The organism is Nocardia sp. NPDC001965 (genome assembly GCF_053594175.1).
Map to the genome: position 1 here is coordinate 113237 of NZ_JBSFDZ010000001.1, position 56624 is coordinate 169860.

56 protein-coding genes (2 of these 56 running past the window's edge) are annotated in these 56624 nt (G+C 67.9%); 36 read left to right on the forward strand and 20 right to left on the reverse strand.

All coding sequences use genetic code 11. The annotated features are described in order from the left end of the window. Positions 1-554, reverse strand: partial view of an NADP-dependent oxidoreductase gene (locus tag ACWCPQ_RS00525; protein ID WP_449893148.1) — the 5' portion only. It extends 391 nt beyond the left edge of the window; the window shows 554 of its 945 coding nt (coding positions 1-554); the start codon lies at positions 552-554; its stop codon lies beyond the left edge, outside the window. Between the two features lie 79 nt (positions 555-633). Here ACWCPQ_RS00525 and ACWCPQ_RS00530 point away from each other — a divergent pair, with 79 nt between their 5' ends. Continuing rightward, positions 634-1041: a winged helix-turn-helix transcriptional regulator gene (locus ACWCPQ_RS00530; protein WP_449893150.1), complete on the forward strand. Its 408-nt coding sequence runs from the start codon at positions 634-636 to the stop codon at positions 1039-1041. A gap of 109 nt (positions 1042-1150) precedes the next feature. On the opposite strand, the gene ACWCPQ_RS00535 is transcribed toward ACWCPQ_RS00530, so the two are convergent. The 4 genes from ACWCPQ_RS00535 to ACWCPQ_RS00550 form a co-directional block, all read right to left on the reverse strand. Then, on the reverse strand, positions 1151-2032 hold the full coding sequence (locus ACWCPQ_RS00535) for a heme ABC transporter ATP-binding protein (protein WP_449893152.1): 882 nt from the start codon (positions 2030-2032) through the stop codon (positions 1151-1153). After that, positions 2029-3111, reverse strand: a complete 1083-nt coding sequence (locus ACWCPQ_RS00540; RefSeq protein ID WP_449893154.1) for a FecCD family ABC transporter permease — start codon at positions 3109-3111, stop codon at positions 2029-2031. Before ACWCPQ_RS00540 ends, ACWCPQ_RS00535 begins: the two co-directional genes overlap by 4 nt. Positions 3112-3180: 69 nt before the next feature. Then, the gene (locus ACWCPQ_RS00545) at positions 3181-4218 is read right to left on the reverse strand and encodes a heme/hemin ABC transporter substrate-binding protein (protein WP_449893156.1); all 1038 of its coding nucleotides are present in this window, start codon (positions 4216-4218) and stop codon (positions 3181-3183) included. A 51-nt stretch (positions 4219-4269) separates the two neighbouring features. Beyond that, on the reverse strand, positions 4270-5244 hold the full coding sequence (locus tag ACWCPQ_RS00550; RefSeq protein ID WP_449893157.1) for an aldo/keto reductase: 975 nt from the start codon (positions 5242-5244) through the stop codon (positions 4270-4272). A gap of 365 nt (positions 5245-5609) precedes the next feature. Here ACWCPQ_RS00550 and ACWCPQ_RS00555 point away from each other — a divergent pair, with 365 nt between their 5' ends. The 6 genes from ACWCPQ_RS00555 to ACWCPQ_RS00580 all read left to right on the forward strand — a co-directional run bounded on the left by ACWCPQ_RS00555 (position 5610) and on the right by ACWCPQ_RS00580 (position 10998). Beyond that, complete coding sequence (locus ACWCPQ_RS00555; protein WP_449894353.1) at positions 5610-6545, forward strand: undecaprenyl-diphosphate phosphatase; 936 nt, start codon at positions 5610-5612, stop codon at positions 6543-6545. A 103-nt stretch (positions 6546-6648) separates the two neighbouring features. Further along, the gene (locus tag ACWCPQ_RS00560) at positions 6649-7350 is read left to right on the forward strand and encodes a histidine phosphatase family protein (RefSeq protein ID WP_449893159.1); all 702 of its coding nucleotides are present in this window, start codon (positions 6649-6651) and stop codon (positions 7348-7350) included. Between the two features lie 123 nt (positions 7351-7473). Further along, positions 7474-8058: a DUF3090 domain-containing protein gene (locus tag ACWCPQ_RS00565; protein WP_449893161.1), complete on the forward strand. Its 585-nt coding sequence runs from the start codon at positions 7474-7476 to the stop codon at positions 8056-8058. Further along, positions 8055-8861 (forward strand): SCO1664 family protein, encoded by an 807-nt coding sequence (locus ACWCPQ_RS00570; RefSeq protein WP_449893163.1) that lies wholly within the window; start codon positions 8055-8057, stop codon positions 8859-8861. The genes ACWCPQ_RS00565 and ACWCPQ_RS00570 overlap by 4 nt, the downstream gene beginning before the upstream one ends. Before the next feature lie 164 nt (positions 8862-9025). Next, entirely contained in the window at positions 9026-10267 is a 1242-nt protein-coding gene (gene mshC, locus ACWCPQ_RS00575; RefSeq protein WP_449893165.1) for a cysteine--1-D-myo-inosityl 2-amino-2-deoxy-alpha-D-glucopyranoside ligase, read from the forward strand. A 158-nt stretch (positions 10268-10425) separates the two neighbouring features. After that, positions 10426-10998, forward strand: a complete 573-nt coding sequence (locus ACWCPQ_RS00580) for a TetR/AcrR family transcriptional regulator (RefSeq protein WP_449893167.1) — start codon at positions 10426-10428, stop codon at positions 10996-10998. Positions 10999-11026: 28 nt separating this feature from the next. Here ACWCPQ_RS00580 and ACWCPQ_RS00585 read toward each other — a convergent pair whose 3' ends face one another. After that, on the reverse strand, positions 11027-11605 hold the full coding sequence (locus ACWCPQ_RS00585; protein ID WP_449893169.1) for a TetR/AcrR family transcriptional regulator: 579 nt from the start codon (positions 11603-11605) through the stop codon (positions 11027-11029). 116 nt (positions 11606-11721) lie between these two features. Here ACWCPQ_RS00585 and ACWCPQ_RS00590 point away from each other — a divergent pair, with 116 nt between their 5' ends. Then, positions 11722-12387: a class I SAM-dependent methyltransferase gene (locus ACWCPQ_RS00590; RefSeq protein ID WP_449893171.1), complete on the forward strand. Its 666-nt coding sequence runs from the start codon at positions 11722-11724 to the stop codon at positions 12385-12387. A gap of 98 nt (positions 12388-12485) precedes the next feature. Here the strand turns inward: ACWCPQ_RS00590 and ACWCPQ_RS00595 are convergent, their stop codons facing one another. Next, on the reverse strand, positions 12486-13409 hold the full coding sequence (locus ACWCPQ_RS00595; RefSeq protein WP_449893173.1) for an aldo/keto reductase: 924 nt from the start codon (positions 13407-13409) through the stop codon (positions 12486-12488). 112 nt (positions 13410-13521) lie between these two features. On the opposite strand from ACWCPQ_RS00595, the gene ACWCPQ_RS00600 reads away from it, so the two are divergent. Next, positions 13522-14136, forward strand: a complete 615-nt coding sequence (locus ACWCPQ_RS00600; RefSeq protein WP_449893175.1) for a TetR/AcrR family transcriptional regulator — start codon at positions 13522-13524, stop codon at positions 14134-14136. Between the two features lie 43 nt (positions 14137-14179). Here the strand turns inward: ACWCPQ_RS00600 and ACWCPQ_RS00605 are convergent, their stop codons facing one another. The 4 genes from ACWCPQ_RS00605 to ACWCPQ_RS00620 are packed head-to-tail and all read right to left on the reverse strand — an operon-like array spanning position 14180 to position 17879. Continuing rightward, positions 14180-15781 carry an acyl-CoA synthetase gene (locus ACWCPQ_RS00605; RefSeq protein ID WP_449893177.1) on the reverse strand — a complete coding sequence of 534 codons (1602 nt, stop codon included), beginning with the start codon at positions 15779-15781 and terminating at the stop codon, positions 14180-14182. Between the two features lie 44 nt (positions 15782-15825). Next, positions 15826-17076 (reverse strand): hypothetical protein, encoded by a 1251-nt coding sequence (locus tag ACWCPQ_RS00610; protein WP_449893179.1) that lies wholly within the window; start codon positions 17074-17076, stop codon positions 15826-15828. 5 nt (positions 17077-17081) lie between these two features. Then, positions 17082-17633, reverse strand: coding sequence for a nuclear transport factor 2 family protein (locus ACWCPQ_RS00615; protein WP_449893181.1), 552 nt, complete (start codon positions 17631-17633; stop codon positions 17082-17084). 39 nt (positions 17634-17672) lie between these two features. Next, positions 17673-17879, reverse strand: coding sequence for a ferredoxin (locus ACWCPQ_RS00620; protein ID WP_449893183.1), 207 nt, complete (start codon positions 17877-17879; stop codon positions 17673-17675). A gap of 377 nt (positions 17880-18256) precedes the next feature. Here ACWCPQ_RS00620 and ACWCPQ_RS00625 point away from each other — a divergent pair, with 377 nt between their 5' ends. The 5 genes from ACWCPQ_RS00625 (at position 18257) to ACWCPQ_RS00645 (ending at position 22637) form a co-directional block, all read left to right on the forward strand. Continuing rightward, on the forward strand, positions 18257-18658 hold the full coding sequence (locus tag ACWCPQ_RS00625) for a carboxymuconolactone decarboxylase family protein (protein WP_449893185.1): 402 nt from the start codon (positions 18257-18259) through the stop codon (positions 18656-18658). Between the two features lie 68 nt (positions 18659-18726). Further along, the gene (locus tag ACWCPQ_RS00630) at positions 18727-19602 is read left to right on the forward strand and encodes an LLM class F420-dependent oxidoreductase (RefSeq protein WP_449893188.1); all 876 of its coding nucleotides are present in this window, start codon (positions 18727-18729) and stop codon (positions 19600-19602) included. Continuing rightward, entirely contained in the window at positions 19602-20861 is a 1260-nt protein-coding gene (locus ACWCPQ_RS00635; protein ID WP_449893190.1) for a glycosyltransferase family 4 protein, read from the forward strand. The genes ACWCPQ_RS00630 and ACWCPQ_RS00635 overlap by 1 nt, the downstream gene beginning before the upstream one ends. Then, complete coding sequence (locus ACWCPQ_RS00640) at positions 20855-21586, forward strand: methyltransferase domain-containing protein (RefSeq protein WP_449893192.1); 732 nt, start codon at positions 20855-20857, stop codon at positions 21584-21586. The genes ACWCPQ_RS00635 and ACWCPQ_RS00640 overlap by 7 nt, the downstream gene beginning before the upstream one ends. Next, complete coding sequence (locus ACWCPQ_RS00645) at positions 21573-22637, forward strand: prenyltransferase (protein ID WP_449893194.1); 1065 nt, start codon at positions 21573-21575, stop codon at positions 22635-22637. Before ACWCPQ_RS00640 ends, ACWCPQ_RS00645 begins: the two co-directional genes overlap by 14 nt. Before the next feature lie 588 nt (positions 22638-23225). Here ACWCPQ_RS00645 and ACWCPQ_RS00650 read toward each other — a convergent pair. Then, on the reverse strand, positions 23226-24092 hold the full coding sequence (locus tag ACWCPQ_RS00650; protein ID WP_449894356.1) for an LLM class F420-dependent oxidoreductase: 867 nt from the start codon (positions 24090-24092) through the stop codon (positions 23226-23228). A 162-nt stretch (positions 24093-24254) separates the two neighbouring features. Beyond that, positions 24255-24830 (reverse strand): TetR/AcrR family transcriptional regulator, encoded by a 576-nt coding sequence (locus ACWCPQ_RS00655; RefSeq protein ID WP_449893196.1) that lies wholly within the window; start codon positions 24828-24830, stop codon positions 24255-24257. 109 nt (positions 24831-24939) lie between these two features. Between ACWCPQ_RS00655 and ACWCPQ_RS00660 the strand changes: the two genes are divergently transcribed. The 7 genes from ACWCPQ_RS00660 to ACWCPQ_RS00690 all read left to right on the forward strand — a co-directional run bounded on the left by ACWCPQ_RS00660 (position 24940) and on the right by ACWCPQ_RS00690 (position 32716). Further along, entirely contained in the window at positions 24940-25779 is an 840-nt protein-coding gene (locus tag ACWCPQ_RS00660) for an SDR family NAD(P)-dependent oxidoreductase (protein WP_449893198.1), read from the forward strand. Positions 25780-26007: 228 nt separating this feature from the next. Further along, a complete protein-coding gene (locus tag ACWCPQ_RS00665) occupies positions 26008-26790 on the forward strand; it encodes a GntR family transcriptional regulator (protein WP_449893201.1) in 783 nt (260 codons plus the stop codon). After that, positions 26791-27018: a 4Fe-4S dicluster domain-containing protein gene (locus tag ACWCPQ_RS00670; RefSeq protein WP_033246130.1), complete on the forward strand. Its 228-nt coding sequence runs from the start codon at positions 26791-26793 to the stop codon at positions 27016-27018. 7 nt (positions 27019-27025) lie between these two features. Next, the gene (locus ACWCPQ_RS00675; RefSeq protein WP_449893203.1) at positions 27026-28405 is read left to right on the forward strand and encodes an ABC transporter substrate-binding protein; all 1380 of its coding nucleotides are present in this window, start codon (positions 27026-27028) and stop codon (positions 28403-28405) included. Beyond that, positions 28402-29253: an ABC transporter permease gene (locus ACWCPQ_RS00680; RefSeq protein WP_449893205.1), complete on the forward strand. Its 852-nt coding sequence runs from the start codon at positions 28402-28404 to the stop codon at positions 29251-29253. The genes ACWCPQ_RS00675 and ACWCPQ_RS00680 overlap by 4 nt, the downstream gene beginning before the upstream one ends. Further along, positions 29250-30017, forward strand: coding sequence for an ABC transporter ATP-binding protein (locus tag ACWCPQ_RS00685; protein WP_449893207.1), 768 nt, complete (start codon positions 29250-29252; stop codon positions 30015-30017). Before ACWCPQ_RS00680 ends, ACWCPQ_RS00685 begins: the two co-directional genes overlap by 4 nt. After that, entirely contained in the window at positions 30014-32716 is a 2703-nt protein-coding gene (locus ACWCPQ_RS00690) for a fumarate reductase/succinate dehydrogenase flavoprotein subunit (RefSeq protein WP_449893209.1), read from the forward strand. Before ACWCPQ_RS00685 ends, ACWCPQ_RS00690 begins: the two co-directional genes overlap by 4 nt. Positions 32717-32768: 52 nt before the next feature. Here the strand turns inward: ACWCPQ_RS00690 and ACWCPQ_RS00695 are convergent, their stop codons facing one another. Together ACWCPQ_RS00695 and ACWCPQ_RS00700 are read right to left on the reverse strand one after the other, a co-directional pair. Further along, entirely contained in the window at positions 32769-34442 is a 1674-nt protein-coding gene (locus ACWCPQ_RS00695) for a 4Fe-4S binding protein (protein ID WP_449893211.1), read from the reverse strand. Continuing rightward, on the reverse strand, positions 34443-35801 hold the full coding sequence (locus tag ACWCPQ_RS00700; protein WP_449893214.1) for a cytochrome P450: 1359 nt from the start codon (positions 35799-35801) through the stop codon (positions 34443-34445). 189 nt (positions 35802-35990) lie between these two features. On the opposite strand from ACWCPQ_RS00700, the gene ACWCPQ_RS00705 reads away from it, so the two are divergent. The 3 genes from ACWCPQ_RS00705 to ACWCPQ_RS00715 are packed head-to-tail and all read left to right on the forward strand — an operon-like array spanning position 35991 to position 39039. Further along, positions 35991-36884: an SDR family NAD(P)-dependent oxidoreductase gene (locus ACWCPQ_RS00705; RefSeq protein ID WP_449893217.1), complete on the forward strand. Its 894-nt coding sequence runs from the start codon at positions 35991-35993 to the stop codon at positions 36882-36884. Beyond that, complete coding sequence (locus tag ACWCPQ_RS00710) at positions 36881-37966, forward strand: TIGR03857 family LLM class F420-dependent oxidoreductase (RefSeq protein ID WP_449893220.1); 1086 nt, start codon at positions 36881-36883, stop codon at positions 37964-37966. Before ACWCPQ_RS00705 ends, ACWCPQ_RS00710 begins: the two co-directional genes overlap by 4 nt. Beyond that, positions 37963-39039: a phosphotransferase gene (locus ACWCPQ_RS00715; RefSeq protein ID WP_449893222.1), complete on the forward strand. Its 1077-nt coding sequence runs from the start codon at positions 37963-37965 to the stop codon at positions 39037-39039. Before ACWCPQ_RS00710 ends, ACWCPQ_RS00715 begins: the two co-directional genes overlap by 4 nt. 74 nt (positions 39040-39113) lie before the next feature. Here ACWCPQ_RS00715 and ACWCPQ_RS00720 read toward each other — a convergent pair whose 3' ends face one another. Further along, complete coding sequence (locus ACWCPQ_RS00720) at positions 39114-39707, reverse strand: short chain dehydrogenase (RefSeq protein ID WP_449893224.1); 594 nt, start codon at positions 39705-39707, stop codon at positions 39114-39116. A 147-nt stretch (positions 39708-39854) separates the two neighbouring features. Between ACWCPQ_RS00720 and ACWCPQ_RS00725 the strand changes: the two genes are divergently transcribed. The 9 genes from ACWCPQ_RS00725 (at position 39855) to ACWCPQ_RS00765 (ending at position 48772) form a co-directional block, all read left to right on the forward strand. After that, positions 39855-40730 (forward strand): helix-turn-helix transcriptional regulator, encoded by an 876-nt coding sequence (locus ACWCPQ_RS00725; protein ID WP_449893226.1) that lies wholly within the window; start codon positions 39855-39857, stop codon positions 40728-40730. A 64-nt stretch (positions 40731-40794) separates the two neighbouring features. After that, positions 40795-41955, forward strand: coding sequence for an LLM class flavin-dependent oxidoreductase (locus ACWCPQ_RS00730; RefSeq protein WP_449893228.1), 1161 nt, complete (start codon positions 40795-40797; stop codon positions 41953-41955). Next, positions 41952-42491, forward strand: a complete 540-nt coding sequence (locus ACWCPQ_RS00735) for a MarR family winged helix-turn-helix transcriptional regulator (protein ID WP_449893230.1) — start codon at positions 41952-41954, stop codon at positions 42489-42491. The genes ACWCPQ_RS00730 and ACWCPQ_RS00735 overlap by 4 nt, the downstream gene beginning before the upstream one ends. After that, positions 42488-43195 (forward strand): CE1759 family FMN reductase, encoded by a 708-nt coding sequence (locus ACWCPQ_RS00740; RefSeq protein ID WP_449893232.1) that lies wholly within the window; start codon positions 42488-42490, stop codon positions 43193-43195. Before ACWCPQ_RS00735 ends, ACWCPQ_RS00740 begins: the two co-directional genes overlap by 4 nt. 61 nt (positions 43196-43256) lie before the next feature. Further along, positions 43257-44030 (forward strand): trimeric intracellular cation channel family protein, encoded by a 774-nt coding sequence (locus ACWCPQ_RS00745; RefSeq protein ID WP_449893234.1) that lies wholly within the window; start codon positions 43257-43259, stop codon positions 44028-44030. Beyond that, positions 44020-45288 carry an amidohydrolase gene (locus tag ACWCPQ_RS00750; RefSeq protein WP_449893236.1) on the forward strand — a complete coding sequence of 423 codons (1269 nt, stop codon included), beginning with the start codon at positions 44020-44022 and terminating at the stop codon, positions 45286-45288. Before ACWCPQ_RS00745 ends, ACWCPQ_RS00750 begins: the two co-directional genes overlap by 11 nt. Positions 45289-45354: 66 nt before the next feature. Then, positions 45355-45804, forward strand: coding sequence for a helix-turn-helix transcriptional regulator (locus ACWCPQ_RS00755; protein ID WP_449893238.1), 450 nt, complete (start codon positions 45355-45357; stop codon positions 45802-45804). Between the two features lie 5 nt (positions 45805-45809). Next, positions 45810-46220: a VOC family protein gene (locus ACWCPQ_RS00760; protein ID WP_449893240.1), complete on the forward strand. Its 411-nt coding sequence runs from the start codon at positions 45810-45812 to the stop codon at positions 46218-46220. Between the two features lie 161 nt (positions 46221-46381). Further along, entirely contained in the window at positions 46382-48772 is a 2391-nt protein-coding gene (locus ACWCPQ_RS00765) for an ATP-binding cassette domain-containing protein (protein ID WP_449893242.1), read from the forward strand. Between the two features lie 3 nt (positions 48773-48775). On the opposite strand, the gene ACWCPQ_RS00770 is transcribed toward ACWCPQ_RS00765, so the two are convergent. The 3 genes from ACWCPQ_RS00770 to ACWCPQ_RS00780 all read right to left on the reverse strand — a co-directional run bounded on the left by ACWCPQ_RS00770 (position 48776) and on the right by ACWCPQ_RS00780 (position 51545). Then, positions 48776-50374 (reverse strand): serine hydrolase, encoded by a 1599-nt coding sequence (locus tag ACWCPQ_RS00770; protein WP_449893244.1) that lies wholly within the window; start codon positions 50372-50374, stop codon positions 48776-48778. 125 nt (positions 50375-50499) lie between these two features. Beyond that, positions 50500-50961 carry a VOC family protein gene (locus tag ACWCPQ_RS00775; RefSeq protein WP_449893246.1) on the reverse strand — a complete coding sequence of 154 codons (462 nt, stop codon included), beginning with the start codon at positions 50959-50961 and terminating at the stop codon, positions 50500-50502. Beyond that, positions 50958-51545: a DinB family protein gene (locus ACWCPQ_RS00780; protein WP_449893248.1), complete on the reverse strand. Its 588-nt coding sequence runs from the start codon at positions 51543-51545 to the stop codon at positions 50958-50960. Before ACWCPQ_RS00780 ends, ACWCPQ_RS00775 begins: the two co-directional genes overlap by 4 nt. Positions 51546-51606: 61 nt before the next feature. On the opposite strand from ACWCPQ_RS00780, the gene ACWCPQ_RS00785 reads away from it, so the two are divergent. The 3 genes from ACWCPQ_RS00785 (at position 51607) to ACWCPQ_RS00795 (ending at position 56008) form a co-directional block, all read left to right on the forward strand. Beyond that, the gene (locus ACWCPQ_RS00785; RefSeq protein ID WP_449893250.1) at positions 51607-52602 is read left to right on the forward strand and encodes a helix-turn-helix transcriptional regulator; all 996 of its coding nucleotides are present in this window, start codon (positions 51607-51609) and stop codon (positions 52600-52602) included. Positions 52603-53025: 423 nt separating this feature from the next. Beyond that, on the forward strand, positions 53026-53934 hold the full coding sequence (locus tag ACWCPQ_RS00790) for a hypothetical protein (RefSeq protein WP_449893252.1): 909 nt from the start codon (positions 53026-53028) through the stop codon (positions 53932-53934). A gap of 895 nt (positions 53935-54829) precedes the next feature. Next, positions 54830-56008, forward strand: a complete 1179-nt coding sequence (locus ACWCPQ_RS00795; protein ID WP_449893254.1) for a cytochrome P450 — start codon at positions 54830-54832, stop codon at positions 56006-56008. A gap of 276 nt (positions 56009-56284) precedes the next feature. Here ACWCPQ_RS00795 and ACWCPQ_RS00800 read toward each other — a convergent pair whose 3' ends face one another. Continuing rightward, positions 56285-56624, reverse strand: partial view of a hypothetical protein gene (locus ACWCPQ_RS00800; RefSeq protein ID WP_449893256.1) — the end only. It continues 1517 nt past the right edge of the window; the window shows 340 of its 1857 coding nt (coding positions 1518-1857); the start codon falls outside the window, past its right edge; its stop codon occupies positions 56285-56287.

Below are 56624 nucleotides of genomic sequence, written 5' to 3' on the forward strand. Positions count from 1 at the left end.
GCGTGCGCGGCGACCCGCAGCCCGCGGCGCGCCGCCAGTTCCACGGCGAACCCCCCGACAGCGCCCGCGGCACCGGTTATCAGCACGGTGCTGCCCGGGGTGAGGGCGAGCAGATCCAAGGACTGCGCGGCGGTCAGCGCGTTGAGCGGAAGTGTCGCCGCGGCGGTCGCGGCGACACCTCGCGGCGCGGGGGCCACCGCGTTCGCGTCGAGGACGATGTATTCGGCGTAGGCGCCGAGCGCAGTGTCCAGCAGGTCGCGCAGTCCGATCACGGGCTGTTCCACGGTGAATCCGGTTGTCTGTGGGCCGAGCTCTGCGACGGTACCGGCGACGTCCCATCCGAGTCCGGTCGTCGTTCTGGCCGACATGAGCCCGGCAGCGACGAGAGCGCCGGTTCGGGTGGCCACATCGACGGGGTTGACCGTCGCGGCTTCGACGCGGATCAGCAGTTGCCCCGGACCGGGGCGCGGGATCGGTGTCCGGATGACTTCGAGGACACCGGTTCCGCCGTAGCCGCGGGCGATGACGGCCCGCATCTTCTCGTTTGTCACCATGTGCACAATTTTCGGAGTGCTACTCTCTTTCCGGAAGTAGGCACTTCCAGGTGCGTAGGGAACTGTGAGGAGGCTTGTGATGGCCACTCGGACCGCCGCGCAACAACGGATCGAGGCCGGTGCCGCCTACGACGCCTATCTCGCGGACTGCCCGGCCCGTCACCTGCTGGACCGTATCGCCGACAAATGGGTGAGCCTGACAATCAACGCGCTCGCCGCGGGCCCGCAGCGTTACAGCGATCTGCGTCGTCGGTTGGCGAGTATCAGCCAGAAGATGCTCACTCAGACACTCCGGAATCTCGAACGGGACGGGCTGGTCTCGCGCACGGTGACCCCTTCGGTGCCGATGCGTGTCGACTACGAACTGACCGAACTCGGCAGTTCGCTCCTGCCGGTGATGCAGGCCGTCAAGGATTGGTCCGAACTCCACATGGACAGCGTCCACGCGGCCCGCGAGTCCTACGATTCTCGCCCTGACCGGCCCTGATCGGAAACCTCTCCGGCTCCGGGATGTCCGCAGCAGCCGATCACTTCTCGGCTGCGCCGACCGTGTGTCGCTCCGGACCACGGCTGCGCCGAATCTGCCCCACCCACGCTCAGCCGCGTATCCGGCGCGCCGGCAGCACCAACTGCGCACCGGTATCGGGATGGTCGAGGACTTCGACCGGGTATCGATAGACGCGGCTGAGCAGTTCCCCGGTGAGGATTTCGCGCGGCGGTCCGGCGGCCGCGACCCGGCCGGCGTCGAGAACAGCGACGCGGTCGGCGTAGGCGGCGGCCGACGCCAGATCGTGCAGGACCACCACCACGGCGGCGCCGGTCGCGGCGCGGTCGGCGGCGAGCGTGAGCACAGCCTCCTGATGTCCCAGGTCCAGTGCGGCGGTCGGTTCGTCCAGCAGCAGGGTCGAGGTGTCCTGTGCCAGCACCCGGGCGAGCGCCACCCGGGCCCGTTCACCGCCGGACAGGCTCGGGAAGGCGCGCCCGGCCAGATGCGTGCTGTCGGTGGCGGCCATGGCGGCCGCGATGATCTCCTGGTCGCGGTCCGCGCGGGAGGTTCGCTGCCAGGGCGCGCGCCCCATGGCGATCACCTCGGCGGCGGTGAACGGGAACCCCACCGTGTGGGATTGGGGTAGTACGGCGCGGCGCCGCGCCATATCGATCGGTGTCCATCGATCGAGGGGGCGGTCGTCGAGTTCGATATCGCCCTGCCCGGGTTCCAGCTCGCCGGCCAGTACCGCGAGCAGTGTCGACTTTCCGGCGCCGTTGGGGCCCACCAATGCCACAACCTCACCGGCCGCGACCTCGAAATCGACCCCGTCCAGTACCCGGCGGGTTCCGCCGCCGCCCCCGTGCCGGTCCAGGGTGATTCCCCGGGCCCGCAGCGTGACACTGCCCGCTTCCGGGGCGCGGGGCAGTTCGTGTGTACGGCGCAGCAGCCCGGTGAGTCCGTGGCGCAGGGTGGCCGGGGCGGTCGTCATGCCCAGCCTCCCGCCCGCGCCCTGGTGCGGCGCAACAACCAGAAGAAGAACGGGGCGCCGATGAGCGAAGTGAGCATGCCCAGCGGTAGGTCGGCATTGTCGACCAGGGAACGGGCGGCGACATCGGCGCCGAGCAGCACCACGGCGCCGAGGACCGCGCTGACCGGGATGAGTGCCCGGTGTCCGGGCCCGACGATCATCCGGACGACATGCGGGACGATCAGGCCGACGAACAGGATGATCCCGGTGAACGCCACCCCCGCGGTGGTGAGCACCGCGACGATCACGATCACTGTGCGCCGTAGCCGCTCCACATCGACACCGAGGTGGCGGGCCGCGGATTCGCCGAGCGCGAGCAGATCGAGCCGGGGCGCGACGAGTACCGCGGCAGCTGTTCCGGCGACAGTGAGTACCGCGACGACCGTGACCGCGTCCCAGGTGGCGCCGTTGAGGCTGCCCAACTGCCAGAAGACGATCTGATCGCGGGCAGCGGGTGAGGCGACGAACAGCAGGAACGCGATGAGCCCGCCGGCGAACGCGTTGACGGCCACACCGGTGAGTACCAGGGTGACCACCTCGGTGCGGCCGCCCGACCGGGACAGCACATACACCAGCGCCGTGGTGAACAGTCCGGCGACGAACGCGGCGGCCGCGACCGACCAGGCGGCGACGAACGCCCCGCCGAAGACGATCACTGTTCCGGCGCCTACTGCCGCACCCGAGGACACACCGATCACGCCCGGTTCGGCGAGCGGGTTGGCGAACACACCCTGTAGCAGTGCGCCGGCCGTGGCGAGCGCGGCTCCCACCAGAATCGCCAGAACGACCCGCGGGAACCGGACCTCCCACAGGGTGACCTCGCCGGCGGGATGCGCGGGTACGGGACCCCAGTCGAGGCCGATGCGGTGGGCGACGCTACCGGCCACCTCGGCCGGCGTGGTGGGTACCTGCCCGATCGCGGCGGAGGCCAGCGCCAAGGCGACCAGTACCGCCGCGGCGACAGTGAAGGCCAGGACAGCGCGGCGTTGCCGATGATCGGTGGCGGGGGGAGCGGGTCGTTTCTCCAGTTCGACGGTCATGCCGGATTCATCCGCACGAGCGAGGCCCTCCGTGGTCGGGCGCTGTCGCCGCTTCCGTGTCCGGTTCGCTCATGCGCCGGCTCGGCCGTAGACGGCGTCGGACAGGGCGGCGATGACGCGGCCGGTGTTCGGGCCGAACGACAGCAGCACCGCGTCGGACATGTCGACGATGCGTTTGTTGCGTCCGGCGGGAGTCTGCGCGATGCCGGGGATCTGCACGATCCCGTCGACCCCGCCGATCGATTTCATTCCGTCGGTCATCACCAGCAGCACGTCCGGCGCGGCCGCGATCATCGCTTCGCTGGTGATGGCGGTGAACGGTTCGGTGAGTCCGGCCTGTTGCCCGGCGTCTTCGGCGTGGAGCGCGGCAATGAGCGCGTCCGCGCCGGAGCCGGGCCCGGCGAGCATGGTGATGGCGCTGGATCGTAGATACAGGAACGCGATCCGCAGTCCGGGGTCCGGGGTGGGGACGGCCGCAGAAGCGGCCGCGATCTCGTCGCTGGTCCGCTGCCCGAGTTCCTGTCCGCGCCCGGGCACACCGAGGGCACCCGCGACGGCCTCGATCTGCGGCACCACACCCTCCATGGTGCGTTCCGGGTCGAAGTAGACGACGGTGATCCCGGTGGCACGCAACTGCTCCCGGACAGCCGGTGAGGCGCTGGTGGTGTCGGTGAGGAACACGCTGGGCCGGAGCGCCAGAATCGATTCGACGTTGAGTGAGCCGTTGCCGCCGGTGACGTTCGGCAGGTGGGCGACGGCGGGGAACGCCGCTGCGGTGCTGCGGCCCACCATGTTCTGGCCCAGCCCCAATGCCCACACGATCTGGGCGAGGGTGCCGTACCGGTCGGCGGCGACGATCCGGCTCGCGTCGGTGACGGTGACATCGGTGCCGTCGAAGGATCGGACGGTGGCCGGCAGTACCGGGGTGGGCGCCGGGGTGATCGGGACCGGGTCCAGGTCGCCGAGGACCGCGGTGGCCGGGCCCTGCTGTCCGGTGGCGCTCGCGGGTTCGGGACTGCCGCAGGCCGCGGTGAGGACGAGCAGGCCTGCCGCGAGTCCTGCCAGCAGTGCGCGCGCCCCTCCGGAGCGGACCCGGTGATACCTCATGAAGGCAAGGCTAATCCGTGCGGGTGTGAGCGGTGATCGCCCGCCCCCGGTCTACGGGGTGGAGCTCACATCGTCGAGGGCGGCGGCGATCGCCCGCGGGAGCTCCAGCGTCTCGGCGGCCAGTACCCCGGTGAGCTGCCCCATGTCGCGGGCCCCGACGAGCATGCTCGCGACGCCGGGTCGGTCCCGCACCCATGCCAACGCGACAGCCAGTGGTGACGTGGCCAGGCCGTCGGCGGCGGTGACGAGGGCGTCGACGACCGCGGTCGCCCGGTCGTCGTCGAGACGGCCGCGGATCTCGGCGGCGGTGGCTTCGTCCGCGGCGCGGGAATCGGCCGGGACACCGTCGCGGTATTTGCCGGTGAGGATGCCACCCGCCAGTGGCGCGGTGGCCACCAGTCCGGCCCCGTGATGTGCGGCGGCCGGCGCTGTATCGTCCTCGGCGCCGCGTGTGAGCAGCGAGTACGGGGTCTGGACGGCCGCGATCGGGCTGACCGCGGCCAGGCTGGCGAGCTGCCAGGCGGTGAATCCACGGACCCCCGCGTATCGGGTGCGGCCGGAGGTGACCGCGTATTGGAGGGTGGCGGCGATCTCGTCGAGCGGGGTACCCGGGTCCCAGGCGGTGATCTGCCACAGGTCGAGATGGTCGGTGCCCAGTTCCAGCAGGGTGCGGTCCAGCTGCCGCAGCAGGGTGCGCCGCGAACAGTCGACGGTGATCCGGGCCTGCCCGTGGGGCGGCGGCTCGCTGCCGACGGGAACCGAGGGCAGATGTGGTACCAGGCCGGCGCCGGCGCACAGAACGAGTTCGTCGCGCGACACCAGATCGCCGAGGAGGTCGGCGAGGATCCGCTGCGCGGCGCCGCCGGCATAGGCGGGGGAGGTGTCGACGAGGGTCCCGCCGGATTCGGTGAACGCGATCAGTTGCGCGGCGGCGGTATCGGGATCGGTGTGGCTGCCCCAGGTGTGGGTGGCCAGACCGATCCGGGAAACCCGCAGTCCGGTGCGGCCGACGGTGCGCTGTTCCATCACCGGGTCCCCGGGGCCGGGATGAGCGGATCGGGCCCGGAGGTGGTGGTCCGATGCGGTCGCGTGCGTTCCGGCCGCGGCATCGGTGTGTTGACCGATCGGCCGGTCTCGCTCATGTGCAGAAGACACGGCACGGTTCGACGTTTCCTCACGGCGCCCAGCCTAGAGCGTGTCCGCGCGGGCGCGGTCCGGGACGAACCGTCCGCGCGGCGTGTCCCCGGCGAGCGGCCGCTGCGCGGGACCGGGCGTGGGCACTGTAGGGTCGCTGCGGTCGTCGCCGTGCCCGGATGCGGCCGGGATGCCGTAAGACCGGAGGCGGAGCGGGTTTTCGGCGTTGTACAGGAGGATGTGTGGTTGGCGAGTCGATGACCTGGGTGCAGGCGTTGGTGCTCGGATTGGTGCAGGGTCTGACGGAGTTCCTGCCGGTTTCGTCGTCGGGGCATCTGCGGATCGTGTCCTCGGTGTTCTTCGGTGAGGACGCGGGTGCCTCGTTCACCGCGGTCACCCAGCTCGGAACCGAGGCCGCTGTGCTGCTTTTCTTCGCCAAGGACATCTGGCGCATCGTCTGCGTGTGGTGTGCCACCGTGTTCGAGAAGCTGACCGCCCGGTCCCGGGAGAACGTGCCCGTCAGCGAAATGGTCACCACCAAGCTGCCGGTCGTCACCGGATCGGGTCCGGCCGGGTACGACCCGGACGCGGAAGCGCAACGCGAACTCGATTACCGGATGGGCTGGTATGTGATCATCGCCACCATCCCGATCGGTGTGCTGGGGATCGTGTTCAAGGACCAGATCCGTACCGGGGCTCGTAATCTGTGGCTGGTCGCGATCATGCTGATCGTGTTCGCGCTGGTGATCGCCGCGGCCGAACATTTCGGCCGGAAAGAGCGCCCGCTGGAGCAACTCACCACCCGGGACGGTCTGGTGATGGGTTTCGCGCAGTGCCTGGCATTGATCCCCGGGGTGTCGCGGTCGGGTGCCACGTCCAGCGCGGGCCTGTTCCTCGGTTTGAAACGCGAGGCGGCGGTTCGGTTCTCGTTCCTGCTGGCGATCCCGGCGGTCACCGCGTCCGGACTGTTCAGTCTCCCGGACGCTTTCGAGCCCGCGGGTGAGGGCCTGAATGCCTCGGGTGCGCAGTTGCTGGTGGCGACGTTGGTGGCGTTCGCCGTGGGTTATGCGTCGGTGGCGTGGCTGCTGCGGTTCGTGGAGAAGCATTCGTTCTACTGGTTCGTCGCCTACCGGATCGTGCTGGGGTTCGTGATCATCGGCCTGCTCGCGGGCGGAGTCGTGTCGGCCACATGACCGGAACTGGTGCGGGCCCCGCGATGGCCCGGCGCGGGTTCGCCGCCACTGGGGCCGGGCCCGACCGCGGGCCGGGCCCGAGCACGCCCATTAGGCTGGCTTCATGACGGTGATCCTGCTGCGACACGGTGTGTCGACGTCCAATACCAGCGGCACACTCGCCGGCCGTAGTTCCGGTGTGGAACTCACCGACCGCGGTGGCGAACAGGCCCGGATCGTCGCCGACCGGCTGACCGGGTTACCGATCTCGCGAATCGTGACCTCACCACTGCTGCGCTGCCAGCGCACCGTGTCCCCGCTGGCCGCCGAACTCGGTCTGGAACCGGTGGTCGACGACCGTCTCGCCGAGGTCGACTACGGCGAATGGACCGGCCGCAAGATCCACGACCTGCTGCAGGAACCGCTGTGGCAGGTGGTGCAGCGGCACGCCTCGGCCGCGGTGTTCCCCGGCGGCGAGGGATTGGCTCAGGTGCAGGCGCGGGCGGTATCGGCGATCCGGGAACACGACCGGGCCTTGGCCGAACTGCACGACGGGGACCAGCTGTGGGTGGCCTGCACCCATGGTGATGTGATCAAGTCGGTGCTCGCCGACGCGCTCGGGATCCATCTCGACGGCTTCCAGCGGATCATGGTCGAACCCGCCTCGCTGAGCGTTGTCCGCTACACCCGCACCGCGCCGTTCGTCACTCGGATGAACGACACCGGTGCGGACCTGTCCGGTCTGGCGCCCGCGCCGAAGGCCGAATCCGGCACATCGGGCCCGGTGCCCGGTGGGGAGATCGGCGCGGGAAGGAAAGACGGATAATGGGTATGCCCGATACCGGCGGACGCGGCTCGGATCGGCGGCATCGGGTGAATCGGCGTCCGCGCCGGGATACGGCGCAGCGGAGCACCGCAGCCGAACAGGGTCACGTATCAGGAGGTGCATGTGTCACGCGCAATCCATGTTTTCCGCACCCCCGAACGTTTCGTCGCCGGAACTGTCGGTGAGCCGGGCGATCGCGCGTTCTACCTGCAGGCGGTGGAGGAACCCCGGGTGGTGAGTGTGCTGCTGGAGAAGCAGCAGGTGAAAGTTCTCGCCGACCGGATGGGACTGCTGCTCGACGAGGTGGCGCGGCGATTCGGTGCCGAGGTACCGCCACAGGCCGATCAGGTCGCCGACAACGCGCCGTTGGTGACGCCGATCGATGCGGAGTTCCGGGTCGGCACGATGGGGCTGGGCTGGGACGCCGATGCGGGCGCGGTGGTGGTGGAGCTGCTGGCGATCACCGAAACCGAGGTCGACGAATCGGTGGTGCTCGACGACACCGAGGAGGGGCCGGACGCGGTGCGGGTGTTCCTCACCCCCGATCAGGCGCGCGAGTTCGCGCTGCGCTCCACCCGGGTGATCGCGGCCGGGCGGCCGCCGTGCCCGCTGTGCGGGGAGCCGCTGTCGGCACGTGGGCACATGTGTGTGCGCACGAACGGGTACAAGCGCGGTGAACTGTTCGGCGCGAGCGATCTGGAGGAATGACCGTGCCCGGCACCGTGGACGCTCTGCGCGCGGGTGAGCTGACGGTGCTGGGCCGGGTGGGGGTCGCCAGCAATGTGACGCTGGTCTGCGATCTGAACACCGACAGCGGTGACGTGCGGGTCGTGTACAAGCCGATCCGCGGTGAACAGCCGCTGTGGGATTTCCCGGACGGGACCCTGGCCGGGCGTGAAGTGGCTTCGTATCTGATCAGTGACGCGCTGGAGTGGACGGTGATCCCGGAAACCGTGTTGCGGGACGGACCGTATGGTCCGGGCATGGTGCAGCGCTGGATCACCACCCGAGAACCCCGGGATCCGGGCAGTGTCCGGCTGGACCTGGTCGATCTGTGCCCGCCGGAAGCGGTGCCGGACGGGTTCCGGGAAGTGCTGCGCGCCTACGACGGCGCCGGGGACGAGGTCGCGCTGGTCCACGCCGACGATCCGCGGCTGCTGCGGATGGCGGTTCTGGATGTGCTGTTGAACAATGCCGACCGTAAGGGCGGGCACGCCCTGGAATCGGTGGACGGCGACGTCTACGGCGTCGATCACGGGATCTGTCTGCACCAGCAGAACAAACTGCGCACGGTGCTGTGGGGCTGGGCCGGGGAGCCGATCCCCGCGGGCCTGCTCGCCGATATCGCCGCATTCGCCGAAACGCTGCCCGGTGCGCTCGCCGACCGGTTGGCCGAACATCTCACCGACCCCGAGATCGACGCTCTGCTGCGGCGCGCGAAGCGGTTGCTGGATGAGCCGGTACTGCCGTTCCCCGAGACCTCGCGACCGATTCCGTGGCCGGCGTTCTGAACTCTGACCGGGTCCGTCGCGGGATTCGCTCTGTCTGAAGGCAACGGTTGCCTTCTCCCGGGTACCGCGTCGGCGCAGGTCCACGACTCCCGGATGATCGTGGTCGCGGATCGCCCGGCGGGGTGGGCGGGGCACGGCGTGTCGCGACCTCTACTCTCGAAGGTATGCAGTCCTGGTCCGATACCCCGATTCCCGCGGTCCCCGGAACAGGGCCACCGTTGCGGTTGCACGACACGGCCGATTCCTGTATCCGGCCGGTGACCCCCGGCAAGACGGCCACCATGTACGTATGCGGGATCACCCCGTACGACGCGACCCATCTCGGTCACGCCGCCACCTACCTGACCTTCGATCTGGTCAACCGGGTGTTGCGCGATGCCGGGCATGACGTGCATTACGTGCAGAACGTCACCGATGTCGACGATCCGCTGTTCGAGCGGGCGAACCGGGACGGGGTGGACTGGCGGGATCTGGGCACCGGCGAGATCGAGTTGTTCCGCGAGGATATGGCGGCGCTGCGGGTACTGCCGCCGCGTGAGTACGTGGGCGCGATCGAATCCGTGGACGAGGTCGTCGAACTGGTCGGGAAATTGCTGGCTTCCGGTGCCGCGTACACCGTCGAGGACGAGCAGTACCCCGATATCTATTTCCGTACCGACGCCACCGAGCAGTTCGGATACGAATCCGGCTACGACCGGGCCACGATGGAACGGCTGTTCGCCGAACGCGGCGGTGACCCCGACCGGCCGGGGAAGCGGGATCCGCTCGATGCCCTGCTGTGGCGGGCGGAGCGGGCCGGGGAACCGTCGTGGCCGTCGCCGTTCGGTCCGGGACGGCCGGGCTGGCATATCGAATGCTCCGCGATCGCGGCGAACCGGCTGGGCACCGAATTCGATATCCAGGGCGGCGGTAGCGATCTGATCTACCCGCACCACGAATACTCGGCGGCGCACGGTGAGGCGCTGGCCGCGGGCAGCCGCTTCGCCCGGCACTATGTGCACACCGGGATGATCGGGCTGGACGGGGAGAAGATGTCCAAGTCCAAGGGCAATCTGGTGCTGGTGTCGAAATTGCGGGCGCAGGGAGTGGATCCGGGGGTGATCCGGCTGGGTCTGTTCGCCGGCCACTACCGCACCGACCGGATGTGGACCGACAGTGTGCTCAGCGAGGCCGAAGCACGAGCGCAGCGCTGGCGGCAGGCTGTGGCAGCACCGGCCGCGCCACCGGCCGCCGATACCGTCGCCCGGTTGCGCACGCATCTCGCCGACGACCTCGATACGCCGGCCGCGCTGGCGGCCGTCGACGCTTGGGCGCGCGACACTCTCGCCTACGGGGGCGCCGACCCCGGTGCGGGCGCCGATATCGCCGTCGCCGTGGACGCGCTGCTGGGTGTCCGGCTGCGCTGAACTGCGACCGGCGGGTCTTCCGGCGCGGGACCGTCGATCCGACGGCGGTTCCGGCGCGTCTGTGGTGACCTTTCACCAGGCGCGGCCCGGACGTGGTGTCATGGGGTACTGTTCGATCCTCGAAATCCCCACCCGTTCACCGAAGAGATCGGCGCCGTATGTCTCGTATCGTCAGTAAGGACAATTACTTCGACACCGGCCTGGAGGTTCTGTCCGAGCTCGGTTTCCGGCATCTGAACATCGGGGTGCTGTGCCGGCGGCTCGGGGTGACCAGCGGATCGTTCTATCACCATTTCGGCAGCTGGCAGTCGTATGTGGATGCGCTGCTGGACCATTGGGAGAACAGACAGGTACTCATCCTGCGCACGCTCAATTTCGATCCGTCCACCCCGGACGAGGCGATCCGGGCATTGTCGAACCTGACATTGGGCCTGCATCATCGGGCCGAGGCCGCGATCCGGGCGTGGGCCGCCAACGACGAAGCGGTCGGGGTGGCGGTCAAGCGGGTCGACGAATCCCGGCGCCGCACCGTGCGCAAGACCGTCATGGCCATTGTCGGCGACGAGCGGATCGCCGCGGTGGACACCGAACTCGGTATGGCCCTGCTCATCGGCTACCAGCAGATGGTCGCCGCCGGTCAGCAGGTATGCCTGGAGGAGCTTCTCGGCGAGTACGCGCGGCTGGTCTATTCCCATGTGCGCCGCGCGACCGTCACCGACCAGCTGCCATGAGAGCCTGCGGTTTCCGGCCCGCGCGAGGTTATTTCAGGACGAGCAGCGCCGCTCGTTCGAGCCGGTCGGCGATATCGGCATACGATTCGTAACCCATTCCTGCCCGTACCAGGGCTCCCGCGTACAGCAGTTCCAGCGATTCCACGGTCTCGGGGTCGGCTTCGGGTTCCAGGGCGCGGGTGATGCGCTGGCGGATCTCCATCCCGATCCGGGTGCGCAGATGTTCGACATCGGGGTCGCGGCCGAGCAGGGCGCTGGTCACCGCGCCGGACAGTTCTTGTTCGTCGGCTACCAGCAGCGCGATACCGCGCAGTTCGGCGACCACTCGCACGGTGGGGTCGGCGTCCTCGCTGACCGGGGTCTGCGAGGATCGGATGCGTCGCCAGAAGATCTCAGCGACCAGGTGTTCCTTGGAAGAGAAGTACGTGTAGGCGGTCGCGGTGCCCACACCGGCCGCGGTGGCGACCATGCGGATGGTGAGTCCGGCGAAGCCTTCACGGGACAGTACTTCCATCGCTGCTCTGGTGAGTTTGTCCACGGTGTCGGCCTGCTTGCCGCTCAAGCGCCGCCGGGTGGCCTCGAGAATTCTGGAATCACCTTCGGACATGTGTCTAGATAGTAGTGTCGGTCAGGTGCCGGATCAACTTTCCCGCAGCACACAGCCCATGAAGTAATGTTGCGATACCTCCGCGGACCGTATGAATCTGCTCAGAAGGATGCTCGATGCCCCTGTCAGTGCCCACTCAGCCGTTGACCGACGAGCAGCTGTTCGACCATGCCCGCCGGGCCACCGGATTCATGCCGGAGGACGAGGGGCGCGCATTGCATGCCGCCGCCGTGAAGTACTGCCACGGCGGGGTCGTCACCGAAATCGGCACCTACTGCGGTAAATCGGCTGTTCTGCTCGGTGCCGCGGCCCGCGCGCAAGGCGGAGTGGTCTTCACCGTCGACCACCATCACGGCTCGGAGGAACACCAGCCCGGGTGGGAGTACCACGACACCTCATTGGTCGACCCGGTCACCGGCCTGTTCGACACCCTGCCCCGATTCCGGCACACCATCGATACCGCGGGACTCTCCGATACCGTTCTCGCGGTGGTCGGCACCTCCACGCGGGTCGCCGCCGCTTGGCGGACCCCGATCGACTTCCTGTTCATCGACGGCGGCCACACCGAAGAGGCCGCCGACCGCGACTATCGCGGCTGGGTCAAATGGGTGGTGCCCGGCGGCGGGCTCGCCATCCACGATGTCTTCCCCGATCCCGCCGACGGCGGCCGGGCCCCCTACGGCATCTACCGCCGTGCGATCGACAGCGGCGAATTCCGTGAAGTATCGGTGACCGGCTCACTGCGCATTCTCGAGCGGATCGCACCCAGCCCGGAACTCTGACCTGCACGTCGGGAGCCCGGTCGGCAGTTCGGATTCGCCCGCGACCATCGGACGTGGTCCCGGGCGACGGCGCGCGCCGCGCGGGACGGCGACTACGACTACGACTCCGCGAGCTCGTCCAATGCGATATCGCCTGTCCGGCCGGGAACGGCATCCAGTGCGGCGCGCGTGGAGTCGTCGAACGTGATCGCGCCCGCCGCGACGTTCTCCGCCAGATGCCCGGCGTCGGCGGTGCCCGGGATCAGCAGCACATTCGGTGCGTGGTGCAGCAGCCAGGCCAGGCCGACCTGTGAAGCCGTGCGGCCGAGCGTTGCGGCGGCGGTGTGGACCGCGGGTTCGTCGGTCACCTTCGGCATTCCCGGGAACGAGCCGCCCAGCGGAAAATACGGGACCCAGGCGATGTCTTCGTCGAGGCAGAGTCGCAGCATGTCCTCGTCCTGGCGGGAGACCAGGCTGTAGGAGTTCTGCACGCAGGCCACGCCCGCGGGCAGGCCTCGGCGCAGTTCGTCGATTCCGATACTGCTGAGCCCGATCGCGCCGATCTTGCCCTCCGCGCGGAGCGCGATCATCTCGGCCAGCTGATCCTCGATGTCGACCACCTGGTCGCCCTCGGCGATCAGGCCCGGCCCGTGTGCGGCACGCCGCAGATTGACCAGTGGTATCCGGTCGAGGCCCAGGGCGGCGAGATTCTCCTCGACAGCGGCCCGGAGTTCCGCGGGCCGCTGCGCCAAGCGCATGGGAAACGGGCCACCCGGATCGGGCGTGGCACCGACCTTGCTGACGACGAGGACATCGTCCGCGGGGTGGATCGCCTCGCGGATCACATCGTTGACGAATCCGTTGCCGTAGAACTGGGCGGTGTCGATATGGTCGACGCCCAGTTCGACCGCCCGGCGCAGCAGCGCGACCGCGGCCACGCGATCACCGCGCAGGCGTTCGAGCTGCATGGCCCCATAGCCGACGCGGGAGATGGTCCGGCCGGCCAGCGTACCGGGCCCGCCGGGTCGATCGGGAGGCGTCATGGGGTCCAGGGAAGAGCCGGGGGACATCGTGGGACCGCTTTCGTGAGACGATGACGGTAAACGGAGGATCCTCCGTTATTTCCCACTGTAGCGTACCGGAGGAGCCTCCGTTTTGACCGTGCCCGAACCGTCACCCGAATCCGGCGACCCGCCCGCACGCACGGCCCGCGCCGACGCCCGCCGCAACCGCGAGAAACTCCTCGACGCCGCCCGCACGGCCTTCACCGGCGCCGACACCGCTGTCCCACTGGAAACCGTCGCCCGCGCGGCCGGAGTCGGTATCGGCACGCTCTACCGGCATTTCCCCACCCGCGAGGCACTGGTGGAAGCGGTATACGCCGCCGAACTCGACGAGGTCACCGGCAGTCCCGCCGCGCTCCTCGCCGACCATGCCCCCGATATCGCGCTACGGGCGTGGATGGACCGCTATGCGCGTTTCGTCGCCACCAAACGCGGGCTCGTCGGCGTCCTGCGTGCGGGCGGGTCCACCGGGAGTATCACCACCCCGGCCACCCGGGAACGAATCACCGCGACCATCGGCACTCTCCTCGCCGCCGGAGCGCAGGCGGGATCACTGCGCGCCGATACCGACCCCGGCGATGTCACGGCCCTGCTGCTCGGCATCTTCCTCGGTACCGCCGCCGACGACACCCCGGGGCGTACCGGACGGCTGCTCGATCTCGTCGTCGACGCACTCCGCCCGGCTGTGCCCGAGGCGAACCCGTGACAGCGCACGGCGCGGGCCGCACGGCCCGCGCCGACGCCGCTGATCAGTCCGCGCTGTGGTCGGGAGCCCGCTGCGCGGCGTACTTCCTGGCCCAGGTGTAATCCGGTTTACCGCTGGGCGAGCGGACGATCGTATCGGTGATCCACACCGCACGCGGCACCTTGTACCCGGCCAGATGGTTACGGACGTGCGCACGCAGATCGGCCGGGTCCAGCCCGTCGCCGGTGAGGCTCACGACCACCGCGACCTGCTGACCCCAGCGTTCGTGCTCCACCCCGATCACAGTGGCGTCGTAGACGGCGGCGTGCGATTTCACCACCCCCTCCACTTCTTCGGCGAAGACCTTCTCGCCGCCGGTGTTGATCACCATATTGCCGCGGCCGATGAGGCTTATGGTCCCGTCGTCCTCCAGGCGGGCCCGATCGTCGGTGACCACGATCCGTTGCCCGTCCACCACCTTGAACAGTTTCTCGGTGCGTTCCGGGTCCTTGTAGTAGCCGAGCGGCACCGCCCCGGTCTTGGCCAGCCACCCCTCGGCGCCGACCGCCACCGGATGCCCGTCGTCGTCGACCACCACCGCGCCGCGCCCGATCGATACGCGCGGTTTACGGGCCGGGTCGTCGTCGCGTTGCGCGAAACCGATTCCGCCGAAACCGGTCTCGGAGGAACCGATGGAATCGGAGACGAACAGATTCGGCATCAGATCCAGCAGCGCGTTCTTGGTCGGCTGAGTGAGCAGCGCGGCACCCGAGGCGATCATGAACAACCCGGTCGCGTCCACCGGATCGCTGCGGTAGGAGTCGATCAACGGCCGGGCCATCGCATCGCCGGTGACCACCAGGACCCCGGGCCGTTCGGCGGCGATCGTGCGCCAGACGTGCGCGGGATCGAACCGGGGCACGAAGATCACGCAGTTGCCGGACCACAAGGCGATGAAGGTCGGCATCATCGCCGCCAGGTGCATCAGCGGCGGCAGGATCATCCAGGTGGAGGGTTCGCCCGCGGCGCCGGTGCGGGACTGCTGGTATTCGTCGGTGACCGGTTCGTTGTTGTAGAAGTCGATCCCGCCACCGAGCACCCGCCACATATCCTCCTGGCGCCACAGCACACCTTTGGGCATACCGGTGGTGCCACCGGTGTACATGACGAACAGATCGTCGGCGGTGCGCGATACGTCGGGCCTGGTCGCGGGGGCCGCCGCGGTGACCGCGGCGAAGCAGTCCACGCCGGAATCGGCCGGGATGCGGTCGTCCGCCGCGCACAGCAGATATTTCAGCCGCGGCGAACGCTGCGCGGCCGCACGTACCGCGTCCCCGTAACACGCGTGGTAGACGAGGTATTCGAGGTCGGCATTGTCATAGAGGTAGGCGAGTTCGTCGGGGCCGTACCGGAAATTGATATTGACCGGTACGGCGGCCAGTTTGAAGCAGGCGATCAGCGTCTGCATCGTATCGATGCTGTTGTGCATCTGGAACCCGATATGGGTGCCGCGAGTGACCCCCTGGGCCGCGAGATGGTGGGCGAGGCGGTTGGCGCCTTCCTCCAATTCGCGGTAGGTGACCCGCCGACCCTCCTCGATCAGCGCGATCCGGTCGGGCATGGCGTCGACCGAGTGTTCGAACAGGTCGGCGAAATTATTGGCCATATCAGTCCTGCGGTGAGCCGGGCACACCGATGTGCCGGGAAGGATCAGAGAACGGTCAGGGGCAGCGGGATACCACGATCGGTGAACCGGAAATCGACACCTGTGCTGAAGCGCGTGATGGCGACCTCCGGCGCTTCGTCGAACGGTTCGCCCGCCCGCGAGATCTCGGCGGTCCAACCCGCCGGGCCGTCGTCGACGACCCGGCTGCGCAAGTGCGGGTCGACCCCGCGGACCAGGGAATCCAGCGGGCCGAGATGATCCGGGTCGATCATCGACAGCCAGCCGCGGTCGGTGAGCGCGCCGCTGGTGGCGGGGAACCGGATCCGCAGTACATCGATGCCGGGCTCGACTTCGACATCGGTGTAATGCTGCGGATTCAGCGCCGGATGAACGCGCAGCACCTGGGCGAGCGCATCCAGATCGGTGCCCAGGCCGAGGCAGGCGCGGATCCGTTCCGACGCCACTCCGGCGATCCCGGTGAACTGTTTACGCCCGATCTCCAGTGCCGAGTCGTCGTCGGTGCGCTCGTGCACCGCGATCATGAATCCGAGTACGAGCAGATGGTGCTGGAGGCACACCTCCTCGGCGATCCGGACCAGCGCCGAATGCGAGAAGTCGGCGAACCGCAGATCGCTGAGCAGCGGCCCGCTGTAATCCGCCATGCCGGCATCACCGGAATCGATATCGGCCAGCGGTAACCGCGCGGCGACCGATCCGGCGACCAGCGGCGTATTGCGTGGCACCTCGGGTGGTGTGTGCGATTCGTCGATGATCACCGTCCACGCGCACATGGGATGCCGGTCGGCCGGCCGGCGCGGCGGCCGGTGGATGGGACGGACCTGGGCGTATTTGTTGGTGGCCAGTGCGGTGGCATCGAAGGTGGGGTCTTCGATGTCGTGGCACATGGCGGTCACATAGTCCGGACCCATCGGTTCCACGTCGACCAGCGCACCGCAGTGGTCGAGCCAGAACTCGCCGTGGTGGGCGTCCTCGACGCGGAACCGGAAATCCATGAACTGCGGCGGCGCACCGATATCGAGTTGCAGCCCCTTGAAGATGGTGACCACATCGTCGCCGGTGTACCCGAGGGCCTGCTGCATCCGGCGGGTGTAGATCGGGCTGGACAGCTGCCATTCCTCGATCGCCACCTCGGCCATGCCTTCGCGGCCGAACGCGGAGATGCAGTGCGCCATCCCGGATCGGTCGATCAGCTGCCCGCACAACAGCAGCTCCGGCACGAGCGCGGCCAGCTGTGCACGGCTCAGGTCGTGGAATCGGCTGGTGGGTACGGTCATCGGAGTCACCACAGAGAGGCCGGCGAAGTGCCGATCCGGTACCACCCGGGCAAGCGGCCGGAGGTGGCCTTGGCGATACGCGCGTTCATCCCGTCCGACATCGCCTTATCGGTCATCATCTCCAGGAACAGCGCCGAGACATTGCCGAAGTCGAAGAAGTCGCGCTGCCACGACCACTGGTATTCGCCGCCGTAGCGGAACCAGCTGCCACCGATGCCGTTCACCGTGTACTTGCTGCCGTCGGCCCGGGGTGTGGTGTCGTAGACCTGCTTCCAGAAACCGATCACGTCGCCGCTGCGTTCGTCGATGACGAACTGCTGGTACGGGTACTGCCAGCCCTCCAGGCCTTCCATCTCCTGGCCGAGGGCGAGGTCGCGGATCTCGTCACGGCCCACGGCCATGAACTCGTCGGTGGGGCCGTAGTTCCAGCCGTAGGTGGCATCGGCGGTGTACATCTCGGCGAGCGGCTTCCAGTCGCCGAGCTTCTCGCATCGTTCGTTCTCCGCCACCCAGCGGCGCACCATCTCGTCGAGTTCGGCGCGATCGAAACCTGTCATCGAATTGTTCCCTTTCGAAAAGAACCTGTCGGGGCTGGATCAGTCGGTCGTGTCGTCTGCGACGACCAGGAGGGCCTGAGTGGGGCAGTAGCGGACGGCGTTCTCGACATCGGCCTTCAGTTCCGGGCCCGGGCTCGGGTCGAGGATCTCCACTTGCCCCCGCTTGGGTACGGAGAAGACATCGGGTGCTTCCGCGGCGCAGACGGCGTGTCCCTGGCACAGGTCCAGATCGGCCACGATCTTCATGGTGTGTGCTCCCTCGGCGTGGAGTGTGGGGGACGGTTTCCGGGGGCGGCCGGGCGCGGCACTCCCGGGGTGGAACCTGCCCGGTCCGAGAACGAGTTCCTCCGGTGTGACGAGCGAGCGGCCCATCGGGAAGACACATAGCTGGACATGTGTCTGGACGCTACCATCGACAGGTGTGCCCGACAACGATTCAGCAATTTTCCCAGAATCGGCGCCGGGGTCGAGGTGGTTCACGAATGTCGTGCGACATGCGTTCGCGCCGGTTTGCCACGGGGTGAACGAGAACATGTTCTTGCTTTGCGGAGAGCGTCCGAATTATATTCCGTACACCTGTCCAGACACTTCCGGCGGACCGATCCGGCGGAGAAGGAGCAGCCATGAGCGATCCCACCCCCGAGTCCACCGTGCGTGAACGCGGGCTGGCCAAGATGGCGGAAGTCTACGGATGGGAATTCAAAGACGGCCCCGGCGACCATTTCGCCGTCACCGCCGACCACCTGTTCGCCGATATCTGGTCCCGTCCCGGCCTCACTCTGCGGGACCGTCGGCTGCTGCTCCTCGGGGCGCTCACCGCCCAGGGCCTGTTCGACGTTGCCGGAATCCAGATCGGCGCCGCCCTCCAGAACGAGGAACTCGACGAGACCCAGCTGCGGGAGATCTCGCTGTTCCTTTGCCACTATGTGGGCTGGCCGGCCGGAACCTCGCTGGACCATGTGATCGGCGCCCAGATCGACCAGCACGCCAAGAAGGCGAAGAAAGCCGGCAGCAACGGTCGCTGACGACCGCGATACCCACCCCACCGGACGCGGCCGCGGCCCGCCGGACCCACCACAGACAAGGCACACGTATGCGCTTCGGCATCGTTCTGTTCACCAGTGACCGCGGGATCCCCCCCGCCGCCGCGGCCCGCGCCGCCGAGGACAACGGATTCTCCTCGTTCTACGTCCCCGAACACACTCATATCCCGGTGAAACGCGAAGCCGCGCACCCGCAGACCGGCGACTCCTCGCTGCCCGACGACCGCTATATGCGCACTCTCGACCCGTGGGTCGCGCTGGCCGGTGCCGCCGCGGTCACCGAACGGATCGAACTGGCCACCGCGGTCGCGCTGCCGGTCGAACACGATCCCATAACTCTCGCCAAGACCATCGCCTCCCTCGACCATCTCTCCGGCGGGCGCGTCACCCTCGGCGCGGGCTTCGGCTGGAACACCGACGAGCTGGCCGACCACGGCATCCCCGGCAAGAAACGGCGCACAGCCCTGCGCGAATATCTGGAGGCCATGCGGGCCCTGTGGAGTGAGGACGAGGCCTCCTACGACGGCGACTTCGTGAAGTTCGGTCCCAGCTGGGCATGGCCCAAACCGGTCGACCGTACGGTTCCCGTGCTCATCGGGGCGGCCGGTACCGAACGCACCTGTTCCTGGATCGCGAAACACGCCGACGGCTGGATCACCACCCCGGGCGAGAGCGATATCTCCGGCAGCCTGGCGACGCTGAAGAAAGCCTGGGCCGACGCCGGTCGCGAGGGCGCGCCGCGAGTGGTGGCACTCGATTTCAAACCCGACGCCGACCGCCTGGCGGCCTGGGCCGCCGACGGTGTCACCGACGTCCTGTACGGCCTGCCCGACAAGGGCGAACCGGAGGTGCGTGCCTATCTCGAACGGCTGGCTGGCAAACTGCGGAGCATGAATTCGATCACCGAGACGGGCGAGGCCAGCTAGTGCGGATAGCCCTGTTGTCCTACCGCAGCAAGCCTCATTGCGGTGGGCAGGGGGTCTACGTGCGCCGCCTCAGCGCCGGACTGGCCGAACTCGGCCACGACGTGGAGGTGTTCTCCGGTCAGCCCTACCCCGCCGACCTGGACCCGCGCGTAACCCTGACCGAGGTGCCCAGCCTGGACCTCTATCGTGACGAGGATCCGTTCCGCACCCCGCACCCCCGTGAGATCCGGGACCGGATCGATCTGCTGGAACTGGCCACCATGTGGACGGCGGGGTTCCCGGAACCGCGGACCTTCAGCATGCGCGCCGCTCGGCTCTTGCGCGCACGGGCCGACGATTTCGACGTGGTGCACGACAACCAGTGCCTGGGCAGCGGGCTGCTCGATATCGCGAAACGGCTGCCGCTGGTCGCGACCGTGCACCATCCGATCACCAAAGACCGCGAGGTGGATCTGGCGGCCGCGATCTGGCGGCGCAAACCCCTGGTCCGCCGCTGGTACGGCTTCCTGGGTATGCAGGAACGGATCGCCCGCCGGATCCCGGACCTGCTGACCGTCTCCTCGTCGTCGGCGACCGATATCGCCGACGATTTCGGTGTCGACCCCGGACAACTCAACGTGGTGCCCCTCGGCGTGGACACCGAATTGTTCGCGCCGCGCGGCCCCCGGGTCCCGGGCCGGATCGTCGCCGTCGCCAGCGCCGACAAACCCCTCAAGGGCATCACCCACCTGTTGCAGGCGCTGACCCGGCTGCGGATCACCCACAAAGTGGAACTGCAGCTGGTGGCGAAACTGGAGTCCAACGGGCCCACCGAGAAGCAGATCGCCGAACTCGGGCTCTCCGATATCGTCACCGTCCGCGCCGGACTCACCGACACCGAACTCGCCGAACTGCTGGCGTCGGCGGAGATCGCCTGTATCCCGTCGCTGTACGAGGGGTTCTCGCTACCGGCCGTGGAGGCCATGGCGTCGGGTACTCCGCTGGTGGTCAGCCGTACCGGTGCGCTCCCCGAGGTCGTGGGCGAACCGGGTGTCTGCGCCGAACTCACCACACCCGGCGATTCCGCCGAACTGGCCCGGGTGATCGGGCAGCTGCTGGATTCCCCGCAGACCCGGCAACGCATGCAGACCGCCAGCCGGGAACGCGCCGTCTCGGTGTTCAGCTGGGAATCGGTGGCCGCACAGACCGTGCAGGTGTACGAGCGGGCCATCGCCCGGCACACCGGCGCAGAACTCATCACAGGAGGCGCCTCGTGCTGACCGTCGACTTCGACCGCGCCGGAATCGGTCCGGGTACCCGGGTCATCGATGTGGGCTGCGGCGCCGGCCGCCATTCTTTCGAGGCCTACCGGCGTGGCGCCGACGTCGTCGCCTTCGACCAGGACGCTCCCGAACTCGCCGGAGTCGCCACCATGTTCGAGGCCATGGCCCAGGTCGGTGAAGCGCCCGCCGGGGCGAAAGCCGAAGCCGTGCACGGGGACGCCCTCGACCTGCCCTACGGCGCGGGTGAGTTCGATGTCGTGATCGCCTCGGAGATCCTGGAGCACGTGCCCGCCGACGAGGCCGCCATCGCCGAACTCGTACGGGTACTGCGCCCGGGCGGGCAACTGGTGGTGACCGTGCCGCGCTGGCTACCCGAACGGGTCTGCTGGGCGCTGTCGGACGAGTACCACGCCAACGAGGGTGGGCATATCCGTATCTACCGAGCCGACGAGTTGCGGGACAAGATCACCGCGCTCGGGTTGCGGCACACCCACCGCACCCACGTCCATGCCCTGCATTCGCCGTACTGGTGGATCAAATGCGCGGTCGGCGTGCACAAGACCGAACATCCACTGGTGCGCGCCTACCACCGGATGCTGGTGTGGGACATGATGAAACAGCCGGTGCTCACCAGGACCGCCGAGAAACTGCTCGACCCGCTGGTCGGGAAGAGCGTGGCCCTCTACTTCAGTAAACCGGCGGTGACCCGTGCCGTCGGTTGATCTGCCGTCGGTACCCTCGGTGCTCACCCGCCGCCAATGCCTGCAGACCGCACAGTCGATCGCCGCCCAACAGGAGTCCTCGGGCGCCATCCCGTGGTTCTCCGGCGGCCACACCGATCCGTGGGATCACATCGAATCCGCCATGGCACTCACCGTGGCCGGGCTGCGGGACGAAGCAGTCGCCGCCTACACCTGGTCGGCCCGCACCCAACGCCCGGACGGTTCATGGCCCATGCAGTTCCGGGACGGTGAGATCGAGGACGCCGCCACCGACGTCAATTTCTGCGCCTATATCGCCACCGGGATCCGGCACTATCTCGCGGTCACCGGGGACACTTCGTTCGCCTCCGATATGTGGCCGGTGGTGCGTGCGGCGATCGACCTCGTCCTCGACTGTCAAGGCGAACATGGCCAGATCTACTGGTTACGGGACGGCACCGATGTCCTGCCCGAAGCGCTGGTGACCGGTTCGGCCAGCATGTACCACAGTATCGGCGCCGCACTGGAACTCGCACGGCAGTTCGGCGACCCGCATCCGGAATGGGAACTCGCGCGCGGCCGCCTCGGCACCGCGCTGCGCGAGACCCCCGAGGTGTTCACCGCGAAGGACCGCTACTCGATGGACTGGTACTACCCGGTCCTCGGCGGTGCCCTCCGTGGTCGTGCCGGGCACGCCCGCATCGCCGAGCGCTGGGACACCTTCGTCGTCGGCAATATCGGTATCCGATGCGTCTCCGACCGCCCCTGGGTCACCGGCGCCGAAACCTGCGAACTGGTCATGGCCCTGGACACCCTGGGCGACCGCGAGCGGGCACAGCGGTTGTTCGCCGATATCCAGCATCTGCGCGAGTCCGACGGCTCCTACTGGACTGGACTCGTATACGCCGACGGGAAACGCTGGCCGGTCGAACGCACCACCTGGACCGGCGCCGCGGTCGTCCTGGCCGCCGACGCCCTGTCGCGCACCACCGCGGGTAACGGGATCTTCCGTGACCTCGCCTCCGACGCCGGTCCGGCCAAGCCCATACCCGTGCCGGTCAGCAGCGGGTAGCCGACCGTCCGATAGGGCGTGCCGTCCCGACGGGGATGAACCTGCATCCGCCCCGGCCGGATCGCTGTGTCCGTAGCTCGGGCCGGGGCGCCCGGCGGGCCTGCGTCACTGATTCCTGAATGGGCATCACAGTCGATCCACAGACCTACTACGACGCCGCCACGAAGTGCGCGAAGGTCAACAGTGAACTCCTCACCGCGTTCTCGGAGCTGTGGAAAGGCCTGAACGATACCGGTCATATGGCCGGTAGTTACGACAAGGTGCAGGCATGGGCGGGGGTCTATGACGAAAACGCGATGGATCTGCTCAACCTGTGCCTCGCTGTCGAATGCCCGTGCCGATTTCGCGAATATTCTGAACACCGCCGGCAACGATTGGATGCAGGCGAACTGGAACGCCGATCCGAACCCTTCCAAGGGATCCGCGCCCACACCGCCGTTCCATGTTCCGCAGGGGTTGGTCTTCGAGAAGGGCGTCGAACCGCCGCCCTCGTGCTTCGGTGGTTCCGCGAAGGGGCTGGACACCGCGTCCCGGGGCTGCTCGATCCCTCTGCCGGTGATCGGGTACCCCGGGGACGGTGCGGTGGCCTCAGAGTTCGGCGAGCCGCGGTACGACCGGGCCGAGCGTATCGATCCAGCCGGCAGGGGAACCGCCGGGCGGCATCACGATCGCGGAGTGCACACCGATTTCGGCGTAGCCGGCCATCTGCCGCACGAAATCGTCGTGCGCGGTCGGGTCGGGGCTGCCCGCGAGGACGGTTTTGCGGATGCGGTCGTAGTCGGTGCCCAGATCGTCGCAATGGCGGCGCAGCACATCGAGTTTGTGCGCCACTTCCTCGGTGCTCGACGCGAACAGGTTGCAGGCGTCCCCGTAGCGCGCGACCAGTTTCAGGGTCCGCTTCTCGCCGCCGCCACCGATGAGCACGGTCGGCCGGTGTAGCGGCTGCGGCGAGCACAGGGTCTCCGCCAGCTGGTAGTGCTTACCCTCGAACGGCCCGTTGTTCTTCGGATCCCACATCTGCGCGCAGATTCGCAGCGTTTCCTCCAGCCGGTCGAATCGTTCACCGACCGGCGGATACGGGACCCCCAGGCCGTGGTGTTCACGTTCGAACCAGGCGGCGCCGATACCGAGTGCGGCGCGGCCGCCGGACAGCACATCGAGGGTGGTGACGATCTTGGCGAGCAGGCCGGGATGCCGGTAGGTCACACCGGTCACCAGCAGGCCGAGCTCGATGGTGGTGGTGTGCGCCGCCATGTACCCGAGGCTGGTGTAGCCCTCCAGCATGTTCGCCTCGGCGGGCAGCCCGGTGGGCTCGATCTGGAAGAAATGGTCCATGAACGACAGCCAGGTCGCCCCGGCGTTCTCGGCCGCCGCGCCCACCTGTGCCAGTTCTCCGGCGATGGCGCCGGTCCCGCCGTCGACCTCGAAGATCGGTATGTGCAACCCGAGTTCCATCGGATTCGTCTCCCCTTGCCGTGGTGGATTCTCCGTCGAGGACACGCTACGACCTGGAGAGCACTCCAGGTCAAGACCCGGCGGCAGTGCCCACAGGATGTGTCCGGCCCGATACCGTCCCGTCGCCCGGATCCCCGGTCCGCGGCTGCCGGGCGGTGATATTCATCCCGGGGGGCCGGTGACGGCACGGACCATATCCGCTACGAGCCCGCGCACCTGTTCGAACGATGCCCCGGACACGGCGGGAGCTTCGACGACATCGCGCAGGACCCCCAGCCCGATCAACAGCGCACCCACCATCTCGGCACGTAGTTGCGCGTCCGGCCCGTCGATCTGGTCCGCGAGGTCGCCGAGATAGCCGCCGCAGATTCCGTCCCGCAGTTCGTCCCGGACACCCGGATGACCCGACGAGCGCAGCATCGCGACGAGCGGATGCTCGCCACCGAATTCGGGCCACTGCCCGAACACGACCTCCCGCAGCATGGCGTCGGCGATATGGGGGACCGGTCGCTGCGCGCCACGGGTGAGTCCTTCGGGCACCGGTGGTCGCATGGCTTCGGCGTAGAGCGCTTTCTTCGATCCGAAGTAGCGGAACACCAGGGCAGGGTCGACGCCGATATCGCCGGCGATATCGCGGACGCCGGTGCCGTCGTAGCCGTGCCGGGCGAAGCGGGTCCGGGCAGCGGCGAGCAGTCCGGCGCGGGTGGTGGCGCGGTCGCGGCGGTGGGGCTGTGCCATCCGGTCAGCATAAGTCATCGATCGTTGACTTTATCCGTGCGTGCTCTCTAACCTCGGTCGCACCGGCCGGTGACCACACTTTTCCGTACTTTCCGAGGAGATGTTCCCCATGCGCAGCTATGTGATCACCGGTGGCACCGACGGTATCGGCCGAGGACTCGGCCTGCGGTTGCTCGACCGCGGCGACCGGGTCATCGCGGTCGCGAGCGGCGCCGTGAAGGGCGAGGCGTTCCTGGCCGCGGCCGACGGACTCGGTGCGACCGGGCGGGCATATTTCGTCTGCGCCGATCTGAGCACCCTGGCCGGTATGCGCGCCGCGGCGACCGAGATCACGGCGCACACCGGCACGCTCGACGGGCTGGTCCTCGCCACTCAGCGGTTCCGGCCCCACCGGGAGATCACCCCGGACGGATTCGAATACACCTTCGCGCTGTCCTATCTCAGCCGTTACGTCCTGGGGCGCACATCGATCCCGGCACTAGAACAGGCGGCCACCCCGGTGATCCTCAATATCTGCGGCAGCGGCGGCCTGCCCGGCGCGATCCACTGGGACGACCCGACGCTCGGGGCCGGCTACACCGGCATCCGAGCGGCCGTGCAGGCCTCCCGCTGCAACGATCTGCTCGGTGTGGCCCATCCGCGCTGCCACCCACGGGCCCGCACCCGCTACCTGCTGTTCAACCCGATGTTCGTGCGTACCGCCATGGCCGACCCGTTGCCACCCGTGGCCCGGGCAGTCACCAAAGCGCTGGCCGCCGTCTTCGCGCGACCGGTCGAGCGGGCGGTGGAACCACTGCTCGCGCTGCTGGACAACCCGCCTTCCGAACCGATCACCGCTTTCCGCCGGACGAAGGAGATACCGCTGCGCGGCGCGAATTTCGACCCCGCCCGCGCCGACCGGCTCACGGCACTGACCGAGAAACTGCTGGCCGGGCGTATCGCGCTGTGAACTCCGCGCGGGGTCACCGGGCCGATACGGTCACCGGGTCGGCCGGTCGATCATTCGAATCGGTCTGATCCCAACCCCGGCAGCCCGCACGCGGGTGGCGTAATGGCGAGATCGACCGGGATTCGCGCTGGTCGCGCCCATCGGCGCCCGGCGAATTCCGCCGCACCGCCGAAGCACCGTTCGCGCGCGGGCCCCAACCGCCGCGAAACACCACTATCGTCAGCGTTCATGCAGGTCAGCGATACGAACACCGAGCGGGCGGGCGGTACGGCCGGGGTCCGCCGGTTACGGGCCGACCAGGCCCGGCGCATTGCCGATATCCTCCGCCACCAGATCCACGCCGGCACCCTGGGTGACACTCTGCCCAGCGAACAACGGCTGGCTGCCGAGCACGACACCTCCCGCAACACCATCCGTGACGCGCTGGCGCTGCTGCGCGACGAAGGACTCATCGACCGCGCACCCCGGGTCGGGACCCGGGTGACCGCCCGCAAATTCGACCACGGGCTCGACGCGCTGCTGGGTCTGCAGGAAACCCTGGAGGGACGCGGCACGGTCCGCAACGCGATACGGGCCGGTCAGCTCATCACGGCACCACCCTCGGTGGCACGCCGCCTGGAAGTCGCACCGGGCGAACAGGTCGTCTACCTGGAACGACTGCGGTTCCTCGGTGAACAGCCGCTGAGTCTCGACCTCACCTATCTCACTCGCGAGATCGGCGCACAGATCCTCGGTCACGACCTCGCGCACACCGACGTGTTCGTCCTCCTCGAACAGCTCAGCGGACGATCCCTGGGTTCGGCCGACCTCACCGTGGAGGCGATCCCCGCCGACCGGCACACCGCCGCCACCCTCGACGTCCCCGCCGGGGCGCCGCTGCTCATGCTCGAACGGCTCACCCGGCTCGACGACGGGACCCCTGTCGACCTGGAATACATCCGGATGCGTGGTGATCGGATCACCCTGCGCGGCAGCCTCTCCCGCGGCATCCCCGAATGGAAGGTTCTCTAGATGGCATTGGCGAACCAGCGCACCGATATCCCCGTGACCATCGACGAATCCCTGTGTATCGAAGGCTGCACGCTGTGCGTCGAGATCTGCCCGCTCGATTCCCTGGCCATCAACCCGGACAACGGGAAAGCCTTCATGCACGTCGACGAATGCTGGTACTGCGGCCCCTGCGCCGCCCGCTGTCCCACCGGCGCCGTCACTGTCAACATGCCGTATCTCCTGAGGTAGACCTCCCATGCCTGTTCTGAAACGCCTGGCCGTGCTGGCCGCCACCGCGGCCCTGACCCTCACCGGGTGCTCGCTGGAAGAAGCGGCCGCCGGCGATACCGTCACCGTCGTGGTCGGCTATCAGTCGAAAACCATCAACACCGTCACCGCGGGCACCCTGCTGCGCGCCCAGGGCTACCTGGAACAGCGGCTACAGCAGATCACCGAGAACGGTGGACCCGCCTACCGAGTCGAATGGCAGGACTACGACACCGGCGCCCCGATCACCGCCCAGATGGTGGCCGAAAAGATCGATATCGGTTCGATGGGCGACTACCCGCTGCTGATCAACGGCTCCCGCACCCAGGCCGGGGAACGCTCCCGCACCGAATTCCTCTCCGTCACCGGCTACAACCCCAAAGGCGCGCTGAACATGGTGGTCGTACCGCCGAATTCGCCGCTCACGGGCGTCGGTGATCTGGCAGGGAAGAAGGTGTCGGCCAGTGTCGGCTCCGCCGGGCACGGCACCCTGGTACAGGCACTGACCCGAGCCGGGGTGGACCCGGTCGGCGGTGTGGAGGTGCTGAACCAGCAACCGCAGGTGGGCGCCTCGGCACTGGAATCCGGCCAGGTCGCCGCGCTGTCCCAGTTCGTGGCCTGGCCCGGGCTGCTGGTGTTCCAGGACAAGGCGAAACTGCTCTACGACGGCGCCGAACTGAACGTACCGACCTTCCACGGTGTGGTGGCCCGCGAGCACTACACCGCCGAACATCCCGAGGTGGTCGACGCCTTCCTGCAGGCCCAGCTCGACGCCACCGAATTCCTGTGGCAGCAGCCGCAGGAAGCGGCACGGATCGTGGCCGAGGAGTCGGATCTGCCGCAGGAGGTCGTGTACCTCTACAACGGTCCGGGCGGCACCTCGTTCGACACCACCCTGAAACCGAGCCTGATCTCGGCGTTCAAAGACGATGTGCGGTACCTGAAGTCGATCGGCGATTTCGCCGACCTCGACATCGACGGTTTCGTCGACGACCAGCGCCTGCGTGCCGCCTTCGCCGCCCGCGGCCAGGACTACGAGAAAGCGCTCGCCGACACCGTGAACCACACCGCCGGTTCCGGTACCGAACTGTGGCTCGACGGCCAGGACACCACCCGGCCCGCCGGTGACCCCACCGAGCTGCTGCGCGCCGTCGCGGCCGCCCGCGCCGCGGGTTCGACGGTCCGCGCCGCCTATATCGTCGACACCGAACTCGGTACCCGCTGGTTCGCGGACAAGGCGGTCTGGCTGCGCGACGGGAACACCTTCCTGCCGTTCACTACCCAGGCGGCAGCGCTTCGGCACCGCCAGACCCATCCCACCGCCGTCGCGCTGACCTACGACCAGGCCGTCGCCGAGGTCCGGGCATGACCGCGGCCACCACCCTCGCTCCCGCCCCGGCCGCCACCGCACCCGTCGCGTCGCGCCGGCCCGGGCGGCCGGTGTGGCCGGGCCGGCTGCTTCGGGTCGGTTCCGTACTGGCCGCGATCCTGCTCTGGCAGGTCCTCACCACCGCCGATCTCCGGCTGTGGCTGCGGTTCGACACCCTGCCCTCGGTGACCGAGGTGCTCACCGCGTTCGGCCGCCAACTCGGCACCGATGTCTATTACCTGGACCTGGCGCAATCCCTGATCCGCATCCTCACCGGATTCGGTATCGCCACCGTGCTCGGCGTGACCAGCGGTATCGCCCTGGGCCGGTCCCGCCTGTTCGCCGGAATACTGGGCCCGCTCACCGAACTGGCCCGGCCGGTCCCGGCCATCGCGGTGGTCCCGATCGCCATCCTGCTGTTTCCCGACGACGAAGCCGGCATCGTGTTCATCACCGGCCTGGCCGCCTATTTCCCGATCATGGTCAGCACCCGCCACGCGGTCCGCGCGCTGCCGACCCTGTGGGAGGACTCGGTGCGCACGCTCGGCGGCAACCGATGGGATGTCCTGCTGCGAGTGGTGTTCCCCGGCGCGCTGCCGGGGATCTTCGGGGGGCTTTCGGTGGGGATCGGCGTGGCCTGGATCTGCCTGGTGTCCGCGGAGATGATCTCCGGACGCCTCGGTGTCGGCTACCGCACCTGGCAGGCCTACACCATCGTCGACTATCCGGGTGTTTTCGTCGGGATCATCACCATCGGCATCCTCGGTTTCGGCACCTCCGCGGCGATCGAACTTCTCGGCCGCCGGGTCACCCGCTGGCTGCCGCGCGGAGAGGAGAACAACCGATGAACACCACCCTCCCCACCGAAACCCCCGCATCCCGGACCGGCGCCCCGGGCATGAGCCTGCGGCTAGACGATATTTCACTGTCCTACACCGGCGACCCGGTGATCGACCGGCTGTCGCTGGATGTGCGGCCCGGTGAAATCCTGGTGCTGACGGGCCCTTCGGGTTGCGGGAAGTCCACGGTCCTGCGCGCGCTGGCCGGTCTGCTCGCCCCCGACTCCGGCCGCGTCCTCGCCGACGACGAACCTGTCACCACCACCTCGCGGGACCGCGCGGTGGTGTTCCAGGACAACGCCCTGCTGCCGTGGCGCAGTGTCCGCGCCAATATCGAACTGGCGCTGCGGCTGCGGGGCGAACCCAAGACCGGACGCCGCGCCGCCGCCGACCGCTGGATCGAGGAGGTCGGGCTCACCGGTTTCGCCGATTTTCTGCCCAAGAGTCTGTCCGGCGGTATGCGGCAACGCGTGCAGCTGGCCCGCGGCCTGGCCGGTGCCCCGCGCGCGGTGATGATGGACGAGCCGTTCGGCGCCCTGGACACCCAGACCCGCGCCACCATGCAGCGGTTGCTCATCGAGACCTGGCGAACCCATCCCGCAACGATCGTCTTCGTAACACACGATGTGGACGAGGCGTTGCTGCTCGGCGACCGGATCGCCGTACTGGGCCGGGCCGGGAAACCGCTGCGCGCCCTGATCGATGTTCCGAATCCGCGCGCGGTCACCGACCGGCAGCTGCAGCGCGACCGACTCGTGGAGGCCCTGTCGTGACCGCACCCACCCTGCTCGCGGCTCCGGATCTCGCCGATACCGTGCGACTGGACTGCGATGTGCTGGTCATCGGCGGCGGTACCGCCGGGACCATGGCCGCGCTCACCGCCGCCGAACAGGGCGCGAATGTCCTGCTCCTGGAAAAGGCTCATGTCCGGCACTCCGGTGCGCTGGCGATGGGGATGGACGGCGTCAACAACGCGGTGATTCCCGGGAAAGCCGAACCCGAGGACTACGTCGCCGAGATCACCCGCGCCAACGACGGAATCGTCGACCAGCGCACCGTTTACCAGACCGCCACCCGCGGTTTCGCCATGGTGCAGCGGCTGGAGAAGTACGGCGTCAAATTCGAGAAGGACGAATACGGGGAGTACGCGGTGCGCCGGGTGCACCGATCGGGCTCCTACGTGTTGCCGATGCCCGAGGGCAAAGATGTGAAGAAAGCCCTCTACCGGGTGCTGCGGCAGCGCAAGATGCGGGAGAAGATCCGGATCGAGAACCGGCTCATGCCGGTGCGGGTCCTCACCGCCGGTGGCCGGGCCGTGGGTGCGGCGGCGCTGAACACACGCACCGGGGAGTTCGTCACCGTAGGTGCGAAAGCTGTCGTTCTCGCGACCGGGCCGTGTGGCCGACTGGGACTGCCGGCCTCCGGGTACCTGTACGGCACCTACGAGAACCCCACCAACGCCGGGGACGGCTATTCGATGGCCTATCACGCGGGCGCCGAGCTCAGCGGTATCGAATGTTTCCAGATCAACCCGCTGATCAAGGACTACAACGGTCCGGCGTGCGCCTATGTCGCCAACCCGTTCGGGGGCTATCAGGTGAACGCGCAGGGCGAGCGGTTCGTCGATTCGGACTACTGGTCGGGGCAGATGATCGCCGAGGTGAAACGGGAGATCGATTCCGCGCGCGGCCCCATCTACCTGAAGGTGTCGCATCTGCCGGACGAGACCCTGACCGCGCTCGAAGATATCCTGCACACCACTGAACGCCCCACCCGCGGCACCTTCCACGCCAACCGCGGCCACGACTACCGCACCCACGATATCGAGATGCACATCTCCGAAATCGGTTTGTGTGGAGGGCATTCCGCCTCGGGTGTGTGGGTGGACGAGAACGCCCGCACCACCGTGCCCGGCCTGTACGCGGCCGGTGATCTGGCCTGCGTCCCGCACAACTACATGATCGGGGCCTTCGTATTCGGCGAACTGGCCGGCGCGCACGCCGCCGCCACCCTGGCCGGTACCGCGGCCCCTGCGGCCCTGCCCGCCGATCAGGTGGCCGCCGCTCACGAACTCGTCTACCGGCCGCTACGCAACCCGGACGGCCCGCCGCAACCGCAGGTCGAATACAAACTACGTCGTTTCGTCAACGACTATGTGGCGCCGCCGAAAACCGCGGCGAAGCTGTCGCTTGCCGTCGAGACATTCGAACGGATGCGTGGTGATCTCGCCGAGATGGGCGCGCGCACCCCGCACGAACTCATGCGGGCCGCCGAGGTCACGTTCATTCGCGACTGCGCGGAGATGGCGGCCCGCAGTTCGCTGACCCGCACCGAATCCCGGTGGGGGCTCTACCACGAACGCGCCGATCTCCCGGACCGTGACGACGAGACCTGGCGATACCACCTGAACCTGCGCAAGGGCGCCGACGGCACGATGCAGTTCCTCAAACGCCCGGTGGCGCCGTATCTGGTGCCGGTTCCCGGGCTCGACGATCTGCCCTCCGAGGGCGAACCGGTGCCGGTCGCGCAACCCGAACTGGTCGGCCACCGCCGTGCCCCGGCCGTCCCGGCCCGCGCATCCCGGGCCACCGCACCCGAACCGGCGCCCGCCGCGTCGCCCCGGCTGTTGGCGCTACTGGCGTTGGACGCCCCCACCGCGGGGGAACTGGCGCAATATCTGTCCGACAGTGACGAAACGGTCCGGATCGCGGCGATCGCGGCACTCACCGAGAACACCCCTGACGGTTTCGCGGCACTGCTGGCCGCAGCGCTCGACGATCTCGCGGCACCGGTGCGTGCGGCCGCCGCGGCCGCGCTGCGGGAACTGGTCGAGGTGCTGCCGTCCGCCGACGGCCTCGCCGAACGGTTGACCTCGGGTGACCCGGTGGTCCGGACAGCCGTCCTCGACCTGTTGCGTGCTGCCCGCGCCGGTACGGTATCCGATTACCGTGCGGCACTGCACGATACCGACCATCGGGTGCGGATAGCCGCGGTGCGGGCGCTTGTATCGCTCGACGAGTACGACGCGCTGGCCACCGCGGCCGCCGATACCAACCGTGAGGTGCGTATCGCGGCCGCGCAGGGACTGGCCACGATCGGGACCGGCGGTGCGGAGACGGTACGTGGACTGGTCACCGACCGGGATCCGCTGGTGCGCGCGGCCGCGCTCGCCGCGTTCGCCGATATCGGCGCCGACGAACCCGATATCGTCGCCTGTGCCGCGGCGCTGCGCGATACCGCCTGGCAGGTACGGGTGGGTGCGGCCAAGGGGCTCGCGGGAGCCGAACCCGACCCCGCAGCGACCGAATTGGCGGCCGCGCTCACCGACCCGCATCTGGATGTCCGCAAAGCCGCTGTTCTCGCGCTGGCATCCTGGCCGGACCACGAGCCGGCGCGCCGGCTGCTCCACCGGGCCGTCGACGACCCGGACGCCGATGTACGCGCCTACGCGCGCCGTGCTGTGGCGAACTGATACCCGGCCGGGTCCGCGCCCCCCTCCGAATCGTGCGCGGAACCGGCCGATATCAGCCGCGGCGAGCGGTGGCCAGCAGTTGTTCCACCGTCGCCAGCTTCACCCGGGGCCGGCCCGCCGCGGCACCCGCGGCACGTTCGGCGCGATCCACCGCCTGCCAGGCCGTCCGGTCGACCACATCGGGTTGCCGGGCCCGTACCAGATCCGAGAGCCCGCCCCGATCCCGAACCGGGGCGGGCAGCATCCCGGCTGTGAAATCGTTCAGGATCGCGGCCACCGTCTCCGCCGCATCGGCCCGGTTGGAGCCGATCACGCCGCGCGGCCCGCGTTTGATCCAGCCCGCCGCGTACACGCCCGGTACCGGTGCCCCTGCCTCGCCGATCACCCGTCCGTCCGCCGTCGGCAGCACCCCGCGCTGCTCGTCGAACGGCAGATCGCCGACGGGTTCGCCCCGGTATCCGACCGCGCGCACCACCAGCGTTGCCGCCAGCTCCCCGGTCTCCCCGGTCGGCCGGGCAGTCGGCGCCGCGACCGGCCCGGTGAGCTCGTTGCGGACATAGCGCAGCCGGTCCACCCGGTCCGTACCCACGATCTCGGTGGGGGAGACGCAATACCGGAAGACGATCCGCTTGTTGCGCTCGTGGAGCGGGCGGCCCGCGAATTCCTCGGCGGCCGCCAGTTTCAACCCGAGTTCGTAGGGCGCGTCCGAGCCGGTGTGGTAGGCCTGCGCCGCTTCGTCGAATACGAGATCACCCGGATCGACCACGATATCGACGCCGCCGAGCTGTCCGAGCGCACGGAACTCCGGCGCCGTGTAGGCGGCCTGCAACACCCCACGGCGCCCCAGGATCACCACTTCGCGGATCGCGCTCTCCCGTAAGGCGGCCAGTGCGTGATCGGCGATATCGGTGCGCGCCAGCTCGTCCGGGTCCATGGTGAGCACCCGCGCGATATCCAGGGCGACGTTCCCGTTGCCGACGATCACCGCCCGCTCCCCGGACAGGTCGAATTCTCGATCGGCGTAACCGGGATTGCCGTTGTACCAGGCCACGAACTCGGTGGCCGATACGCTGCCCTGCAGATCTTCCCCGGGCACATCGAGGCGCCGGTCGGCGGGCGCGCCGACCGCGTAGATCACCGCGTGCACGCTCTCGCGCAGCTCGGTATGCGAGATATGCGCGCCTACCTCGGTGTTCAGGTACATCTGCAGCGCGTCGCGTTTGAACGCGGACGCGAACATATCGGTGACCCCGCGGGTCTGCGCGTGATCCGGTGCCACCCCGTAGCGCGCCAGACCCCAGGGGGTGGGGAGCCGGTCGAACATCTCCACTTCGACCGCCCCGGCGACCAGCAGTTGTTCGGCGGCGTAGCACGCGGCGGGGCCGGTACCGACGATCGCCACCCGCAGGGTGCCGAGATCCTTGGCCGGCCGCTGTACCGGGGGTGGCGCGGACATATCCGGTTCGAGCGGATGCCGCGCGAAATATCCGGCGTTGACGTCACGGAATCCGTCCAGATACGGCGGCAGATCCTCCTCGGCGTAGATGGCGTCCACCGGGCACGCCTCGTAGCAGGCGCCGCAGTCGATGCAGGTGTCCGGATCGATGTAGAGCATCTCCGCGGTCGCGAACTGTGGGTCCTGCGGCCGCGGCCGGATACAGTCCACCGGGCATTCGGCCACGCAGCTGGCGTCGTTGCAGCAGCGCTGGGTGATGACGTAGGCCACCTAATTCTCCCGCTGCCTGCGCCGGTACCGCACCCGGCACGGCTGCTGCAACTGCACGACCATCTTGGAGTGGTCGTTGCGGTAGCTCTCCGAGGGCTGCAGCATCTCGAATTCCCAGTCCCGCAGCAGTACCGAGAAGATCGCCTTGAGCTGCATCAGCGCGAACGCCGCACCGACGCAACGGTGGCGGCCGGCGCCGAACGGGATCCAGGTCCAGCGGTTGATCAGGTCTTCCTGGTTGGGGTCGATATAGCGGCCGGGATCGAAACTGTCCGGGTTCGGGAAATCCTCGGCCAGCCGGTTGGAGATGGCGGGCGTCGCTGCCACGTGGTCGCCGGATTCGATCCGTTTCCCGCATACCTCGAAATCGCCCTGGGCGACCCGCATGAGGATGATGAGCGGCGGATGCAGCCGCAGCGTTTCCTTGAGCACGGCTTCCAGCTGCGGGATCTGGCGCAGCGCATGAAAGCTCACCTCCTGGCCGTCGGCGTAGAGCTCGTCGAGTTCCTTCACCACGCCCGACAGTACTTCCGGGTGCCGCAGCAATTCGATGACCGACCACGCGGCGGTGCCCGAAGTGGTGTGATGCCCGGCGAACATCATCGAGATGAAGATGCCGGTGACCTCGCTGGCACTGAAATGCGGAGTTCCGTCCTCTTTCTGCACCGAGACCAGCACATCGAGGAGATCGCGGTCCTCTTTGTCGGCGGGTGGGTTCGCGATCCGCCCATTCATGATCTCCTGGACGAGTTCCACCAGCGCGGCCCGGGATTCGTCGCGGATCCGGAAACTCTCGATCGGCATGTACGGGTCCACGTACGCCAGTGCGTCGGTCCCGCGTTCCAGGTTGTGGTAGAGGTGAGCGAACCGGCTGTCGAGTTCTTCACGGAATTTCGTTCCGATCAGACAGGCCGAGGAGGTGTAGATGGTGAGTTCGGCGAAGAAGTCGAGCAGGTCGATCTCGCCCTCGTCGCCCCAGCCGGCCAACATCCGGTCGACCTCCTTCTCGATGGTCGCCGCGTGTCCGCGCATCTGGTCGCCGCGCAGGGCGGAGTTGTGCAGCATCTCCTTGCGCCGTTCGGGGCTGGCGTCGAACACCACGCCTTCGCCGAAGATCGGTTTCATGAAGGGGTAGGCGGCGGCCTGGTCGAGGTCCTCGTCGGCGGCGCGGAAGAAGAATTCGTTCGCTTCGGCGCCCGTGAGCAGGATGACGTGGCGGCCGGCGAGTTCGAATTCCCCGACGTCCCCGCATTCCTCCCGTACCCGGCGCATCAGCGCGATCGGGTCGGTGCGGAATTCCTCCAGGTGGCCGTGTTCGTGTTCGCCTCCGGACACCCGCGGCGGTTTCACCGAAGTCATGTGGAAATCCTTCCCCAGATTACTGTCCAGGATCTATGATAGACACCTGTCTGGACAGTACTACGGGGTGTTGTGTACAAGCAAGGCGCGCCCCCTCGATCCGCCACCGGCGCGCTGTCAGGATGCCATACTGTCCGGACACCTGTACGGAATAGTGTTCGGGCTAGAGAAGCGAGCGAGAACAGGCCCATGAGCGGAAACCAGACCCTGTGGGGACGCGGCGCCGTGGTCGTCGGCGCCACCAGCGGCATCGGCCACGCCGTCGCCCACGCCCTGGCCGGACACGGCGCCGGAGTGGTCGTCAACGGACGCAACGGCCCCGCCGTCGAGCGCACGGTCAACTCCCTGACCCTCGCCGGGCACCGCGCCGTCGGCGTCACCGGCAGCGCCGCCGACGAAACCACCGCCACCGAACTCGTCGACACCTGCGTGCGCACATTCGGCGCCATCGACGTCCTCGTCAACTGCGCCGGTATCGCCGAACCCGCCGGATCCTCCATCCTCGACGTCAGCACCCGCGACTGGCGCGCTCTGCTCGACTCCCACCTCACCACCACGTTCAACACCTGCCGCGCCGCCGCCCCGAAGATGGTCGCCCAGGGCCGCGGCAGCATCATCAACACCAGCTCCTTCGCCTACCTCGGCGACTACGGCGGTACCGGCTACGCCGCCGGCAAAGGCGCGGTCAACTCGCTCACCCTCGCCATCGCCGCCGAACTCGCCGAACACAAGATCCGCGCCAACGTCGTCTGCCCCGGCGCCAAGACCCGGCTCTCCAGCGGCTTCGACTACGAAGCCAAGATCATGGAGCTCTACCGCCGCGGCATGCTCGACGAGATCAGCAAGAACGCCGCACTCGACGCCCCACCCGCCCACTACGTCGCCCAGCTCTACCTGTACCTTGCCGGCGCCGCCGCCGAACACGTCACCGGACAGATCTTCGTCGCCGCAGGCGGATTCGTCGGCCGCTACGACCGCCCCACACCCAGCATTCTCGGCTTCCGGGACCACAACGACACCCCGCCCTGGACCCAGGACGAACTACACCGCATGATCGGCGGCGCCGGGACCGGTCCGCAGTGACCGAATTCCCCGAACTCGGCTGCTACGGTCTGGCCGGGCACGCCACCGACCCGCATATCCTGCTCGACGAGGCCCGCGCCGCCGAACGCCTCGGCCTCGGCGCGATGTTCCTGTCCGAACGTTTCAACACCAAAGAAGCCTTCGCCCTCGCCGCCGCCGCGGGCGCGGTCACCAGCGAACTCGGTATCTGCACCGCCGCCACCAACCACAACACCCGCCATCCGCTGATCACCGCGTCCGGCGCGGTCACCCTGCACCGCCTCACCCGGGGCCGCTACAGCCTCGGCCTCGGCCGCGGCTTCGGCGCCCTCTTCGACGTCATCGGCCTGCCCCGGATAACCTCCGCCCAGCTGCGCGATGCCACCGAGCTCTACCGGCGCCTCTGGCGCGGGGACACCGTCGTCGGCCACCACGGACCCGCCGGGAACTACCCGATCCTGCACCTGGACCCCACCTACGACGAAGCAATCCCGGTCACCCTCACCGCGATCGGCGCCGATACCCTGCGCCTGGCCGGACAGATCGCCGATGCCGTCGTTCTGCACACCTTCTTCACCGACGACACCACCGCGCGCGCCGTCCGCACCGTCCGCACCGCCGCCGAAGCCGCCGGCCGCGACCCCGCCGCCATCCGCATCTGGTCGGTCCTGGCGGTGGTGGACGACACCCAGGGCGAAACCGCCCGTCTGCGCAAACTCGTCGGCCGCCTCGGCACCTACCTGCAGGGGTACGGCGATATCCTGGCCCAGGTCAACAGCTGGGACCCGCAGATACTCGACGACTTCCGTGCGCACCCGCTGGTCACCGGAGCCGGTGGCGCCCTGGACGCCGTCGCCGACACCACCACCCTCACCGCTGTCGAAGACCTGCTGCCCGCCGAATGGCTCGCCGCCTCCGCCACCGGGAGCCCCGAACACTGCGCCGCGCGCATCGCCGACCAATTCGACGCCGGTGCCGACGGAGTCATCCTGCACGGCAACACCCCCACCGAACTGGCCCCCGTTCTCGACGCGTGGCGGCGGCACCGCGACCCCGGCCGGTTCGCCGCCCTGCCCGCAAACCCCGGCAGGAGCCGCGCATGACCAGCCCCACCGATATCGCCGGCCTCACCCCCGAATGGCTCACCGCCGCCCTCGGCCGCCGCGTCACCGCCGTCAGCAGCGAAGCCGTCGGCACCGGCCAGATCGGCAGCGTGCACCGATTACGGCTCACCGGCGACGGGGTCCCGGAGCAACTGCTGGCGAAACTACCCGCCGCCGACCCCGGCGTACGCGCCATGCTGGCCGGCGCCTACCGCCAGGAAGTCCGCTTCTACACCGAGATCGCGCCCACCGTCGATATCCGTACACCCCGCTGCCATCACGCCGAGATCCACAGCGACGGAGCCGAATTCGTGCTCCTGCTGGAAGATCTCGCCCCCGACCGGCAAGGCGACCAGATCGCCGGCTGCCCGGTCGCCCACGCCCATCCGGCGGTCGCCGACCTCGCGGGTCTGCACGCCCCCCGCTGGTGCGACGACACCCTCCTGGAAATCGAGGGGTTCAGCCGCAACGGCCCCGAAGAAGCGGAGGCGCTGCGCGAACTCTACGGACCCACCACCGATATCTTCCTCGACCGGCTCGGGCACCGGCTCCCCACCGAAGACCACACGACCCTGCGCGCCTGCGGCGAAGTGATCGCCGACTGGCTGCTCGCCCGCCCCGAACGGTTCGGTCTCGTCCACGGCGACTACCGCCTGGACAACCTGCTGTTCGGTACCGGCACCACACCGCGGGTCACCGCTGTCGACTGGCAGACCGTCAATCTCGGCCTCCCGGCCCGCGACCTCGCCTACTTCGTCACCACCGGACTCGACCCCGAGATACGCCGCACCGCGGAGGAAGACCTCGTCACCACCTATCACCAGCGCCTCACCGACCTGGGCGTGACCGGCTACACCGTCGAGGACTGCTGGCAGGACTATCGTTTCGCCGCCCTCCAGGGACCACTGGTGGCGGTGTTCGGCGCCGCCTACGGCACCCCGTCCGAACGCGGCGACGCCATGTTCGCCGCCATGATCCGCCGCAGCTGCGCCGCGATCCGCGACCTCGACTCACTCGACCGGCAGCCGGCACCCCTGCGCGCGCCCGCACCGGGCCGGATTCCGGTCGAGTGAGCTTCCAGCGGGGGAATACGTAGCCGGCGGTCACGAACCCGGCCGACCAGCCGGTCGTCGTCGCGGACAATCGCCTACGGCGTACCGGCCGAGAGCGTCCGGCCGTGCGCGGTGCCTTCCACCGCATCCACATAGACCTGAGCGATATCGGCGACCGGGGTACCCCCGGCCGGGTCCATACCCAGACCGAGGAGGGTTTCCCGCACCCAGCCCGGGCTGACGGTGTTCAGGCGGATACCGCGCGGCATCTCGGTCGCCGCCGCATGCACGAACGCCTCCAGACCCGCGTTCACCAGATAACCCAGCGAGCTCCCGGGCACAGGTTCGATGAACCGGCCGCTGGTGAGCGTCACCGAACCGCGATCCCGCACCCGGGCCGCCGCGCGCCGGACCAGATCCACCTGCCCTACGAGTTTCCCGTCGAGGCCCGCCCAGAACTCGGTGTCCGACCCGGCGCTCAGCGGTGTCAGGCCACCGCTCGCGGCACAGCACACCACCGCGTCCACCGTCCCGACCGCGGCGAACAGGGTATCGATCGTCGCGATATCGGCCATATCCACCCGCACCGGTCCACGACGTGACGCACCCACCACCTCGTGCCGCGCCGCCAAGTTCGCGGCGACCGCACTGCCGATGGTGCCCGTCGCCCCGATCACCAGAATCCTCATCGCTGTCCTTTCCTCCGTCCGGCTTCTACCGGGACCAGCCTGCGACGGCCGGCGCCACGGTCCCAGACCTCCACCGGAGATACCTCCGCGATGGGTGCATCCAGCAGGTGCAGGTTCGCCGGGCGTGAATCCGCGAGACTGGTAGCCGTGAGCACCGACACCGAGCTGGGCGAATTCCTGCGATCGAGGCGGGCGCGGCTGCAACCGGACGCCGCCGGGCTGCCCGTGTACGGGAGCCGGCGCCGGGTCCCGGGCCTACGCCGCGAGGAACTCGCGCAGCTCGCCGGGGTGAGCGCGGGCTACTACACCCGTCTCGAACAAGGGCAGAGCCCCAACGCGTCGGACTCCGTGCTCGACGCCGTCGCCCGCGTCCTACGTCTGGACGAGGCCGAGCGCGCCCACCTGTATTCCCTGGCCCGGCCCAAGCCGAAGGGGCGCCGCCGCCCCGCCGAACCCGAGCAGGTCCGGCCCGGCGTACAACGCATGATCGAATCGTTCGATGCGGCACCCGCCCTGGTCCTGGGCCGGTTCGTCGCCGTCCTGGCCTGGAACCCGATGGCACACGCGCTACTGGCCGGCCATCTCGACTACGCGGCGCCCGGCCGGCCGGACGACCGCCCCAATATCGCCCGCATGGTGTTCCTCGACCCGCACACACGTGAGCTGTACGACGACTGGCCCCGGAAAGCCCGGTCCACCGTGGCCGACCTGCGGCTGATCGCCGGACAGTATCCCGGCGCGCCCGCCCTGAACAGTCTGATCGGTGAACTGACCCTCGCGAGCCCCGACTTCGCGACACTCTGGGCCGCGCACTCCGTGGGCGACTGCGGCGGCGCCACCCGCGTCCACCACCACCCGGTCGTCGGCGCCATCACGCTCACGACCGAGTTCATGACCCTTCCCGAGGACGAGGGACAACGGGTGGCCGTGTACCACGCAGAACCCGGCTCATCCGCCGAATCCGCGCTGCGCATCCTGTCCGGACTCGTCGCCACCACGGCATCGGGCCGGCCCATGGAATAACACCACCACCCCCACCGTTCAAGTAGATGCAAACGCATAGAAACTACGGTGGGAGTGACACACGATGCAGTTCGGAATCTTCTCGGTCAGCGACATCACCCGCGACCCCGTGACCGGCGTGACACCCAGCGAAGCCGAACGGATCGACGCGATCGTCGCGATCGCCCGCAAAACCGAAGAGGTCGGTCTCGACGTCTTCGCCATCGGCGAACACCACAACCCGCCGTTCTTCTCCTCCTCGCCGACCACCCTGCTCGGCCACATAGCAGCCACCACCGAACGGTTGATCCTCACCACGGCCACCACCCTGATCACCACCAACGATCCGGTGAAGATCGCCGAGGACTACGCCATGCTGCAACACCTGTCCAAGGGCCGCATGGACCTGATGCTCGGCCGCGGCAACACCGGACCCGTCTACCCCTGGTTCGGCAAGGACATCCGCGCCGGACTACCGCTGGCGCTGGAGAACTACAACCTGCTGCACCGGCTGTGGCGCGAAGACGTCGTCGACTGGGAAGGTGAATACCGCACCCCGCTGCAGAGCTTCACCGCCACCCCGCGCCCCCTCGACGGTGTGCCGCCGTTCGTCTGGCACGGCTCCATCCGCACCCCCGAAATCGCCGAACAGGCCGCCTACTACGGCAACGGGTTCTTCGCCAACCACATCTTCTGGCCCACCGCCCACTCGCTGCAGCTCATCGAGTTCTACCGGCAACGTTTCGAGCACTACGGGCACGGCACCAAGAAACAGGCCATCGTCGGGCTCGGCGGCCAGGCCTATATCGCCAAGAAATCCCAGGATGCCTGGAACGAATTCCGCCCCTACTTCAACGAGGCACCCGTCTACGGCCACGGTCCGTCCCTGGAGGACTTCGCCGAGATGACCCCACTATCGGTCGGCAGCCCGCAGGAGATCATCGACAAAACCCTCACCTTCCACGACACCTTCGGCGACTACCAGCGTCAGCTGTGGCTGATGGACCACGCCGGACTGCCACTGAAAACAGTGCTGAACCAGCTGGACCTGCTCGGTGAAGAAGTGGTGCCCGTCCTGCGCAAGGAACTCGACGCGCGCCGCGACCCCGAATCCGCGCCGGCCCCCACCCATCTCGCGCGCGTCGCCGCCCAATACGGCGACGCACCGGCCCGACAGGCCCGCCCCAACGCCAACCAGGGCGACAACCTGGCCGGCACCAGCCCCTACCAGGACGCCACCGCATGAGCGACGGCCCACCGGAAGGGGCCGACCAGGAACACGACGATCCCGCGCAACCGCCCGCCGGCCACCACAACCCCGGCCGAGAAGACAACAGAACCAGCGGGCGGCTCGCCAACGACGCCTGGGAAGCAGTACTGACCGCACACGCCGTCCTGATGAAACAGTTCGCGGCACAGGACGTATGGCACGGACTCACCATGCGCGAATACGACGTCCTCTACACCCTGTCCAAATGCCCCGAACCCATCCGGCCCGCCGAACTGAACCGGCACGTCCTGCTCACCCAACCGGCCCTGTCCCGGATGGTCGACCGGCTCATCGAACGCGGCCTCGTCCAACGCACCCCCGACCCGCACGACGGCCGCGGCGTCCGGCTCTCCCTCACCACCGAGGGCCGGACCCGGCAGCGCCGCATCGGCGGCCGCCACGCCGTCGGCGTCGCACAGGCGCTCACCGGCGCACTCACCGACGACGAACTACGCACCCTCGAACACCTCTGCGGCAAACTCGCCGCCACCACGAAAAGGAACCGGATATGACAACCACCGACGGCCAGGGCACCACCCCCTACCGACTGGTCGTGGTCAGCGGCGGCACCAGCAACCCGTCCTCGACCCGGCTGCTCGCCGACCGTGTCTCCGCTCGCGTCGGCGAGCTCGCCCGCCACCGCGGCGGCGCCACCGTCACCGTGAACGTCATCGAACTGCGCGAACTGGCCACCGAGATCACCACCGCCCTGGTCTCCCAGCTCATGGGACCGAAAATGACCGCCGCGATCGACACCCTCGCCACCGCCGACGGCCTCATCGTCGCCGCCCCCGTCTACAAGGCCGCACCCAGCGGACTGCTCACCTCCTTCTTCCACGTCCTCGACAACGACCTCCTGATCGCCAAACCGGTCATCCTGGCCGCCACCGCGGGCACCGCCCGCCACGCCCTGGTCGTCGACGAACAGATGCGCGCCCTGTTCGCATTCCTGCGCACCATGACCGTGCCGACCTCACTGTTCGCCACCTCCGAGGACTGGAGCGACAACGACCTGAACAAACGCATCGACCGCGCCGCACTCGAACTGACCCTGCTGATGGAGAGCGGATTCGCGCACCAGGTCAAAAACGAATCCTGGAACAGCTACCAGCACAGCTTCGGTAGCGCCGGAGGCAGCGAAACCTCCGTCGACCTCGACACCGACCTCATGCGCCTGGCGGCCGGTGGGGGAGCGGCGGTCCGACCACGCGGCTGACCCGGTCGGCCGGGCGCCCGTCACCACCGGAAACCCGTGGCGGGCATGTTAGTTTGCTGTGGTGGCCGTGCCTCTGGACACCATCGATCAGGTCACCCGATATCTCGACCTCGCCGGTGTCTTCGCCTGCGCCATCCTCGGCGGCGCCGTATCCCGCACCGAAGGCCTCGACCTGTTCGGATTCCTCGTCGTCGGTATCGTCTCCGGGCTCGGCGGTGGCATCATCCGTGACACCCTCCTCCAACAAGGCCCCCCGGTAGCTCTCACCGATTACGCCTACCTGCCCACCGCTGTCGCCGGCACCCTCGTCTCGTTCGTCATCCACCTCAGCGAACACTCCTGGGACCGGCTGTTCACCGCACTCGATGCGGCCGTCATCGGGTTCTGGGCGGTCACCGGCGCCCAGAAAACTCTCGCCGCCGACCTCGGCTGGCTCCCCGCTGTCCTGCTCGGCATCACCACCGCGGTCGGAGGTGGCGCCACCCGCGACGTCCTACTCCGGCGAGTACCCGCAGTCTTCGGCGGCAACGGCCTCTATGCCACCGTGGCAGCCGTCGTCGCGGGCACCATGGTCATCAGCACCTACCTCGGCGCCCCCGCCGTCGGCATCATCGCCGGGATCGGCTGCTCGCTGCTGCTGCGCCTGGCCGCAGTGCGCTTCGGCTGGGGCCTGCCCAACGGACTGAACTGGCAACCGCACACCCGCCTCGCCGCCGCCTTCCGCGGTCGGCCACCACGCCGCCGTCGCCGACAGAACCGCAACCCGAGCCCCGGCACCGAAACGAGCAGTGCGACACCCACCCGCGAACAGAAAGGCACAATCGATGAACCGTGACGCCGCGACTGTTCTCTCCGGCCTGGACACTGCCCGCGACGAAATAGAGGACCGCTACCGCGACCTGCACACCCACCCCGAACTCGGGATGAACGAACACCGCACTGCCGACATCGTCGCCACCGCCCTTCGCGAATACGGCTACGACGTCACCACCGGCATCGGCGGCACCGGAGTCACCGGAGTCCTGCGCAACGGGTCCGGCCCCACAGTGCTGCTCCGCGCCGACATGGACGCACTCCCGGTGAAAGAAGCCACCGGCCTGCCCTACGCCTCCACCACCACCGTCGATCGTGACGGTATCGCCCAACCCGTCATGCACGCCTGCGGCCACGACGTCCACGTCACCTGTCTCCTCGGCTTCGCACGCCTGATGTCCGAAGCCCCGCACGCGTGGCACGGCACCGTCATCACCCTGTTCCAACCCTCGGAGGAGGACGGCACCGGCGCCCGCGCCATGGTGGACGACGGACTCACCAGCAGAATCCCCGCGCCCGACGTAGTACTCGGCCAGCACGTCCTGCCCTATCCCGCCGGCTCCGTCGGCACCTGCCCCGGACCGTTCCTGTCCGCCGCCGACAGCCTGCGCGTCACCGTGCACGGCCGCAGCGCCCACGGTTCCCAACCGCAGGCATCGATCGATCCAGTCGTCATGGCAGCGATGTGCGTGGTACGACTCCAGACGGTGATATCTCGCGAAATCGCCCCGACCACCCGCGCAGTCGTCACCGTCGGCAGCATCCACGCCGGCACCGGGCCCAACCTCATCCCCGATACCGCCGTACTCGAAATCAACGTGCGCACCTATGAGCCGGAAACCCGGACACGCATCCTGAGCGCCATCGAACGGATCGTGCGCGCCGAAGCCGTCGGCTCCGGCGCGCCACGCGAACCCGAGTTCGAACGGATCACGACCTTCCCACCGACCGTCAACGACCCGGACACCACCCGCCGGGTTGCCGCCGCCTTCGATACCGCCTTCGGCACCGCCGCCGGCACCATCGATCCGCAAACCGCCAGCGAAGACGTCAGCGAGATCCCCACCGCGTTCGGCGTTCCGTTCACCTACTGGGCGCTGGGCGGCACCGACCCGGCCGCCTTCGCCGCCGCCGTCGACAAAGGCACCCTCTTCCAGGACATCCCCGTCAACCACAGCTCCCGCTTCGCCCCGGTCCTGCAACCCACCCTCGACACCGGGGTCGAAGCTCTCGTGGTCGCCGCTCTCGCGTGGCTGGGTTCAGCAGAACACCACGAATGACCCGCCGCCCCTGCTCCCGTCGGCGGGAACTGGGCAACCCGGGCGCTGTATGGAACGATCGGCCACGTGACCAGCAGACCCACCGCGGACCAACACCTCCGCGACCTCGCGCTGCTCCGCCGCGTCCGCGACCGGATGGACCGGGAGTACGCGCAACCCCTCGACGTCGAAGCACTCGCCCGCGGCGTCAACATGTCCGCCGGACACCTCAGCCGCCAATTCAAACTCGCCTACGGCGAATCGCCCTACGGCTACCTCATGACCCGCCGCATCGAACGCGCCATGGCCCTGCTGCGCCGCGGCGACCTCAGCGTCACCGACGTCTGCTTCGCCGTCGGCTGCTCCTCACTGGGCACCTTCAGCACCCGCTTCACCGAACTCGTCGGCATGCCGCCGAGCGCCTACCGGCGCCAGGAGAACGACGCCGTCGCGGGCATCCCGGCCTGCACCGCGAAACAGGTGACCAGACCGATCAGGAATCGAGAAGCCCCGGTGACCGACCCGCAGTTAGCGTGATCTGCATGAACATCAGCATCAACGCCAGCTACCTGCCCCAGGACGATCCCGAAGCCGCCATCGGGTTCTACCGCGACGTCCTCGGCTTCGAAATCCGCAACGACGTCGGCTACAACGGTCTGCGCTGGATCACCGTCGGCCCGGTCGACCAGCCCAGCACCTCCATCGTCCTGCACCCACCGGCCGCCGACCCCGGCATCACCGACGAAGAACGCAAAACCATCGCCGAAATGATGGCCAAAGGCACCTACGCCGGAATCAACCTCGCCACCGAAGACCTCGACGGCACCTTCGAACGGCTCCAAGCCGGCGATATCGAAATCGTGCAGGAACCCACCGACCAGCCCTACGGTGTCCGCGACTGCGCCGTCCGTGATCCCGCCGGCAACATGATCCGCATCAAACAGTTGGGCTGAACCCACCGGCACCACCGCACCGCCCTCCGGCCGGGCCACCCGGCCGGAGGATGCCTACTCGCCACCGGCCCACCGGTACACCGTGCGGGCCACCCAGAGACAACCGCGCCGCTCCACCCGAGACCGGCCCGGAAACGACGGCGACCGACCAGAGGAGACAGATGACCACCGCCACGAAGACCGGTACGCGGGCGTCCGCGACACACGCCGCCGACAGCCACGATCTCATCCGGGTCCAGGGCGCGCGCGTCAACAACCTCAAAGACGTCAGCGTGGAGATCCCGAAACGACGGCTCACCGTGTTCACCGGCGTCTCCGGCTCGGGTAAGAGCTCCCTGGTCTTCGCCACCATCGCCGCCGAATCCCAGCGGATGATCAACGAAACCTACAGCGCCTTCGTCCAAGGTTTCATGCCCACCCTGTCCCGGCCCGACGTCGACCTCCTCGAAGGGCTCACCACCGCGATCATCGTCGACCAGGAACGGATGGGCTCCAACCCACGCTCCACCGTCGGCACCGCCACCGACGCCAACGCCATGCTGCGCATCCTGTTCAGCCGCCTCGGCCACCCCCATATCGGCTCACCCAACGCATACTCGTTCAACATGCCGTCGGTCACCGCCACCGGCGCCATCACCGTGCAGCGCGGCGCCAAAACCGTCGCCGAGAAAGCCACCTTCAGCCGCCTCGGCGGTATGTGCCCCCGCTGCGAAGGCATGGGCTCGGTCACCGACTTCGATATGACCGCCCTCTACGACGAGAACCTCTCCCTCAACGGCGGCGCCCTCACCGTCCCCGGCTACAGCATGGACGGCTGGTACGGCCGCATCTTCCGTGGCTCGGGCTTCTTCGACCCGGACAAACCGATCAAGAAGTTCACCAAGAAACAACTGCACGACCTGCTCTACAAAGAGCCCACCAAGATCAAGGTCGACGGCATCAACCTCACCTACGAGGGCCTGATCCCCAAAATTCAGAAATCGTTCCTCGCCAAAGACGTCGACGCCCTGCAACCGCATATCCGGGCCTTCGTCGAACGAGCCGTCACCTTCACCACCTGCCCCGAATGCGCCGGCACCCGACTCACCAAGGAAGCACTGGCCTCCAAGATCAACGGCAAGAACATCGCCGACCTGTGCGCCATGCAGATCAGCGACCTCGCCGAATGGGTCCGCGACCTCGACGAACCCGCCGTCGCGCCCCTGCTCAAAGGCCTGCGACACCTGCTCGACTCGTTCACCGATATCGGCCTCGGCTACCTCTCCCTCGAACGCCCCTCCGGCACCCTGTCCGGGGGAGAGGCACAACGCACCAAGATGATCCGCCACCTCGGCTCCTCACTCACCGACGTCACCTATGTCTTCGACGAACCCACCATCGGCCTGCACCCGCACGATATCCAGCGCATGAACGACCTGCTGCGCCAACTCCGCGACAAAGGCAACACCGTCCTCGTCGTCGAACACAAACCCGAAGCCATCGAAATCGCCGACCACATCATCGACATCGGCCCCCGCGCCGGCAGTGAAGGCGGCCGGATCGTCTTCGAAGGCACCGTCGACGGCCTCCGCGCCAGCGACACCCTCACCGGCCGCCACCTCGACGACCGCGCCGCCCTCAAGAAAACTGTCCGCACCCCGTCCGGCGCACTCGAAGTCCGCGGCGCCGACTCGCACAACCTGCGCGACGTCGACGTCGACATTCCACTCGGTGCCCTCGTCGTCGTCACCGGCGTCGCCGGATCCGGTAAGAGCTCCCTCATCACCGGCTCCGTATCCGGGCGCGACGGCGTCGTCACCATCGACCAAGGCGCCATCCGCGGCTCCCGTCGCAGCAACCCCGCCACCTACACCGGCCTGCTCGACCCCATCCGCAAAGCCTTCGCCAAAGCAAACGGCGTCAAACCCGCCCTCTTCAGCTCCAACTCCGAAGGCGCCTGTCCCACCTGCAACGGCGCCGGCGTCATCTACACCGACCTCGGCGTCATGGCCACCGTCGAATCCACCTGCGAAGAATGCGAAGGCCGGCGATTCCAATCCGCCGTCCTCGAATACACCCTCGGCGGCCGCAATATCGCCGAAGTACTCGAAATGTCGGTCGCCGAAGCAGAAGAATTCTTCGGCTCCGGCGACGCGAAAATCCCCGCCGCCCACAAGATCCTCGACCGCCTCGCCGACGTCGGACTCGGCTACCTCCGCCTCGGCCAGCAACTCACCACCCTCTCCGGCGGCGAACGGCAACGCATCAAACTCGCCACCCAGATGGCCGAAAAAGGCGGAATCTACATCCTCGACGAACCCACCACCGGCCTGCACCTCGCCGACGTCGAACAACTACTCGGACTCCTCGACCGACTCGTCGACTCCGGCAAATCGGTCATCGTCATCGAACACCACCAAGCCGTGATGGCACACGCCGACTGGATCATCGACCTCGGTCCCGGCGCCGGCCACGACGGCGGCCGGATCGTCTTCGAAGGCACCCCCGCCGACCTCGTCGCCGACCGCTCCACCCTCACCGGCGAACACCTCGCCGCCTACGTCGGCGCCTGACCGTCAACGCACGAACGTGCCGAACCCGTCGGAATCATAGAACTCCAGCCACAACCGGTCACCGTCGAACCGGGCCTGCGAAATACTGCCCGGATTCGCCATCTCACCGACCGGCGCGAAAACGAACGTGTCACCGTCGCGATGCCGCAACGGCATCGCGACGTGACGCGGACCCATCGTCAACAGCAGCGAATCACCCTCCACCGAAACCGACGCCGCACCGAAATAGCCGTTGTCGTAGCTGCCCGCATAATCCTCCAACGGGCGCGCCGGAGCCGGAGTCGCCGGAGCAGGAGCACCCACCAGCTCACCCACCGGCGCATTCAACTGCTCGAACGCCTTCGAATACAACCCCCACCAGTCCTGCCGCACCTCACCGAACTGCACCAGATCCGAGAACTCCGCGTTCAACGTCTCCGGGACCCCGACCGGCGCCGCATTGGTCAACGTCACGATCCCCACATTCGCCGACGGAATCATCGTCAACGCAGTCGCCGCCCCCTGATCGAACGCCCCCGAATGGCTCAACACCACCCGGCCCGCCGCCGAATTACCCACATTGAAACCGAACCCGTAGTCACCCGCCCGCGCATCCGGTGCACTCGGCGGCGACGACACCGCCTGCGGCGACACCGCCGGCAACAAAGCCTCCGGCGGCACCAACTGCTCACCACCGTGCTTCCCGTTCGCCAACACCATCATCATCCACTGCGCCATATCCGAAACCGACGAACTGACACCACCGGCGGGGGACTGGGCATCCGGCTGCCGACCCGGCTGCGCCGGCCGATACTCACCGTTCACCAGCACATGCCCCGACGCCCGGTCACCGGCCGCCAGGAAATCGGCAAACCGCGAACTCGTCGAGGACATCCCCAGCGGCCGGTAGAGCGACTGCTCGGACAGCACCGACCAACGCTGATCGGCAGCATCCGCAACCGCCATCGCCGCCGCGGTGAGCCCGAAATTCGTATACGCATACGAATCACGGAACGGCGCCAACGGCAGCATCCGCAACCGCTCCAGAATCCGGTTCCGGTCGAACCCCAGATCCTCCAGCTTGTCGCCCGCATGCTCGGGCAACCCGGAACGATGCGAATACAGATCACCCACCGTCACGTGATCGCTCACATACGGGTCGTTCAACGCGAACCACGGCGCCGGCTCCCGCACCGGCGTATCCCACCGCACCTTCCCGGCCGCCACCTGCCGTGCAACCACCGTGGCACCCACCGGTTTGGACAGCGACGCCAACTGGAACACTGTCTCCGGATTCACCGGCTGCCGCCCGTCCACATCCCGGACCCCGAAACCCTTCTCGAACACCACCTCGCCGTCATAGACCACCGCCACCGCCATACCCGGAATATCGGTGTTCCGCATCAACTCATCGGCGCGGTATTCGAGCGTGCCGAGAATATGCTCCACCCGGCCACGGGGAATATCCACCCCGGCCGCCTGATCGGGCTGCGGTGCCGCCGCCGACGTCGACGGTTCGGCAGCCCCCGGCACCGGCGTCGGTTCCCGGTCGCCACATCCAGACACCAGGCCCGCGGCCGAGATCACCGCCACCCCGAGAGCTGCCACCCGACGTCTGCGCATTACCCGCCTCCGGAGGTCGTCGCTGACCGAGCCCTGTTCCCGTGCGAGCCTAGCCCCACCGGTTCGTCACATCGGCGAACCGAACCGGTGTCGGCTCGTCGCGGGGGAGAGGGGCACCGAAACACTCAGTCCAGGCAGAACTCGTTTCCTTCGGGATCGGCCATCACGATGAAACCGGCTTCCATCGGCGGAGCGGGTTCATGACGGCGGATCCGAACCGCGCCCAGCGCCACGAGACGCACGCATTCGGTCTCCAACGCCGCCATGCGTTCCTCGCCCTGAAGTCCGGGAGCCACCCGCACATCGAGATGGACACGATTCTTGGCGACTTTGTCCTCGGGCACCCGCTGGAAGAACACACGTGGCCCCTGTCCCTCCGGATCTTCGATCGCCGAGCGCGTATTGCGCTGATCCTCCGGGACCCCGATCCCGGCCAGGAAATCGTCCCAGGCGGCAAGCGGGTCAGCGCCCTCCGGCAATTCGACCCCGGGCGGGCCGGGATGCACGTAGCCGAGAACCGCACGCCAGAACGACGACAGCGCCCGCGGATCATGTGCGTCGAAGGTGACCTGGAAATGGCGGCTCATCGGGTGGCTCCGTTCGTAGACAGGTGAGTGTGCAAGTAGAGATCACGCAGCAGGCAGACCTCGGACAGATGATGGATCAGCTCGCGATGGATGTGCAGCACCAGCGCGGCCACCGGCAGGTCGGGATAGGGCTCGGCCTCACCGATCGGATCCCCGAGCGTGGACCCGCCCATACCGCGCACCCCGTCCAGCCAGATCCCGAGCTGGGTCTCCAACTGGTCGAGCGCGCCCGCGGCGTCGCCCGCGTACTCCCATGTCTCATAGGACGCCGGAGGCGCCCCGAAATGCGCGGCATTACGCGCCGCGAGCACCCCGACGATGACGTGGCCGAGCCGCCAGGCGATCGTGGTGAACGGGGCCGGATCCGGCTGCGGAAAGGCGAAGTCGATCGTGAAATCGCCGGCGCCGGCCTGTATGGGCGCGGTCGAGCTGCCACGCGGGCACACACTCCAGCTACCGGCAACCGGCGACCAGAAGTACTCCGCGTCGGTCAGCCCGGTGAGCCGGGCCCGCAGCTGATGGTTCCAGTGCCACTCCCACTGCTCGCGCAGTGTCGCATTCCAGTCGAGTTCGTCTGCATCCATGGTGTCAGCCTCGCACAGCGGGAGGACAGGATCGGTCCGCTTTCTCTGGCAGGCTGATGTGGTGAACGGAACGGGTGACAGTGAGCGGGGCACGACCGAACGTGTGCTCAACCTGCTCGGGCTGCTGCAGCAGCGCCAGATCTGGACCGGGCCCGAACTCGCCACCCGGCTCGGCGTCACCACCCGCACCGTACGGCGCGATATCGAGCGGTTGCGGGCCCTCGGCTATTCCGTCCATGCGAATCAGGGCGCGGGCGGCGGTTATCGACTCGGCTCCGGCCGGGATCTGCCGCCGCTACTCCTGGACGACGAAGAGGCGATCGCTGTCGCCGTCTCCCTGCTCGTCGGTGCGGGTGGTGCGGTCGCGGGTTCCGGTGACGCCGCACTGCGGGCCCTCACCAAACTCGACCGGCTGCTACCCACCCGCCTGCGGCACGAGGTACGCGCCCTGACCGGCTCGGTGGAATCCTTCGGCAACCGCACCCCGGCCGACGCCGAAGTACTCCTGACGCTGGCCCGCGCCTGCCACGACGAGGTCGAGGCCGGTTTCGACTATCCGTCCGGAAACCGGACACAGCGCCGCCGGGTCGAGCCCTACCGGCTGGTCGCCTCCGACCGGCGCTGGTACCTGTTCGCCTACGACCTGGATCGGGCCGACTGGCGCACTTTCCGGGTCGACAGGATGACCGGGGTATCCGCCCGGACCTGGCGCTTCCATCCACGCCCGGCACCCGATGCGGCGGCCTACGTGCAGGAAGGTGTGGCGAGCCGGGTCTATTCGCAGCAGGCACGCTTTCTCGTTCATGCCCCGGCCGAGGCAGTACGCGCGCAGATCCCGGCCTCGGCGGCCGTCGTACACCATCGGGACGACGAACTCTGTGAGGTGCGCAGCGGCGCGGACAACAGCCTGGATATCGTGCTCCTGCACATGGTCCTACTCGGACACGACTTCGAGATCCTCGACCCGCCGGAGCTGGCGCGGCGCTGTCACGTATTGGCCGGCCGACTGCGGACCGCGGCTGCCACGATCGCGCCGATGCCGCGAGAGGATTCATGAGCCGAACAGATTATCCGGACTCGACCGCCTACCTTCATTTCATCACAGGTGACGAAATGAAGGTAGGCGGGTCACTGTCCGGGAACTGTTGCCGGCGCGGGAATTTCGGCGATATCGGAGCGCCGAGTGCGTGGCCGCCTGCCGGCTGCTTGCGGGCGGCGTCCACCGTGTAGACGAGAACCGATCCTGCGGTCGCCGCAGGCCGGATGCCACTTCGGCCCGAACGCCGATAATCTACATTATGTCAAGTAACCCTCTGCGTAACCTTCGAACACCGCAGCTCATCGGCCGAGCGTCTGGATACCCCCCCAGAGCGCGGATGCGGTGGCACAGCGCAGAAATCACGACGGACTTCGAGTCGCTGCAAACCATGCTGCAATCGGGACAATCTCGTCGATCCAGCGGCTTCGATACAATGCGACCATGTCGGACGCTGAGTCTCCGCGCTACTACGGTCTCCGCGGTGTGACCAGCGAGATCGAGCAAAACATGAGGGCAGACCATTGGTGCCTCGACCGGCTTCGCGGCGACCGCAGCGGGCTCGTGGATCCTTCCAAACAGGACAAGATTGATACTGCCGCAGCAGAGTTGGAAGCGGTCTGGAGCCGACACGACTGCGCCGACGTGCGGGAGAACTGGGAATACCTATGTGGCGCGGTCGCCCGGTGGCGCCACAATTCGGAGGCAATGGAGGAGCTGCACCGCCGGGTGCTCGTAGCCCTGGCCGATGGTTCGGATACGGGCGCCACCGACGTGCAGTGGCGCTCCATCCGCCAGGCCCGAGCGGCGACCGGCCATGGGCCCTGGCCACCGGTACGAGATCCTCTGAGCGCTACCCGGCTGCACCCATATGCCCCACTCGACCAGGCTAATCCGAGCTACCACAGTGGCCGTAGGGCTTCGACGTGGCCTGAGCAGGTCATGCGTGCCGACTTCGCCCGCGTCCACCAGCTCCGCAAACAACGGGTCCGGCTCGATTCCGACCTGGATCGTCAGCAGGCCGCCGAGGAGATGCATGCAGTCGCCGAGCCGTGGATGACTCGTCACGACGCGTTGGGCTTGCAATGGCGGATGATGTGCACCCTTGCGGCCGGTATCTATACCAACTACTTCGGATTCGCTGAAGCGGTTGCTCAGATCGTGCAACCACTGGATGCCTACGAGCCTCTGTCCGTCCGCAGTATCTCTCAGGTCCAGGAGCTGAAAGGAATTCAGCCCCCTGCCGATATTGACGCCAGCCACACTCCCGGTCCCATAGCCTCGTCGAGCTTCGCTGCGGCCCGAACCGCCGAACTCGCCCACCGGAACGGAGGGCCCAGAAATCGGCCGTAACCGATGGCGTGGATGTATTTTACCCACCTCACCAGGTATGTTCGACGAGGCAATACGGCCGATGCCGCCGTCCCTGCGTGACAAACTCTGAGGAGCGGGCGACTTGGGTTCGACGTCTGACGAAGAGGCTCGCAACTAAGCGCCTCCGGCTGCTCCAGCGCCACGCTGTGGCCTGCGTCGTCGACCGTCACGAACTGACCGCCGGCGTCCACGCGCCGAAACTGATGCGGGTGAGCGGATCTATCACTCGGGTGCTCCCCCGTCCTGGGCAACCGAAGTGCCAGACCAAGGCCCGTAGATGAGATCTGCTCGGAGTCGACCAGCGTGGAGTGATCAGCCAAATCGCGCACGCCATCGACCATCACTGTCCGTTGCCGCAGAGCGATGCGGAATGCCGGTTGAAGGCGCACCGTGAGTCGGAACCGGTTGGGATACATGGGCAATTGAAATATTCGGTTGCCGAGCGCCGCCGCTGCTGAGGGTGATAACTGTGAGTATGATAAGCCGACGTGGAACCTGATATGTGCGAATGCCTCGGCGTGAGAAGCCGACTGGGCTCGGCGTCAACGCTGATCGAACAGAGCATGAACGCAGGCGTCGTCACGCCACCGGGCTCCTCTCGGTTTCCGTAGTGAACCGCATCCCTGACTACGGGTTCAAGAGCGCGCTCCTGCCGCACTCCGGTCGCGCGAACGGTATGGACATGGTCCATACCGTTCGCTGACGTGTCTCTCTGTTGCTTCGCGTCCATCGCATTCGGTTCTCCGGGAACCTCAGCAAGTCGTATTCCTGTTACTTACTTTGGAGTCACCCATTGACTACGCCTTTCGAACCACCCCGCCAGTCCCGGCATGCAGCTCCCCAACCCGCGCCATATGACCCGCAACGGGTTCCGATGTGGGCAGACGACTTCGCAAACAACCAGCAACGGGCCTACGCGGACATGCGCAGCCGGCACCCTTCCTTGGCGCAGGTGGAAATATCGCCGGGTGTCCCGGCCACTCTGGTGATCGGCTACCGCACCGCCGTGCATATCGGCAACGATGCCCCTCACTTCCCAGCTGATCCGCGAACCTGGGAGAGGGACATCCCAGACTCGTGCCCGGTGAAGTCGATGATGCAATACCGGCCAAATGCCCTTCGTAGCGCAGGCGACGAACACCGACGCTACCGCGCGGCCAACGTGGCCAGCATCGACAGAATCAACCTGTACAACCTGCACGAAGAGATCGAGGAAATCGCTCGCAGGGCAGTCAATCAGTTCTGCGAATCCGGAACCGCGGACCTGGTCAATCAGTACGCTGTTCCGGTCACCTTCGCCTATCTCAATCGCATGGTCGGTTGCCCGGCGGATCTCGGTGACCGCGTCAAACAAGGCATGGTGCTGATGTTCGAGGGCGACCCGAGCGGCACAGGCAACACGATGTTCGTCAACGCGCTGTCGGATCTTGTTCGTCTGAAGTACGAGGAGCCCGGCGATGATGTCACCACCAGGTTGATCCGCCACGAGGCCGACCTGAGCCCCGAGGAGCTCGTACATCAGCTGGTCACTATCTACGGCGCCGGCATCGAGCCGCTGGCCAACCTGATCGGCAACACCCTGTTGCTGATCATGAGAGATGACCGGTTCCACGGAGACAGCGCGCTGACGACGACTGATGCGCTCAACGAGCTGCTGTTCAAAGACCCGCCGCTGGCGAACTTCCTCATCACCTATCCGCCGCAGCCCATTCTCATCGACGGAGTCTGGTTGCCCGCACACCAGCCGGTCGTCACCAGTCTGTCGGCGTGTAACAACGACCCGGAGATCGCCGGCGAGTTCACCGACAATCGTTCGCATCTGGCATGGGGCACCGGCCCGCACACCTGCCCAGCTCAGCAGGTCGCATACGAAGTCGCGAAGAACGCGATCGATCAGCTGCTCGATATGCTGCCAGAGGTCAGACTGGCGCGCTCGGCCGATGACCTGGACTACCGGACGGGCCCCTTCCACCGCTCATTGGCCGAGCTGCCCGTCGTGTTCGAGCCGTCCCCGCGTTTCGCATCTGTCCCTGCACCGGCCGGTCGAGTCTGAAAACCGGGTCGGCTTCGAATTACGCCGATGGCGGAATTCGAAGCCGACCCGGAAGCTGGTCGGTGTGAGGACTATGAGGCAGCGGATCCACGCCTTCGGCTAAAGATCAGCGTGCCGGGTCAACGAAGTCGTCGCTGAAGGCTGTTTGCAGCAGCTCCGGCGGCAGCTCGAATCTGCTGTCGGTGCGCAGCCGCGCGCCCGATAGCGACAAAGGCCCCATGGCCGGACCGCTCGGCGAAGCACGGTCCGATCCCACGGCCCCTCCCTGTTGGCCCTCTACATAGGATTGCGGGTAAGGAGACCTCGCAGTCGGACGCCCCAGGTTTCGCCAGCGAATACCTCCTCGCCGACGGGCTCTGGTCGATCGTCGCGGCAGCGTTCCTCCCACGCCGTAGCAAGATCGTCGGCCAGCACCGGGGCGCCGAGGACCTCATCGTCGAATTCGAAAGCGGCTAGCAGTGCAGGCAGATGACCGGCGAGTTCGTCGATGGCCTCGTAGAGCAATCCGCTCCGAAGCTGCTGCTTAACAGCCTTTACCCCGTCCGGATCGAGTAGTCCGTGGGTGAGGTACCACGCCGCGTGCTGGTGGATCTGGTCCAGGGCGAAAACGTCACGG

Bases quoted from the DNA above. Each gene is read 5' to 3' on its own strand.
- ACWCPQ_RS00530 (WP_449893150.1), top strand. From the start codon at position 634: ATGGCCACTCGGACCGCCGCGCAACAACGGATCGAGGCCGGTGCCGCC.
- ACWCPQ_RS00535 (WP_449893152.1), bottom strand. From the start codon at position 2,032: ATGACGACCGCCCCGGCCACCCTGCGCCACGGACTCACCGGGCTGCTG.
- ACWCPQ_RS00540 (WP_449893154.1), bottom strand. From the start codon at position 3,111: ATGACCGTCGAACTGGAGAAACGACCCGCTCCCCCCGCCACCGATCAT.
- ACWCPQ_RS00545 (WP_449893156.1), bottom strand. From the start codon at position 4,218: ATGAGGTATCACCGGGTCCGCTCCGGAGGGGCGCGCGCACTGCTGGCA.
- ACWCPQ_RS00550 (WP_449893157.1), bottom strand. From the start codon at position 5,244: ATGGAACAGCGCACCGTCGGCCGCACCGGACTGCGGGTTTCCCGGATC.
- ACWCPQ_RS00555 (WP_449894353.1), top strand. From the start codon at position 5,610: ATGACCTGGGTGCAGGCGTTGGTGCTCGGATTGGTGCAGGGTCTGACG.
- ACWCPQ_RS00560 (WP_449893159.1), top strand. From the start codon at position 6,649: ATGACGGTGATCCTGCTGCGACACGGTGTGTCGACGTCCAATACCAGC.
- ACWCPQ_RS00570 (WP_449893163.1), top strand. From the start codon at position 8,055: ATGACCGTGCCCGGCACCGTGGACGCTCTGCGCGCGGGTGAGCTGACG.
- mshC (WP_449893165.1), top strand. From the start codon at position 9,026: ATGCAGTCCTGGTCCGATACCCCGATTCCCGCGGTCCCCGGAACAGGG.
- ACWCPQ_RS00580 (WP_449893167.1), top strand. From the start codon at position 10,426: ATGTCTCGTATCGTCAGTAAGGACAATTACTTCGACACCGGCCTGGAG.
- ACWCPQ_RS00585 (WP_449893169.1), bottom strand. From the start codon at position 11,605: ATGTCCGAAGGTGATTCCAGAATTCTCGAGGCCACCCGGCGGCGCTTG.
- ACWCPQ_RS00590 (WP_449893171.1), top strand. From the start codon at position 11,722: ATGCCCCTGTCAGTGCCCACTCAGCCGTTGACCGACGAGCAGCTGTTC.
- ACWCPQ_RS00595 (WP_449893173.1), bottom strand. From the start codon at position 13,409: ATGACGCCTCCCGATCGACCCGGCGGGCCCGGTACGCTGGCCGGCCGG.
- ACWCPQ_RS00605 (WP_449893177.1), bottom strand. From the start codon at position 15,781: ATGGCCAATAATTTCGCCGACCTGTTCGAACACTCGGTCGACGCCATG.
- ACWCPQ_RS00610 (WP_449893179.1), bottom strand. From the start codon at position 17,076: ATGACCGTACCCACCAGCCGATTCCACGACCTGAGCCGTGCACAGCTG.
- ACWCPQ_RS00615 (WP_449893181.1), bottom strand. From the start codon at position 17,633: ATGACAGGTTTCGATCGCGCCGAACTCGACGAGATGGTGCGCCGCTGG.
- ACWCPQ_RS00620 (WP_449893183.1), bottom strand. From the start codon at position 17,879: ATGAAGATCGTGGCCGATCTGGACCTGTGCCAGGGACACGCCGTCTGC.
- ACWCPQ_RS00625 (WP_449893185.1), top strand. From the start codon at position 18,257: ATGAGCGATCCCACCCCCGAGTCCACCGTGCGTGAACGCGGGCTGGCC.
- ACWCPQ_RS00630 (WP_449893188.1), top strand. From the start codon at position 18,727: ATGCGCTTCGGCATCGTTCTGTTCACCAGTGACCGCGGGATCCCCCCC.
- ACWCPQ_RS00650 (WP_449894356.1), bottom strand. From the start codon at position 24,092: ATGGAACTCGGGTTGCACATACCGATCTTCGAGGTCGACGGCGGGACC.
- ACWCPQ_RS00655 (WP_449893196.1), bottom strand. From the start codon at position 24,830: ATGGCACAGCCCCACCGCCGCGACCGCGCCACCACCCGCGCCGGACTG.
- ACWCPQ_RS00660 (WP_449893198.1), top strand. From the start codon at position 24,940: ATGCGCAGCTATGTGATCACCGGTGGCACCGACGGTATCGGCCGAGGA.
- ACWCPQ_RS00665 (WP_449893201.1), top strand. From the start codon at position 26,008: ATGCAGGTCAGCGATACGAACACCGAGCGGGCGGGCGGTACGGCCGGG.
- ACWCPQ_RS00670 (WP_033246130.1), top strand. From the start codon at position 26,791: ATGGCATTGGCGAACCAGCGCACCGATATCCCCGTGACCATCGACGAA.
- ACWCPQ_RS00675 (WP_449893203.1), top strand. From the start codon at position 27,026: ATGCCTGTTCTGAAACGCCTGGCCGTGCTGGCCGCCACCGCGGCCCTG.
- ACWCPQ_RS00680 (WP_449893205.1), top strand. From the start codon at position 28,402: ATGACCGCGGCCACCACCCTCGCTCCCGCCCCGGCCGCCACCGCACCC.
- ACWCPQ_RS00685 (WP_449893207.1), top strand. From the start codon at position 29,250: ATGAACACCACCCTCCCCACCGAAACCCCCGCATCCCGGACCGGCGCC.
- ACWCPQ_RS00700 (WP_449893214.1), bottom strand. From the start codon at position 35,801: ATGACTTCGGTGAAACCGCCGCGGGTGTCCGGAGGCGAACACGAACAC.
- ACWCPQ_RS00705 (WP_449893217.1), top strand. From the start codon at position 35,991: ATGAGCGGAAACCAGACCCTGTGGGGACGCGGCGCCGTGGTCGTCGGC.
- ACWCPQ_RS00715 (WP_449893222.1), top strand. From the start codon at position 37,963: ATGACCAGCCCCACCGATATCGCCGGCCTCACCCCCGAATGGCTCACC.
- ACWCPQ_RS00720 (WP_449893224.1), bottom strand. From the start codon at position 39,707: ATGAGGATTCTGGTGATCGGGGCGACGGGCACCATCGGCAGTGCGGTC.
- ACWCPQ_RS00730 (WP_449893228.1), top strand. From the start codon at position 40,795: ATGCAGTTCGGAATCTTCTCGGTCAGCGACATCACCCGCGACCCCGTG.
- ACWCPQ_RS00735 (WP_449893230.1), top strand. From the start codon at position 41,952: ATGAGCGACGGCCCACCGGAAGGGGCCGACCAGGAACACGACGATCCC.
- ACWCPQ_RS00740 (WP_449893232.1), top strand. From the start codon at position 42,488: ATGACAACCACCGACGGCCAGGGCACCACCCCCTACCGACTGGTCGTG.
- ACWCPQ_RS00750 (WP_449893236.1), top strand. From the start codon at position 44,020: ATGAACCGTGACGCCGCGACTGTTCTCTCCGGCCTGGACACTGCCCGC.
- ACWCPQ_RS00760 (WP_449893240.1), top strand. From the start codon at position 45,810: ATGAACATCAGCATCAACGCCAGCTACCTGCCCCAGGACGATCCCGAA.
- ACWCPQ_RS00765 (WP_449893242.1), top strand. From the start codon at position 46,382: ATGACCACCGCCACGAAGACCGGTACGCGGGCGTCCGCGACACACGCC.
- ACWCPQ_RS00770 (WP_449893244.1), bottom strand. From the start codon at position 50,374: ATGCGCAGACGTCGGGTGGCAGCTCTCGGGGTGGCGGTGATCTCGGCC.
- ACWCPQ_RS00775 (WP_449893246.1), bottom strand. From the start codon at position 50,961: ATGAGCCGCCATTTCCAGGTCACCTTCGACGCACATGATCCGCGGGCG.
- ACWCPQ_RS00780 (WP_449893248.1), bottom strand. From the start codon at position 51,545: ATGGATGCAGACGAACTCGACTGGAATGCGACACTGCGCGAGCAGTGG.
- ACWCPQ_RS00790 (WP_449893252.1), top strand. From the start codon at position 53,026: ATGTCGGACGCTGAGTCTCCGCGCTACTACGGTCTCCGCGGTGTGACC.
- ACWCPQ_RS00795 (WP_449893254.1), top strand. From the start codon at position 54,830: ATGTGGGCAGACGACTTCGCAAACAACCAGCAACGGGCCTACGCGGAC.